Origin of the sequence: Pseudonocardia oceanicola, assembly GCF_047200735.1 — a bacterium.
In the GTDB taxonomy this organism is placed as follows: Bacteria; Actinomycetota; Actinomycetes; order Mycobacteriales; family Pseudonocardiaceae; genus Pseudonocardia.
In genome coordinates, this window is record NZ_JBJZON010000015.1 from 1 (window position 1) to 57,671 (window position 57,671).

General features: G+C 74.1%; 45 protein-coding genes (1 of these 45 running past the window's edge). 25 read left to right on the top strand and 20 right to left on the bottom strand.

Annotated features, from left to right (window positions below; translation table 11 throughout):
• Positions 1-692: 692 nt before the first annotated feature.
• From ACL02T_RS20555 to ACL02T_RS20585, 7 genes are all read left to right on the top strand, one after another.
• Positions 693-1,199 carry a single-stranded DNA-binding protein gene (locus ACL02T_RS20555; protein WP_412832349.1) on the top strand — a complete coding sequence of 169 codons (507 nt, stop codon included), beginning with the start codon at positions 693-695 and terminating at the stop codon, positions 1,197-1,199.
• A gap of 33 nt (positions 1,200-1,232) precedes the next feature.
• Entirely contained in the window at positions 1,233-2,909 is a 1,677-nt protein-coding gene (ettA, locus tag ACL02T_RS20560) for an energy-dependent translational throttle protein EttA (RefSeq protein ID WP_412832350.1), read from the top strand.
• Positions 2,910-2,988: 79 nt separating this feature from the next.
• A complete protein-coding gene (locus tag ACL02T_RS20565) occupies positions 2,989-6,969 on the top strand; it encodes a hypothetical protein (protein ID WP_412832351.1) in 3,981 nt (1,326 codons plus the stop codon).
• Between the two features lie 161 nt (positions 6,970-7,130).
• Positions 7,131-11,837, top strand: coding sequence for an NAD-glutamate dehydrogenase (locus ACL02T_RS20570; protein ID WP_412832352.1), 4,707 nt, complete (start codon positions 7,131-7,133; stop codon positions 11,835-11,837).
• Positions 11,838-11,983: 146 nt separating this feature from the next.
• Positions 11,984-12,451 carry an STAS domain-containing protein gene (locus ACL02T_RS20575; RefSeq protein ID WP_412832353.1) on the top strand — a complete coding sequence of 156 codons (468 nt, stop codon included), beginning with the start codon at positions 11,984-11,986 and terminating at the stop codon, positions 12,449-12,451.
• 12 nt (positions 12,452-12,463) lie between these two features.
• On the top strand, positions 12,464-12,901 hold the full coding sequence (locus ACL02T_RS20580; protein WP_412832354.1) for an acyl-CoA thioesterase: 438 nt from the start codon (positions 12,464-12,466) through the stop codon (positions 12,899-12,901).
• Complete coding sequence (locus ACL02T_RS20585) at positions 12,898-13,542, top strand: DUF8185 domain-containing protein (RefSeq protein ID WP_412832355.1); 645 nt, start codon at positions 12,898-12,900, stop codon at positions 13,540-13,542. The genes ACL02T_RS20580 and ACL02T_RS20585 overlap by 4 nt, the downstream gene beginning before the upstream one ends.
• 6 nt (positions 13,543-13,548) lie before the next feature.
• Here the strand turns inward: ACL02T_RS20585 and ACL02T_RS20590 are convergent, their stop codons facing one another.
• From ACL02T_RS20590 to ACL02T_RS20615, 6 genes are all read right to left on the bottom strand, one after another.
• On the bottom strand, positions 13,549-15,138 hold the full coding sequence (locus ACL02T_RS20590; RefSeq protein ID WP_412832356.1) for an alpha-amylase family glycosyl hydrolase: 1,590 nt from the start codon (positions 15,136-15,138) through the stop codon (positions 13,549-13,551).
• A 35-nt stretch (positions 15,139-15,173) separates the two neighbouring features.
• The gene (locus ACL02T_RS20595; protein ID WP_412832357.1) at positions 15,174-15,557 is read right to left on the bottom strand and encodes a globin; all 384 of its coding nucleotides are present in this window, start codon (positions 15,555-15,557) and stop codon (positions 15,174-15,176) included.
• The gene (locus tag ACL02T_RS20600; protein ID WP_412832358.1) at positions 15,554-16,543 is read right to left on the bottom strand and encodes a mechanosensitive ion channel family protein; all 990 of its coding nucleotides are present in this window, start codon (positions 16,541-16,543) and stop codon (positions 15,554-15,556) included. Before ACL02T_RS20600 ends, ACL02T_RS20595 begins: the two co-directional genes overlap by 4 nt.
• Positions 16,540-18,660 carry a prolyl oligopeptidase family serine peptidase gene (locus ACL02T_RS20605; RefSeq protein WP_412832359.1) on the bottom strand — a complete coding sequence of 707 codons (2,121 nt, stop codon included), beginning with the start codon at positions 18,658-18,660 and terminating at the stop codon, positions 16,540-16,542. The genes ACL02T_RS20600 and ACL02T_RS20605 overlap by 4 nt, the downstream gene beginning before the upstream one ends.
• A gap of 198 nt (positions 18,661-18,858) precedes the next feature.
• On the bottom strand, positions 18,859-22,491 hold the full coding sequence (locus tag ACL02T_RS20610) for an ester cyclase (protein ID WP_412832360.1): 3,633 nt from the start codon (positions 22,489-22,491) through the stop codon (positions 18,859-18,861).
• Positions 22,492-22,598: 107 nt separating this feature from the next.
• Positions 22,599-23,276: a pyridoxamine 5'-phosphate oxidase family protein gene (locus ACL02T_RS20615; protein WP_412832361.1), complete on the bottom strand. Its 678-nt coding sequence runs from the start codon at positions 23,274-23,276 to the stop codon at positions 22,599-22,601.
• Positions 23,277-23,399: 123 nt separating this feature from the next.
• Here ACL02T_RS20615 and pdxR point away from each other — a divergent pair, with 123 nt between their 5' ends.
• The gene (pdxR, locus tag ACL02T_RS20620; RefSeq protein WP_412832362.1) at positions 23,400-24,773 is read left to right on the top strand and encodes a MocR-like pyridoxine biosynthesis transcription factor PdxR; all 1,374 of its coding nucleotides are present in this window, start codon (positions 23,400-23,402) and stop codon (positions 24,771-24,773) included.
• An 84-nt stretch (positions 24,774-24,857) separates the two neighbouring features.
• Here pdxR and ACL02T_RS20625 read toward each other — a convergent pair whose 3' ends face one another.
• Both ACL02T_RS20625 and ACL02T_RS20630 read right to left on the bottom strand, forming a co-directional pair.
• A complete protein-coding gene (locus tag ACL02T_RS20625; protein ID WP_412832496.1) occupies positions 24,858-27,389 on the bottom strand; it encodes an MFS transporter in 2,532 nt (843 codons plus the stop codon).
• 379 nt (positions 27,390-27,768) lie between these two features.
• A complete protein-coding gene (locus ACL02T_RS20630) occupies positions 27,769-28,215 on the bottom strand; it encodes a pyridoxamine 5'-phosphate oxidase family protein (protein ID WP_412832363.1) in 447 nt (148 codons plus the stop codon).
• 50 nt (positions 28,216-28,265) lie between these two features.
• On the opposite strand from ACL02T_RS20630, the gene ACL02T_RS20635 reads away from it, so the two are divergent.
• Together ACL02T_RS20635 and ACL02T_RS20640 are read left to right on the top strand one after the other, a co-directional pair.
• Positions 28,266-29,150, top strand: a complete 885-nt coding sequence (locus ACL02T_RS20635) for an isocitrate lyase/PEP mutase family protein (RefSeq protein WP_412832364.1) — start codon at positions 28,266-28,268, stop codon at positions 29,148-29,150.
• 130 nt (positions 29,151-29,280) lie between these two features.
• Complete coding sequence (locus ACL02T_RS20640) at positions 29,281-30,399, top strand: D-alanine--D-alanine ligase family protein (RefSeq protein WP_412832365.1); 1,119 nt, start codon at positions 29,281-29,283, stop codon at positions 30,397-30,399.
• A 131-nt stretch (positions 30,400-30,530) separates the two neighbouring features.
• On the opposite strand, the gene ACL02T_RS20645 is transcribed toward ACL02T_RS20640, so the two are convergent.
• Both ACL02T_RS20645 and ACL02T_RS20650 read right to left on the bottom strand, forming a co-directional pair.
• Positions 30,531-31,109: a DUF3515 domain-containing protein gene (locus ACL02T_RS20645; RefSeq protein ID WP_412832366.1), complete on the bottom strand. Its 579-nt coding sequence runs from the start codon at positions 31,107-31,109 to the stop codon at positions 30,531-30,533.
• 53 nt (positions 31,110-31,162) lie between these two features.
• A complete protein-coding gene (locus ACL02T_RS20650) occupies positions 31,163-31,396 on the bottom strand; it encodes an Lrp/AsnC ligand binding domain-containing protein (protein ID WP_412832367.1) in 234 nt (77 codons plus the stop codon).
• 89 nt (positions 31,397-31,485) lie between these two features.
• Here ACL02T_RS20650 and ACL02T_RS20655 point away from each other — a divergent pair, with 89 nt between their 5' ends.
• Complete coding sequence (locus ACL02T_RS20655) at positions 31,486-32,496, top strand: thiamine-phosphate kinase (protein ID WP_412832368.1); 1,011 nt, start codon at positions 31,486-31,488, stop codon at positions 32,494-32,496.
• Positions 32,497-32,585: 89 nt separating this feature from the next.
• Here ACL02T_RS20655 and ACL02T_RS20660 read toward each other — a convergent pair whose 3' ends face one another.
• Complete coding sequence (locus ACL02T_RS20660; protein WP_412832369.1) at positions 32,586-33,077, bottom strand: hypothetical protein; 492 nt, start codon at positions 33,075-33,077, stop codon at positions 32,586-32,588.
• Positions 33,078-33,244: 167 nt separating this feature from the next.
• Between ACL02T_RS20660 and ACL02T_RS20665 the strand changes: the two genes are divergently transcribed.
• Both ACL02T_RS20665 and ACL02T_RS20670 read left to right on the top strand, forming a co-directional pair.
• Positions 33,245-34,432 (top strand): MFS transporter, encoded by a 1,188-nt coding sequence (locus ACL02T_RS20665; protein WP_412832370.1) that lies wholly within the window; start codon positions 33,245-33,247, stop codon positions 34,430-34,432.
• 99 nt (positions 34,433-34,531) lie between these two features.
• Positions 34,532-35,677 carry an MFS transporter gene (locus tag ACL02T_RS20670; protein ID WP_412832371.1) on the top strand — a complete coding sequence of 382 codons (1,146 nt, stop codon included), beginning with the start codon at positions 34,532-34,534 and terminating at the stop codon, positions 35,675-35,677.
• A gap of 15 nt (positions 35,678-35,692) precedes the next feature.
• On the opposite strand, the gene ACL02T_RS20675 is transcribed toward ACL02T_RS20670, so the two are convergent.
• Positions 35,693-37,033, bottom strand: coding sequence for an ABC1 kinase family protein (locus tag ACL02T_RS20675; RefSeq protein ID WP_412832372.1), 1,341 nt, complete (start codon positions 37,031-37,033; stop codon positions 35,693-35,695).
• Positions 37,034-37,100: 67 nt separating this feature from the next.
• A complete protein-coding gene (locus tag ACL02T_RS20680) occupies positions 37,101-37,628 on the bottom strand; it encodes a DUF1697 domain-containing protein (protein ID WP_412832373.1) in 528 nt (175 codons plus the stop codon).
• Between the two features lie 166 nt (positions 37,629-37,794).
• On the opposite strand from ACL02T_RS20680, the gene ACL02T_RS20685 reads away from it, so the two are divergent.
• The 4 genes from ACL02T_RS20685 to ACL02T_RS20700 all read left to right on the top strand — a co-directional run bounded on the left by ACL02T_RS20685 (position 37,795) and on the right by ACL02T_RS20700 (position 40,826).
• Positions 37,795-38,469 (top strand): DedA family protein, encoded by a 675-nt coding sequence (locus ACL02T_RS20685; RefSeq protein WP_412832374.1) that lies wholly within the window; start codon positions 37,795-37,797, stop codon positions 38,467-38,469.
• A 74-nt stretch (positions 38,470-38,543) separates the two neighbouring features.
• Positions 38,544-38,795 carry a hypothetical protein gene (locus ACL02T_RS20690; protein ID WP_412832375.1) on the top strand — a complete coding sequence of 84 codons (252 nt, stop codon included), beginning with the start codon at positions 38,544-38,546 and terminating at the stop codon, positions 38,793-38,795.
• Between the two features lie 96 nt (positions 38,796-38,891).
• Positions 38,892-39,338 (top strand): nitroreductase family deazaflavin-dependent oxidoreductase, encoded by a 447-nt coding sequence (locus tag ACL02T_RS20695; protein ID WP_412832376.1) that lies wholly within the window; start codon positions 38,892-38,894, stop codon positions 39,336-39,338.
• 546 nt (positions 39,339-39,884) lie between these two features.
• Complete coding sequence (locus tag ACL02T_RS20700; RefSeq protein ID WP_412832497.1) at positions 39,885-40,826, top strand: cation diffusion facilitator family transporter; 942 nt, start codon at positions 39,885-39,887, stop codon at positions 40,824-40,826.
• A 103-nt stretch (positions 40,827-40,929) separates the two neighbouring features.
• Here ACL02T_RS20700 and ACL02T_RS20705 read toward each other — a convergent pair whose 3' ends face one another.
• Together ACL02T_RS20705 and gltB are read right to left on the bottom strand one after the other, a co-directional pair.
• On the bottom strand, positions 40,930-42,381 hold the full coding sequence (locus ACL02T_RS20705; protein WP_412832377.1) for a glutamate synthase subunit beta: 1,452 nt from the start codon (positions 42,379-42,381) through the stop codon (positions 40,930-40,932).
• Positions 42,374-46,939 carry a glutamate synthase large subunit gene (gene gltB / locus ACL02T_RS20710; protein WP_412832498.1) on the bottom strand — a complete coding sequence of 1,522 codons (4,566 nt, stop codon included), beginning with the start codon at positions 46,937-46,939 and terminating at the stop codon, positions 42,374-42,376. The genes ACL02T_RS20705 and gltB overlap by 8 nt, the downstream gene beginning before the upstream one ends.
• A 577-nt stretch (positions 46,940-47,516) precedes the next feature.
• Here gltB and ACL02T_RS20715 point away from each other — a divergent pair.
• The gene (locus ACL02T_RS20715) at positions 47,517-48,251 is read left to right on the top strand and encodes a (2Fe-2S)-binding protein (RefSeq protein WP_412832378.1); all 735 of its coding nucleotides are present in this window, start codon (positions 47,517-47,519) and stop codon (positions 48,249-48,251) included.
• Here ACL02T_RS20715 and ACL02T_RS20720 read toward each other — a convergent pair.
• Genes ACL02T_RS20720 through ACL02T_RS20730 form a run of 3 tightly spaced genes read right to left on the bottom strand, consistent with a single transcriptional unit; the run spans position 48,194 to position 49,937 of the window.
• The gene (locus ACL02T_RS20720) at positions 48,194-48,673 is read right to left on the bottom strand and encodes an Asp23/Gls24 family envelope stress response protein (protein ID WP_503129098.1); all 480 of its coding nucleotides are present in this window, start codon (positions 48,671-48,673) and stop codon (positions 48,194-48,196) included. The two genes, ACL02T_RS20715 and ACL02T_RS20720, sit on opposite strands and share 58 nt — an antisense overlap.
• Positions 48,658-49,374 carry an Asp23/Gls24 family envelope stress response protein gene (locus ACL02T_RS20725; protein WP_412832380.1) on the bottom strand — a complete coding sequence of 239 codons (717 nt, stop codon included), beginning with the start codon at positions 49,372-49,374 and terminating at the stop codon, positions 48,658-48,660. The genes ACL02T_RS20720 and ACL02T_RS20725 overlap by 16 nt, the downstream gene beginning before the upstream one ends.
• On the bottom strand, positions 49,365-49,937 hold the full coding sequence (locus ACL02T_RS20730; RefSeq protein WP_412832381.1) for an RNA polymerase sigma factor: 573 nt from the start codon (positions 49,935-49,937) through the stop codon (positions 49,365-49,367). Before ACL02T_RS20730 ends, ACL02T_RS20725 begins: the two co-directional genes overlap by 10 nt.
• 286 nt (positions 49,938-50,223) lie before the next feature.
• On the opposite strand from ACL02T_RS20730, the gene ACL02T_RS20735 reads away from it, so the two are divergent.
• The 6 genes from ACL02T_RS20735 (at position 50,224) to clpX (ending at position 55,564) form a co-directional block, all read left to right on the top strand.
• On the top strand, positions 50,224-50,391 hold the full coding sequence (locus ACL02T_RS20735) for a CsbD family protein (protein ID WP_412832499.1): 168 nt from the start codon (positions 50,224-50,226) through the stop codon (positions 50,389-50,391).
• 77 nt (positions 50,392-50,468) lie between these two features.
• Positions 50,469-50,894 (top strand): hypothetical protein, encoded by a 426-nt coding sequence (locus ACL02T_RS20740; protein ID WP_412832382.1) that lies wholly within the window; start codon positions 50,469-50,471, stop codon positions 50,892-50,894.
• A 140-nt stretch (positions 50,895-51,034) separates the two neighbouring features.
• The gene (tig, locus tag ACL02T_RS20745) at positions 51,035-52,552 is read left to right on the top strand and encodes a trigger factor (protein WP_412832383.1); all 1,518 of its coding nucleotides are present in this window, start codon (positions 51,035-51,037) and stop codon (positions 52,550-52,552) included.
• 264 nt (positions 52,553-52,816) lie between these two features.
• Positions 52,817-53,419 carry an ATP-dependent Clp protease proteolytic subunit gene (locus ACL02T_RS20750; protein ID WP_412832500.1) on the top strand — a complete coding sequence of 201 codons (603 nt, stop codon included), beginning with the start codon at positions 52,817-52,819 and terminating at the stop codon, positions 53,417-53,419.
• Positions 53,416-54,069: an ATP-dependent Clp protease proteolytic subunit gene (locus ACL02T_RS20755; RefSeq protein WP_412832384.1), complete on the top strand. Its 654-nt coding sequence runs from the start codon at positions 53,416-53,418 to the stop codon at positions 54,067-54,069. Before ACL02T_RS20750 ends, ACL02T_RS20755 begins: the two co-directional genes overlap by 4 nt.
• A gap of 217 nt (positions 54,070-54,286) precedes the next feature.
• Entirely contained in the window at positions 54,287-55,564 is a 1,278-nt protein-coding gene (gene clpX, locus ACL02T_RS20760; RefSeq protein ID WP_412832385.1) for an ATP-dependent Clp protease ATP-binding subunit ClpX, read from the top strand.
• 395 nt (positions 55,565-55,959) lie between these two features.
• Here the strand turns inward: clpX and ACL02T_RS20765 are convergent, their stop codons facing one another.
• A complete protein-coding gene (locus ACL02T_RS20765) occupies positions 55,960-57,132 on the bottom strand; it encodes a CaiB/BaiF CoA transferase family protein (protein WP_412832386.1) in 1,173 nt (390 codons plus the stop codon).
• Between the two features lie 182 nt (positions 57,133-57,314).
• Between ACL02T_RS20765 and ACL02T_RS20770 the strand changes: the two genes are divergently transcribed.
• Positions 57,315-57,623, top strand: coding sequence for a DUF6457 domain-containing protein (locus tag ACL02T_RS20770; RefSeq protein WP_412832387.1), 309 nt, complete (start codon positions 57,315-57,317; stop codon positions 57,621-57,623).
• A gap of 4 nt (positions 57,624-57,627) precedes the next feature.
• Here ACL02T_RS20770 and ACL02T_RS20775 read toward each other — a convergent pair whose 3' ends face one another.
• Positions 57,628-57,671, bottom strand: the final stretch of a protein-coding gene (locus ACL02T_RS20775; protein ID WP_412832388.1) for a PPOX class F420-dependent oxidoreductase. The gene runs 382 nt beyond the window's last position; 44 of the gene's 426 nt are visible here — the last part of the coding sequence; the start codon falls outside the window, past its right edge; the stop codon is at positions 57,628-57,630.

The following is a 57,671-nucleotide window of genomic DNA, read 5'->3' on the forward strand; positions in this document are numbered from 1 at the left end:
TGCAGCGGTGCTGCGGGGCTTTTCTGTGTTGCTGGGGGCCCTTCCCGCGTTCCGCGCGACTGCGGTCAGAACCACCCCGCGTCGGCGGAGGGCGAGAAGCCGCGTTGTGGAACCATAACGCGCTCACACGGCCGGGATAGGCGCATTATGGAACCATAGTGCGTCCCAGTAGCTCGCAAAGGCCGTTACGGAACCATGACGCGTTGCCACCGTCCGGGAAGGCGCGTGATGGAACCGACGCATTCCAGCAGCTCGGAAAAGCGCGTTGTGGAAGCATAACGCGCTCCAGCGGGTTGGAAGGTCGCGCTGTGGAACCATAACGCTTTCCAGCGGCTTGTGTCGTCGCGTTGTGGAACCATAATGCGCTCCAGCGGCTTGGGTCGTCGCGTTGTGGAACCATAATGCGCTCCAGTGGATCGCGAGAGCGCGTCATGGGTGCATCACGCGGTCGGCCGGGGCGCGGAACCTGCAGCGGCGGGTAGCCGACCTCGGTCGAGCGGCCGCTTCTCCCGGTGCAGTTGGCGGCGGCCCCAGCACCTGCCACCGACACTTCGCCCTCACTTCCTGCGCGGTCCGCGAGGGCTGTCCCCATCCCGGTCCGGTTATCCACAAGGTCGGCATTCGCGTCGTCGAGCCTTCGTGTCGGCCGCATGCTCGACGCACCGGATCGATCGACACGAGGAGCGAGAGCGATGACCGAGATCCTGACGACCGTGGTGGGCCGGCTGACGAACGCACCCGTCACGCGCGACCTGGGCGGCGGCCGCGAGGTCGTCTCCTTCCGGATGGCGTGCAATCACGGCTACGTGGACCGCACGACCGGGCAGTGGAAGGAGTCGTCGACCTCCTACGTCTCCGTCGACATCTGGCGCCGACACCTGGGGCGCAACGTGCAGGGGTCGTTCACCAAGGGTGACCCGGTCGTCGCGCACGGTCGGCTGTACGTCCGTGACTACGAGCAGGAAGGGCGTACCCGGACGGCCGTCACGCTCGTCGCCGACGCCGTCGGGCCCGACCTGAACACGGCCATGGCCGTGGTCACGAGGGTGCGGCGAACCGCCGACGGCAGCCTCGTGGAGGAAGCCGGTATGGCGATGGGCGGTGAGGAGGACCGCGGGCAGGAGCACGTGCCGATCGAGGCCCGGTCCACAACGGGCGAGGAACGGCCGGCACCGGTGCCCGGGGCCGTACCGGCCTGAGGCCCCGGACCGGGCGGAACTACCATCGTGGGCGTGGCGGAGTTCATCTACACCATGAAGAACGTGCGCAAGGCGCACGGCGACAAGGTCATCCTCGACAACGCCTCGATCAGCTTCTACCCGGGAGCCAAGATCGGTGTCGTGGGGCCGAACGGCGCCGGCAAGTCGAGCGTGCTGCGGATCATGGCGGGGCTGGACCAGCCCAACAACGGTGACGCCTACCTGGCGCCCGGAGCGACGGTCGGCATCCTGCAGCAGGAACCTCCGCTGAACGAGGAGAAGACCGTCCTCGGGAACGTCGAGGAGGGTGTCGGCGAGATCAAGCAGAAGCTCGACCGGTACAACCAGATCGCCGAGCAGATGGCGACGGATTACTCGGACGCGCTGATGGAGGAGATGGGCACCCTCCAGGAGGAGCTCGACCACGCCGACGCCTGGGAGCTCGACTCCCAGCTCGAGCAGGCGATGGACGCGCTGCGGTGCCCGCCGCCGGACGCCGAGGTCAGCCATCTGTCCGGTGGCGAGCGGCGGCGGGTCGCGCTGTGCAAGCTCCTGCTGTCGAAGCCGGACCTCCTGCTGCTCGACGAGCCGACCAACCACCTCGACGCGGAGAGCGTGTTGTGGCTGGAGCAGTTCCTCAGCTCCTACCCGGGCGCGGTCCTGGCCGTCACCCACGACCGGTACTTCCTCGACAACGTGGCGCAGTGGATCCTCGAGCTGGACCGCGGCCGGACCTTCCCGTACGAGGGCAACTACTCCACCTATCTGGAGAAGAAGGCGGAGCGGCTCGCGGTCCAGGGCAAGAAGGACGCGAAGCTGCAGCGGCGTCTGAAGGAGGAGCTGGCCTGGGTCCGCTCCAACCCGAAGGCCCGCCAGGCGAAGAGCCGCTCGCGTCTCGACCGCTACGAGGAGATGGCGGCCGAGGCCGACCGCCACCGCAAGCTGGACTTCGAGGAGATCCAGATCCCGCCGGGCCCGCGCCTGGGCAACTCGGTCGTCGAGGTCTCGCACCTGGACAAGGGCTTCGACGGCCGACAGCTGATCAAGGACCTGTCCTTCTCGCTGCCCCGGAACGGCATCGTGGGCGTCATCGGACCGAACGGTGTCGGCAAGACCACGCTGTTCAAGACGATCGTGGGTCTGGAGAAGCCCGACTCGGGCGATGTGAAGGTCGGCGAGACGGTCAAGCTCTCCTACGTCGACCAGAACCGCGCCGGCATCGACCCGAAGAAGAACGTGTGGGAGGTCGTGTCCGACGGGCTCGACTACATCCACGTCGGGCAGACCGAGATGCCGTCGCGGGCCTACGTCGCGGCGTTCGGGTTCAAGGGGCCGGACCAGCAGAAGCCGGCGGGTGTGCTGTCCGGTGGTGAGCGGAACCGGCTGAACCTGGCTCTCACACTCAAGCAGGGCGGCAACCTCATCCTCCTCGACGAGCCGACGAACGACCTCGACGTCGAGACGCTGGGGTCCCTGGAGAACGCCCTGGAACAGTTCCCGGGGTGTGCGGTGGTGATCTCCCACGACCGGTGGTTCCTCGACCGCGTCGTGACCCACATCCTCGCGTGGGAGGGCACGGACGAGAACCCGGCCAGCTGGTTCTGGTTCGAGGGCAACTTCGAGGCGTACGAGAAGAACAAGATCGAGCGCCTCGGACAGGAGGCCGCGCGACCGCACCGTGTGACGCACCGTAAGCTGACCCGTGACTGAGAGCTATCACTCTCCGGTGACCTGAGGTCACGGAGCGGCAGCGGGAGCGACCCCGGAGTCGGGGTGCACGGGAGGGTGCATGTCCGAAGTGGTCCGGCACGACAGGGACCAGATCTCCGGGGCGGCGATGATCGACGTCGCCTCGTCGCTGCGGTGGAGCAGGCCGGATCTCACGGCCGACCTCGCCGGCCACCTCGCCGACGGTGTGCGGGCCGCCGACCCGGCGTTGTGGCTCGCGGCCCTCGGGTGGCGGGCGCACGGGATCGCCGCAGTGGGCGACGGCCGGTCGGCGGTCGTCGAGGCCCTCGCAGCGCTCGGGACCTCGGACGTCGACCTCGCCGGCCCGGAAGGGGCGCGCCTCGTCGTGGAGGTCGCCTCGGCCTGCCGGGACAACGGCGACGTCGCTCTCGGTCGACGACTGGCCCGGGCGGTTCTGGCTCGCCCCGACGCGTCGCCCGGGACCCGGCTCGATGCCCGGCTCGTCCTCGTGCGCTGTGCCTCCGGCGAGCAGGACGACGAGCTGCACAGCCTGATCGACGCCGCCCGTGCCGAGGCGCGCCGGTTGCCCGGCCCGGCCTTCGCCGCGGCCGTGGCGCTCGCGCAGGCGTCGGCCGCCCGCGAGCGCGCGCGCCCGGACGAAGCGGCCGACGCCGCCGCGGAAGGCCTCCGGATGCTCGGAGCCGGCGACGGTTCGGGTCCCGTTCCGGCAGCCCCCCACCTGGCCGACGCGCTCATCGCGCACCGACTCGGCGCGCTGCTCGAGACAGGGCAGCGCGCCGGCGCGCGGGCGCTGGCGGGCCGTGTGGCCGGGAGGGAACGGACGAGGGCCACCCGGCAGGCCGCTCAGCTCCGGCTCGTCCTCGCCCAGGTGACCGCCGACGACGGTCCCGCGGCCGAACGGGCCTTGGCCGAGGCCGCCGAGTTCGCGGCCGCGGTCGACTGTCCGGGACTCGAGGGGGCGTGCCGCGTCGCACTCGGCGACCTGGCGGAGAAGCAGGGCCGGCTCGACCTCGCCCTGGCCGCGACCCGGGCCGGGCTCGAGGCGGAGCACCGCGACACGGAGCGCGGCCAGAGGTTCCGCGAGCTGGTCACGGCGGCCGCCGAGCGGTTGGTCGGCGCCGGCACCGCGGCGGGGCGGCGTGCCCACGGCGGTAGCGGCTCGTCCACCGGCCGTGGAGGGGACGGACCGAGGCCGGTACGGGCCGGGGCTCCCTCGACCGGGGGGGCCTCGACCGGGGTGTCCTCGGCCGGGGCGGCCGGGTCCGACACCCCGACGCGCAACGGGGCAGCCCCGGCGCAGGGACCCGGGGTGGGCGCAGGAGCGACCAGCGCGATCGACGCCCTTCTGGACGGGCTCGACGCCGGTGTCCGCCCCTCGCCACCGGGTGCCGCGAGTGCTGGTTCGCGAGCCGGATCCCGGTCGGCGGGTCGCCGTCGACAGGCGTCCGAGGCCCCGCCCGAGGACGGGCGTGGTGGCCGGCGGCGCCGCTCGGCGGCCGGCACCACGGGAGCGGAGGCGGCGGGATCGACCGCGCTCGGCAGCGATGAGCCGGGCGCGTCCGACGGCGGGCAGAACGATCGTGTGGCCGAAGGGGAACCGCGAGCAGGACGCCCCGACCCTGCGGGCACGGCGGCGAACGCCGGCACCGTGAACTCGGCGCCGGAAGGCGAGCGGGTCGACCGGCGGTGGTCGGAGCTGCTCGGTGAGGTCGCGCGGGCGGTCCACTCGTCCGCCGAGCTCGGCACATCCGCGAGCGTGGAGCAGACCCCCGCGAGGCCGCGACAGCGGACCAGGGCGACGGCGGTCCCGATCGACGCTCCCGACCGGGGTGGGGCGTGGTCCTCCGGAGCTCTGCTCGGGGACGCCCTCATCTCCGAGCTGCGCGCCTCGGGCCGGTGGAACGACGACGACCGAGGCCCGTCCTGGCCGCGTCCGCGGGTCGAGGACGGTCGTCCCGGTGTCGCCGCCGGTCAGGGCGGTCGCACCGACAGGGCGGCCGACGCGGCGGCCGAGGGACCCGGCGAGCGGGGTGCGGCGGACGTGCCCGACACGTCGGCCGGCGCGGACGAGCGGGACGACCTCCGGCGACAGCGGCGCAGTGACGGGCTCGAGCAGCGCGGCGACGACACACATCGCGAACGGCAGGGGTACGACGCCCCGGCTCCCCACAGCCCCCGGGACGAGGAGCGCGGCGCCGACGCGCCGGCCTTGCAGCTCCGGGACCACGCCGACGAGCGGCCTGCGGAGGACCCGGCGACGGTCCTCGGTGGCCGGGAAGCGCGCCGGGCCCGCGACGGTGCGGTCGCCGAGAGCGACGCGAGCGGTGCCTCGGTGACGATGGGCGGTCGGGATGCGGACCGGTCCGCCGAGCCGCGCGGTGGCACCGTCGGGACCGATCTGGCTGCCGGCGGGAACGGCAGGCGCGGGTCGGGCGGCGGCGCGCGGTCCCGGTCCGGACGTTCGTCACGCGCGGGTTCGGCTGAGGCACAGGACGGAGCGCGTCGCTTGGCCGACCTCCTCGCCGCTGCCGACGGAGGGGGTCGCGCGGCGCGGCGGCGGGCCCGTGAGGCGGCCGAGGCGCAGGCCGAGCTCGGGTCGGTGACATCGCCGACGCGTGCAGGGACGTCCGGGGAACCCGAGGGCGTCGACGATCTCGGGCGCACCGACGACCTCCACCCCGGGGGTGGGCCGGGACGCTCGGGCGGGGCAGCCTGGGCAGGCGAGTCGGCGCGAGCCGCCGCCCCGGTGCGCCCGGGCGGAGCGGCACGTGCGAGCGGATCGCCGACGGCACGCGACCGGGCTCGAGAGGGCGAGTCGTACCGGGCGGGCGGGACGGGCAGCGTGCGGGTGTCCGAGCCGGGGAGTGCGTCGACGCCGGCCGGCACCTCGACGCCGGCAGACGGGTCTGACCGCACCGGTCGGTCGGGCCGCTCGGAGCCGGCGGGGGAGCCCACGGAGCCGTCGCCCGCAGCTCGGGCGGCCGACGACTGGCTGCGGTCGGCGATCGCCGAGCTGGACCGGGTGTGGGGCAAGCCGGACGCGTTGTCGAGCGCGGTGTTCCCGGTCGACCCGGCCGAACCGGGGACCGCCGCCCAGCCCGGGACATCCACCGAGCCCGCGGCCGCTGCCGACGGCGCGGACGCTGGCGGGGTCGGCACCTCGGTGGTGCTCGACCTGGTGCACGGGGACCGGCGGATCGGTTCGCCCGAGGTCGAGCGCGTCCTGCAGGGGCTCACCGACCGGTTGCGCGTGCACCTGCCCGGCCGGGGACGCGTCCGTACCGGGGACCCGAGCACGTTGCGGGTCGACCTGCCCGGGCGCGACCGGGCCGAGACCGCGGCGTGGCTGCACCCCGTGCTGCGGGACCTCGCCGCGAGTGCCGAGCGCACTACCGCGCGCACTGTCGAGCTGCGGGGCGCACGGTTGCGAGGGACCGTGCACGGGACCGACGGGGTCACGGGGGTCCAACTCGTGCAGGACCTCGAGCCGCCGTCGGTCACGGGCGGGTCCGCGACCGGGCGCGCCGCCGCGGGGTCGTTCCGGATGGAGGACCTGGCGGTACGGCCGGGGAGCGGCGGTCGTCGGCACCGGCGGGCGACGGGCTCCGGGGACCCGGAGGGCTCCCGCGGCTCGGACGACGAGGGCGAGCGGGACGGTTCGGCGTCCCGGCGCTCGGTGGACGGCGGCTCCGGCTCGGAGCCGGCCGCTTTCGACGGTGTCGAGCCGTCGGATCGGGGCAGCCAGGTCGGCGATGCTGTCGCCGGGTCCGAGGCTCGGTCCGGTCGGGCGGGCGCTTCCCGCGAGAGCGAGGCCGGAGCCCGCCGCACCGCCGCTGCCGACCGCCCGGCCGCTTCCGGCAGCCGCGTCCGGCCGGACGGGGGAACGCCGACGCAGGGCAGAGCCACGCGCGACGCACGGGCCGAGCCCGGCGGCGAGACCGGACACCACCCCGCGACCGAACCGGAGCCGGACGCGGCGACACCGCAGGAGCCGCCGACCGAGTCGCTGGGGCTCGGCGACCTCCTGGCGGGGGCGATGGCGGCGTACCGCGGGCTCTGATCCGGCCGCCCGCGGCGCGGTCCGTCCGTCGCTCACCCGTCGCGACCGTCCGCTCATCCAGCGTGAGCGGAGCGGCCGCGGGCCGAGGATGCGATCATCCGATCGGGGGCTAGGGTGGGCGCCACCCCGAGCAACCCTCGCATGATCCGGAGTCGCCGAGAATGAGCCGGACCCGTGAGCACACCACCGCCGCGGAGCCGGCCGGCGCGGAGCTGGACGGCCTGACCGCCCTGTACGCGCGGCACGCCCCGGCGGACGGGGTGCCCGCCCAGGACGGCGACTCCGGGCTGACGCCGCTGAGCGAGGTGGTCGCCGAGCAGCGCGCCCTCGCCGCGCGCCGGGTGGTGGGCGAGCCGCTGGTCCGCGTCGGCGGGTCGGCGGTCCGGATCGTCACCGACGACATGCCCTACCTCGTCGGTTCCACGCTGGCCGCGCTGTCGCGGGCCGGGGCGGAGGTGCGGCGGCTGCTGCACCCGATCGTCGTCGTGCGGCGCGACGTGGCGGGCCGGCTGCAGGAGGTCCTGCCCGACGCCGACCCCGCCGACCCGCCCCGCGGCGCCGTCGCCGAGTCCTGGATGCGCCTGGACGTGGACGGTTCCGTGGACGCCGCCCTCCTCACCGAGGAGCTGCGCGACACGCTGCACGACGTCCGCGAGCTCGTCGAGGACGGCGACCGCATGGAACGGCGGGTCCGCACCCTGGCCGACGAGCTGCTCGCCGACGAGCTGGTGCCCCGCGGCGTCCGCACGGACCGCGGCTCGGAGCGGCACGAGGTCGCCCAGTTCCTCCGCTGGCTCGCCGACGGTCACTTCACCTTCCTCGGCTACCGCCACTACCGGCTCGATGGCGAGCGGCTGCGCCCCGAGCTCGCGTCCGGGCTGGGCGTCTTGCGCCGGGACACGCTCGACAACGGCGCCTTCGTGCCCGACGGTGCCACGGAGCGGCCCGACGACCTCCTGATCCTGACCCGGGCCGGGATGCGTAGCCGGGTGCTGCGCCCCGTGCACCCCTACTACGTCGGCCTGCGCACCTTCGACCAGCACGGAGCGCTCACCGGAGAGCACCGGTTCCTCGGGATGCTCACCGTCCCGGGGATGTACGAGAGCGTGCTGGACATCCCGGTCGTCGCGCGCCGGGTGCGCCGCGCGATCCGCCGGGCGGGCTTCCCGCTCGAGTCCTACTCCGGGCAGCAGATGCTCGAGGTGGTCTCGGGGCTGCCGCGCGAGGAGCTGCTCAGCGCCGGCACCGAGTACCTGCACGACGTCGGCGTCGGCGTCCTCGGGCTGGCCGCCCGCCGGGCGGTGCGGGTGTTCCTGCGGAGGGACCCACACCACAGGTTCGTCTCCTGCCTGGTCTACGTGCCGCGCGACCGCTACACGACGACCAGCCGGTTGGCGATGGCCGAGGTTCTGCGCGACCGGCTGCGGGGCAGCACCGTCGACTACACCGCGCGCGTGACCGAGGCCCCGCACGCGCAGGTGCACTTCACGGTGCAGACCGACCCCGCGGCCCTGCCCGCCGACCCGGACCCGCACGAACTCACCGACGCGCTCACCGAGGCCGTCCGGACCTGGGACGACCGGCTCGTCGCCCGGCTCGGCGCCGCCGCGGTCACGGTTCCCGGGCTGCTCGCCGGCATTCCCGACTCCTACAAGGCGGACATCCCGCCCGAGCGCGCGGTCGAGGACCTCAAGCGGATCCTGGCGCTGCCCGAGGGTGGGTTCGACGTCCGCCTGCACCACGAGAACGGCGAGCGCCGGCTGGCGATCTACCTGGACGCGCCGGTGTCGCTCACCCGGATCCTGCCCGTGCTGCAGCACCTCGGCGTGGAGGTCGTCGACGAACAGCCGTCGGAGTTCGTCCGCCCGGACGGGCGCCGGTGCTGGCTGTACGACTTCGGGCTGCGGATCGACGCCGAGGACGCCGCCCTCGAGGGCCGGGACGAGGCGGCGCTGGACCGGGAGTTCTGCGCGGCGTTCCGCGCGACCTGGGGCGGCGAGGCGGAGGCGGACCGGTTCTCCGCGCTGGTCCTGCACGCCGGGCTGCACTGGCGGGAGGCGGCGCTGCTGCGGGCGTACGCCCGCTACGCACGACAGGTCGGCAGCACCTTCGGCGTGCAGTACATGGCGGACACGCTGCTGTCCCGGCCCGCCGTCGCGCGGGGGCTGGTGAAGCTCTTCCGCGCCCGCTTCGATCCGGCCGAGGACAACCGGCCGAAGGTCACCGAGGAGGCGCTCTCCGAGGTCACCGGCCTGATCGACCAGGTGACCGGGCTGGACGCGGACCGGATCCTGCGCGGCTTCCTGGCCATGATCGTCGCCACCCTGCGGACGAACTGGTTCCGCGACCGCGGCTTCACCTCCGTCAAGATCGACCCGGCGGCGGTGCCGGACATGCCCGCCCCCCGGCCGCGGTTCGAGATCTTCGTGTACTCGCCGCGGATCGAGGGCGTGCACCTGCGTTTCGGGCCGGTCGCCCGCGGGGGGCTGCGCTGGTCGGACCGTCCGCAGGACTTCCGCACCGAGATCCTGGGTCTGGTGAAGGCGCAGATGGTGAAGAACGCCGTGATCGTGCCGGTCGGGGCGAAGGGCGGGTTCGTCGTCCGCGCCGCGCGCCCGGACCCGGCCGAGGTCGAGGCCTGCTACCGGATCTTCATCTCCGGGCTGCTCGACGTCACCGACAACCTGGTGCGTGGCGAGACGGTGCCGCCGCCGGCGGTCGTGTGCCACGACGGGGAGGACTCCTACCTCGTCGTGGCCGCGGACAAGGGCACGGCGCGGTTCTCCGACGTCGCCAACGAGGTCGCCGCGAGCTACGGGTTCTGGCTCGGCGACGCGTTCGCCTCCGGCGGCTCGGTCGGCTACGACCACAAGGCGATGGGCATCACCGCCCGCGGCGCGTGGGAGAGCGTGAAGCGGCACTTCTCCGAGCTCGGGGTCGACACCCAGACCCAGGACTTCACCGTCGTCGGCGTCGGCGACATGTCCGGCGACGTGTTCGGCAACGGCATGCTGCTCTCCGAGCACATCCGGCTGGTCGCGGCGTTCGACCACCGGCACGTCTTCGTCGACCCCACCCCGGACGCCGCGCGCGGTCACGCGGAGCGTCGCCGGCTGTTCGAGCTGCCGCGCAGCACCTGGGACGACTACGACCGCTCGGCCGTCAGCCCCGGTGGCGGGGTCTGGCCGCGCACGGCGAAGGCCGTGCCGGTCGGCCCGGAGATGCGGGAGGCGCTCGGCCTGCCCGACCACGTGGTCACCCTGAGCCCGCCCGAGCTGATCCGGGCGATCCTGCTCGCCCCCGCCGACCTGCTGTGGAACGGCGGCATCGGCACCTACGTCAAGGCTTCCACCGAGGCGCACGCCGACGCCGGGGACAAGGCCAACGACGTCATCCGGGTCGACGGCCGCGAACTGCGGGTCAAGGTCGTCGGTGAGGGCGGCAACCTCGGGCTGACCCAGCGCGGCCGCATCGAGTACGCCCGGCACGGCGGCCGGGTCAACACCGACGCGATCGACAACTCGGCCGGCGTGGACTGCTCCGACCACGAGGTCAACATCAAGATCCTGCTGGACCGGCTGGTCACCGTCGGCGAGCTGGACCGCCCCGGGCGCGACGCGCTGCTGGCGGAGATGACCGACGAGGTCGCCGCGCTGGTCCTCGCCGACAACACCGACCAGAACGCCGTCCTCGGCGTCGCCCGCTCCCACACCGGCGAGATGACCAACGTGCACGCCCGGGTCGTCGCCGACCTGGAGGAGCGCACCGGCCTGGACCGGGCGCTCGAGGTGCTCCCGACGCCCGCGGGGTTCCAGGCGCTGGAGCGGTCCGGGGACGGCCTGACCGGGCCGGAGCTGTCGACGCTGCTCGCGCACGTGAAGCTCGACCTCAAGCGGCGACTGCTCGACAGCGACCTGCTGGAGGGAGCCGCGTTCGCGCCGCGGCTGCCCGAGTACTTCCCCCACCCGCTGCGCGAGCGCTTCCCCGGCGCCGTCCGCCGGCACCCGCTGCACCGCGAGATCCTGTGCACGCTGCTGGTGAACGAGATGGTCGACGGTGCCGGGATCACCTTCGCCTTCCGGCTGGGCGAGGAGACCGCCGCCGGGCCGTCGGACGCGGTCCGCGCCTATGCCGTCGTGACCGGGGTGTACGCCCTGCGCGCCCACTGGAGGCAGATCCGCGAGGCCCGTCTGCCGGTGGAGGTCGCCGACCGGCTCGTCCTCGAGTCGCGACGGCTGCTCGACCGCGCCTCGCGCTGGTTCCTCGGCAACCGCCCGCAACCCCTGGCCGTCGGGGCCGAGGCCGCGCGCTTCGCCGGACAGGTCCGCACGCTGCGCCGCCGGCTCCCGGAGCTGCTCACGGGCCGGGAGCAGGAGACCGTGCGGACCAGGATCGCCGCCCTGCTCGACGAGGGCGTACCGGAGCAGTTGGCCCGGCGCGCGGCGACCGCGGTGCACGGGTTCGGCCTGCTCGACGTCGTCGAGCTGATCGAGCTGTCCGAGCGCGACGGCGAGCCCCGGGACCCGGAGGAGGTTGCGCGCACCTACTTCGCGCTGAGCGACCACCTGGGCGTCGACGTCGCGCTGACCTCGGTCAGCGCGCTGCCGCGGGGTGACCGCTGGCACCAGCTCGCGCGGCTCGCCCTGCGCGACGACCTCTACGGCTCGCTGCGCTCCATCACCCTCGACGCGCTGCGCGAGGCCGCGCCGGGCACCTCCGTGCCGGACACGATCGCGCAGTGGGAGCGGGCCAACGCGTCGCGGCTGGTCCGGGCGCGGGCGGCGCTGCAGGAGATCGCCGGAGCCGGGCAGCTGGATCTCGCCACGCTCTCGGTGGTGTCCCGGCAGCTGCGGGGCCTCGCCCGGTAGACCCGCAGGTCGTTGCGCAGGCACGGGCCCCTTGCCTCCCGGGCTCCGCGCTGATGCAATCGGGCCCCTGGCGGCCTGCTGTTCCGGGAGCCCGTGGTGGGCCACGGGGCTCCCGTCGTGACCGACGACGAGCCGAAGGATCCCTCATGGACGAGCGAGACGCGACCGTGGTGGCGCTGCCGTCCACGCGCGGGTTCCCGGCCGGCACCCCCCTCGAGATGCGGGCCGTGTACCCGGTGCCCTGGCTGGCCGTGTTGCAGCTGACGGGCGAGATCGACATGAGCACCTGCGGCGCCATGGGAAGGTGGGTGGAGTCGCACCCGGCCGAGCGGGTCGTGGTGGACCTGACGGAGGTGGATCTCCTGGCCGCCTGCGGGGCGCGCCGCCTCGCCGAGGTCCGCGAGACGCTCCGGAACCGGGGGAGCGAGCTGTGCGTCGTGGTGTCCGGCGACCCGCTGCAGGAGCAGATCCTGCGGGTGGTCGGGAGCTTCGACCTGTACGGGTCGGTGGTGTCGGCCTGCCGTGGCGGCGAGGACTTCCGGCCGCCCGGCCCGTCCACCCTCCCGCCCGGTCGCGGTGGCGGAGGTGCCGGCCGCGGCCGCGTGAGCGGGTGAGAGGGTGGGTGCGTGGCCCGCTACGTCGCCCAGGTCCCGCTGCGGTGGACCGACCAGGACTCCTACCGGCACCTGAACCACGCCCGGGCGGTCACGCTCCTCGAGGAGGCCCGCATCGACCTGATGTTCACCGCGGCCGCGGCGGCGGGTGTCGGCAGCTTCGCCGAGGGGCTGCTGGTGGCCGGGCTGGGCGTGGAGTACCGCCGACAGATCCCGTACCGGGCGCACGACCTGCGGGTGGAGATGACCGTGCGGGAGGTGCGGGCGGCGTCGTTCACGATCGACTACGTGATGCGCGACGGGCCCGCGGAGTCCGACCGGGTCGCGATCGAGGCCGAGACCCGCATGGCGCTGTTCGACCTGCGGGGGCAGCGTCCGCGCCGGCTCACCGCCGAGGAGAAGGCGTTCCTGCTGCGCTGGGCACCCGAGGCGAGCGGGGCCGCGTCATGACCCTCCGGTTCGCCGACCCGTCCGAGCGCGACGACCTCGGCGCCTTCACCGCTCGCCTGGTCCGCCTCGACCAGTCCGCCGCGGTGCGGCTGCGCGCCGCGCGGGGGCGGGTGACGGCGTGGGCCCCGACCCCGTTCGAGGTGCTGGCCACCCGCTCGGTCGCCGGGGAGATGGAGCCCGCCGACGTCACCGTGCAGGGATCGGCGCTGCTCACCGCGCTGGCCGTGGACCGGTCGGCCGACGTGGACCTCGCCGACGCCACCGGGTTCTGGACGGGCATGTTGCCGCCGGACGAGGGCTGGACGCGGCTCGAGGACGTCCCGGCCCGCGAGCTGGAGGCCCTGACCGAGCGCGGGCTGACCCTGGCCCGGGAGCACGGCGGGCCGCTGGGGCCGCCGGCGTCGCTGCTCGACCAGACCGTGCTGACCGTCTCCGGCGAGGTCCCGGGGAAGGTGTCGGTGCCGATGCGGGCGCTGTTCGCCCTGTCCGGCATGGGCTTTCTCGGCGGGGCGGACACCGGCGCGGGAGCGGGGCCCGAACCGGTGGTGCGGGTCTCCGCGAGCGGCTCCTGGATGCGGCTGGACGCCCGCTTCGGCGCCGTCGTCCGGCGGCGGGTCACCTCGCTGCCGCTGCTGACCTGACGCGGATCAGGCGAGCCAGGCGGCCGTGTCCGGGGGCAGCTCGCCGCAGTCCGTGAGCGGGGCGCTGGTGAGCAGGACGTCGCCGGGCGGCAGCGGCACGGCGCGGTCACCGGCATTGAGCGCACACACGAGCGTGGAGCCGGTGCGGCGGAAGGCGAGGCAGCCCGGCGGGGCGCCGAACCACTCGACCCGCTCGCCGTGGAACGCGGCGTGGGTGCGGCGCAGGTCGAGTGCCCGGCGGTAGAGCGAGAGCGTGGAGTCCGGGTCCTCGAGCTGCTCCGCCGCCGTCAGCGCGCCGAACCCCTCGGGCATCGGCAGCCAGGGCGTACCGGTGGTGAAGCCGTAGCCGGGGCCCTCGCCCTCCCACGGCAGCGGCACCCGCGCGCCGTCCCGGCCGGGGTCGGTGTGCCCGGACAGCTCCCAGGTCGGGTCCCGGCGCGCGTCGTCGGGCACCGTGACGTCGGGCAGGCCCAGCTCGTCGCCGTGGTAGAGGTACGCCGTGCCCGGCAGGGCCAGTGCGACCAGGGCCATCGCCCGGGCCCGGGACAGGCCGAGCGTGCCCTCCCCGTACCGCGAGGCCGGGCGGACGACGTCGTGGTTCGCCAGCGTCCAGACCGCCGGCGCGCCGACCGACGCGGCCGCGTCGAGCGTGCGGTCGACGGCCTCGCGCACCGCCGCCGCGTCGAAGGGTGCGTCGCGCAGCGCGGAGTGGAAGGCGAGGTGCAGTTCGTCGCGACGCACGTAGCAGGCCCACCGGGCGTCGTCGCGGACGGTGCCGACCTCGCCGACGGCCATCCGGTCCGGGTAGTGGTCGAGCACCGCGCGGATCATCCGGTGCACGTCGTGCACCGGGTCCTGGTCGAAGCGGGGATCGGTGAGCTCGTCGGACACCGGGGTCCAGCCCGGCTGGCGGCGGTCGTCGGGCAGCCCGCCGGCCTTGGCCATGCCGTGCGCGACGTCGATCCGCAGTCCGTCGACACCCTGGTCGCACCAGAACCGCAGCGTCTTCTCCAGGTCCGCCCAGACCTCGGGGTTCTCCCAGTTCAGGTCCGGCTGTCCCGGGGCGAACAGGTGCAGGTACCACTCGTCCGGCCGGCTCGTGCCGTCCTCGTCGGTCACGGTGAGCCGCGTCCACGCGGGCCCGCCGAACACGCTCTGCCAGTTGTTCGGCGGCCGCTCGCCGCGCTCGCCCCGGCCGGGGTGGAAGTGGTAGCGGGCCCGCTCCGGGCTGCCCGGCGCCGACGACACCGCCGCGCGGAACCACTCGTGCCGGTCGGAGGTGTGGTTGGGCACCACGTCGACGATCACGCGCAGGCCGTGGGCGTGCGCGTCGGCGATCAGCCCGGCGAGGTCGTCGAGATCGCCGAGCAGCGGGTCGACCTCGCGCGGGTCGGTCACGTCGTGGCCGTGGTCGACACCGGGGCACGGGTCGACGGCGCTCAGCCAGAGGGCGTCGACCCCGAGCAGTTCCAGGTACCCGAGCCGGCTGCGGACCCCCGCGAGGTCACCGATCCCGTCGCCGTCCGAGTCGGCGAAGCTGCGGACGTAGACCTGGTAGACGACGGCCTCCGCCCACCACCGTCCGTCGTGCCGCACGAGGGACCATCATGCCAAACGGATCGTCGCCGCTCCTAGAAGCCGGAGTTGACCATGCTCGCGGCCGCGTACTCCAGGTACTGCCAGAGCTGGGCGCGGTGGGCCTCGTCGAGGTCGGCCTCGTCGACGGCGACGCGCATGCAGCGCAGCCACGCGTCCCGCTCGATCGGCCCGATCCGGAACGGGAAGTGCCGCATCCGCAGGCGTGGGTGACCGCGCTGCTCCGAGTAGGTGCGCGGGCCGCCCCAGTACTGCTCGAGGAACATCCGCAGCCGGTCCTCGGCCGGGCCCAGGTCCTCCTCCGGGTAGAGCGGGCGGAGGATCTCGTCCTCGCGGACCTGTTCGTAGAAGCGGTGGACGATCTGGTGGAAGACCGTGTGGCCCCCCACCTCCGCGTAGAAGTTCTGCGGCGCAGTCACGCCCCCAGTCTCCCCCCGAGCCCGAGCGGCAGCGGACGGGGGACGCCCTCGTCGTCGAACGCGTCGGTGATGGCGGCGTTGAGCGCGCGCTGCACGGCCCACTGCTTGCCCGGGTTGACCTTGACGGTGAGCCGCAACGTGGCGCCCTCGGCGGTGACCTTCTCGACGCCGAGGACCTCCGGCTCCTCCAGCACGTCCGCGGCGATGTCCTCCTGGGCGACGCGTTCGACGGCCGCCCGCCCGGCCAGCTCGGAGGCCTCGGCCATGTCCGCGTGGTGTGCCAGCGGCAGGTCGACCACGGCCACGGCGTAGCCCTGGCTCTTGTTGCCGACGCGCAGGATCTCGCCGTTGCGCACGTACCAGACCGTGCCCTGCAGGTCCCGGATGGTGGTGATGCGCAGGCCGACCGCCTCGACCGTGCCGCTGGCCTCGCCGAGGTCCACGATGTCGCCGACGCCGTACTGGTCCTCGAGCAGCATGAACATGCCGGACAGGAAGTCGCGCACCAGGTTCTGCGCGCCGAAACCGACCGCGACGCCGACGATCCCGGCCGACGCCAGGATGGGCCCGAGCGCGACGCCGAACTCGGCGAGGATCATCACCGCCGCGATCAGCAGGAGCACCGCGGAGGTGATCGAGCGCAGCACCGAGCCGATGGTGCGGGCGCGCTGGACGCGCCGCTGCGAGATCAGCGGGGTGGCGCGGATCCGCCGGGGCGCGCGGCCGAGCAGCTTGGAGATCCGGCCGTTCGAGGCGCCGTCCACCACCCGGCTGATCGCCCGGTGCAGCAGCTTCCGCGCGACGAGGGCGACCACGACGATCAACACGATCTTGATCGCGCCGTTGACCACGACGTCGGCCGAGCGGGCCAGGAAGTCGTTGTTGGTCCACTCGTAGAAGCGTGCGCACCAGCTCCCGGCCTCGGCGGCGCAGGCGGGTGGATCGGCGAGGGGCAGGCCGTCGACGGCGTCCTGCAGGGGGATCACGACAACTCCAGACCGGTGTGGAAGGCCAGGAAGGCCAGGGTGTCCACGGACAGCGCAACGGTGCGCGAGATCGACCGCGCCCCGTGTCCGACGTCGGTCTCGCGACGCAGCAGCACGGGCCGGTCGAGCAGGTCGGCGGTGGTGGCGTGCTGCAGCGCCGCGCACATCTTGCGGGCGTGCAGCGGGTCGACGCGGGTGTCCGACTCGAACACGGTGAAGAGCGTGGCCGGGTACGCCACGCCCTCCCGGACGTGGTGGTACGGCGAGTAGGAGAGCAGCCAGCCGAGCTGCTCCGGGTCGTCGGCGGTGCCGTACTCGTCGTTCCAGGTGCGGCCCAGGGAGAACAGCTCGTAGCGGACCATGTCCAGCAGCGGCGCCGAGCAGACGACGGCGGCGTAGAGGTCGGGGCGCTGGGTCAACGCGGCACCGACCAGCAGCCCGCCGTTGGAGCCGCCCTGGATGCCGAGCTGCGCGGGCGTGGTGGTGCCCGCGGCGACCAGGGCCTCGCCGGCCGCGTGGAAGTCGTCGAACACGTTCTGCTTGTTCGCGCGGTTGCCGGCGAGGTGCCAGGCCTCGCCCTCCTCGCTGCCTCCGCGCAGCCCGACCAGCGCGTACGCGCCGCCCGAGGCGACCCAGGCCAGGGCCGACGACGTGTACGCCGGTTCACGGGCGATCGAGAAGCCGCCGTAGCCGGTCATCAGGGCGGGCCACGGGCCGTCGCCCTCGGCGGGGGTGACCACGAACATCCGGACCGTGGTGCCGTCCCGCGAGGTGAACTCGCGCAGCTCGGAGCGGACGGCGGGCAGCTCGACCTGCCCGGGCGCGGTCGCCTCGAGCACGGTCGCGCCGCGCGCGAAGCGGTGCACCTGCGCCGGGGTCACGAGGTCGGTCCAGCCGATCCACACCTGCCCGAAGCGCTGCGGGGTGTCCCGGTCGGCGACCGTCAGGCCGGTCAGCGAGCCGGTGCCCGGCAGCGGGATCTCGCCGACCGGCGTGCCGTCGACGGCGTGCAGGGTCAGTTCGGCCACGGCGTGCCGGGCGCGGGCGACGACGAGGCGCGGCCCGTCGTCCGTCCCGGGGGCGGGTTCGAGCCAGCGGACGGCCTGCAGCACCGAGCCGGGGTCCTCGGGAACCAGGTCCTGCCAGTGCTCGCGCTGCGGGGTGGCCGGGTCGGTGACGGCGAGCCGCCAGCGCGGCGCCCCGTCCGTGGTGTGCACGTAGAGGCGCCCGTCGCGCTCGACCCAGCAGGTGGCCTGGACGTCGTCGGCCTGGGTGAGGACCGGGACGAGCTCCGGGGTCTTGCCGTCGCCGAGCTCGGTGATCCACACGCTGTCGCGGCGGGCGGTACCGACGTTCGCGGTCACGACCAGCCAGCGGCCGTCCCGGGACACGCGCACGCCGTAGTAGGTGTGCCGCTCGTAGAGCCCGGGGCCGGTGACCAGCTCGTCCTCGGTGTCGGGGGTGCCGACCCGGTGCCGCCAGACGCGGCGATGGAAGTCCTCCTCGCCGTCGGTGACCTCGCCGGGGGCGACCTTGCGCACGTAGACGAACTCGGCGCCGCCGGGCAGCCACGCCACCGACGAGTAGCGGCAGCGGTCGATCGGGCCCTCGACGACCTCACCGGTCGCGACGTCGAGCAGGTACAGGACCGACTGCTCGTCGCCGCCGTGGGAGACCTGGTAGGCGATCCGGTTGCCCTCCAGGTCCGGCACCCACGTGTCGAGCGTGGTCAGGCCGGACGGGTCGAGGGCGACCGGGTCGAGAAGGGCCCGCTCCCGGACCGATCCCGCCCCGTCGGGCTCGCGGACGTACACGACCGCGTGCTCCTGGCCCGGCTCGCGGCGGGAGAAGAACGCCCGCCCGGCCCGCCAGAGCGGCACCGAGACGGAGCCGGCGGAGAGCAGCTCGCGCAGCCGCGACTCGAGGACCTCGCGGCCGGGCAGGGCGTCGAGCCGGCTGCGGGCGAGCTCGTCCTGCGCCGCCGACCACTCGCGGGTCCGCGGGTCCTCCGGGTCCTCGAGCCGGCGGTACGGATCGGCGACCCGGCGCCCGTGCAGCTCCTCGACGAGGTCGAGCCGGGGAGCCTCCGGATAGCGCGCGGGGCGGGACGTGCTCACACGATCGGAGGTTACGTGACCTTCCCGTGCGCACCTCCGGGGCCCGGGGACGGGGCGTGGGTCCGCGCTGTGCTGTGCCTCGCCGGGCCGGACCCGGGGTCGCCGTGCGGCACGCGGCCGGGCGGAAGGCGCGGCCGTTCGGCCGGTCCGCGGGGGCCGGGTGGTGAGCTCGGCCCCCGCAGCCGGCGTTGCCGGCGGTCAGGCGCCGGTGGCGACCGGCAGTGCGCCGATCTGGCCGAGGAACGCGAGGTCGTCGAGCCGGTTCCACCGCTCGGCGACCTGGTCGCCGCGGAAGTGGAGGATGGTGATCCCCTCGGCCTCCACCCCCGCGCCGCCGGCGGGTACGCCGAACAGCTCACCGGTGTGGGTCCCGGTGAGGGTGAAGCGCACCGCGACCCGGTCCTGGTCGACGAGCATGTCCTGGGCGGTGATCACGGCGTCGGGGATGCCGGCGCGCAGGGCGCGGAAGAACTCGGCGATGCCGGCCCGGGTGCCCGGGAAGTCCGGTGGGAAGCCGTGGAACACCGCGTCCGGGTGGTAGAGGGTGGTGACGTATCCGTCGACGTCGCCGGCGTTCAGCAGTCCGACGGCGGTGGCGACGGTGGTGCTGTGGTTGCTCATGCCGGAGACGGTGTCAGGCCGGTGTTCCCGGAACGTTCCTCGCGGCCTCGGTGGCCGGGGGGCGGCGGCCCGGGACTCGCGGGCCTTCCCGGCGCACCGCGCCGCGTCCAGGGGGCGACCGGCGCCGTGGAAGGCGGTGGCGGCCGACCGGAAGTGCTCGGTGGCCCGGCCGGGATCGCCGAGTGCGGCCGCGAGGTGTCCGTTGACCTCCTGCACGGTGGCGTCCCACCCGGGTAGCCGCATCACGACGGCGGCCAGGTCCTCCGTGTCGCGGGCGTAGCGGGCGGCGCGGTCGAGGTCGCCGCCGCGGGCGGCGGCGATGGCGGCCGGTGCGGTGAGCGTGATCCGGCAGCCGGGGCAGGTCTCCGAGGGACCTCGCACCCCCTGCTCGGCCTCCTCGATGCGGACGATCATGGTGTCCGGATCGGTCGCGGCCGCGATGCGGGTGCCGTAGATGCGGTCGAACAGGTGGAAGCCGACGTCCGACTCCCGGGCGATGTCGAGGGCGTCGTCGAGCAGGCCGGCGGCCTCGCCGTGGTGGCCCCGGTGCAGCGCGACCTCGGCCCGCCGTTGCAGGGCGAGCGCCTCGCCGGTCGCGGCACCGACGTCGCGGCTGAGCCGCGCCGCCTCCCGCAGGTCGGCGTCCGCGTCGTCGAGCGCGCCGGAGAGGAGCTCCGCCTCACCGCGGAGCGTGGTCGCGAACGCCAGCCCGCGGCCCGCGCCGAGCCGTTCCGCCTCCTCCCGGAACGCCGCGGCGAAGGCGAGCACGTCGGGGTAGGGGCGGGCCCCGTAGAGCAGGCGCTGGGTCATGCACAGGTGGCCGTCGAACACGCTGACGGCCAGTTCGCGCAGCGCATGGGTGTCCAGCAGATCCGCCCACAGGCTCTCCCGCAGGTCGTCCCGGGCGTGTGCGGCCGCGGCCTGGGCCCAGGAGGCGACCACCAGGGCGGCCCGGTCGCCGGACCGCAGCGCCAGCCGCCGGCACTCGGCGGCCTTCGCGGTGCCCGTCTGCGGGGAGGCGAAGCCCATGACGGCGGCACCGCTCCAGGCGAGTGCCTGGGCGAGCCGGCCGGGCAGCGAACTCGGCGCCAGCCCTTCCAGGGTCCGCAGGCAGGCGCGCGGGTCACCCTGCTTGATCTCGGCCAGCGCCTGCCGGGCCCGCAGGTCGTGCGTCTCCGGCGGCTCGGCCGCCTGCGCGGCGGCGGCGTAGGCGGCCGGGGCCCGCCGGTCGCCGAGTGCGTCGAGCACCTCGGCGCGAAGGCGCAGCGCGGGGAGGTGCGTCGGTCGGTGCGCCAGCAACGGGTCCAGTTGGCCGAGGGCGTCGGCGAACGCGCCGAGCGACCACGCCCGGCGAGCTGCCGCCCACAGCCAGGGTTCCGCCTCGTCCGGGCGACCACCGTCGAGCCAGTGCCGGGCGACCAGGCTGGGCGCGGCGCCCGCGGCAGCCAGACCGCGGGCGGCGTCGCGGTGGATCGCCGGGCGGCGGTGCGGCGGGACCTGCTCGGCGAGCGCCTGCCGGAGGAGGTCGTGCCGGAACCGGTAGCGGGTTCCGGCGACCACCAGGGCGCCGACGTCGAGGGCGGCGTCGAGGAGCGCGAACGCCTCCGCCTCGGCCAGCCCGGTCAGGGCGGGCACGTCGAAGGGGTCCAGGTCGTCGCCGATCACGGCGAGCCGGCGGACCAGTGCCGCGGTGGCCTCGTCCAGGTCCAGTGTCCGCTCGATGATCGCGACCCAGGTCGACGGTCGGACGGCATCGCCGCCCCCCGCGCTCCCGCGCGCCAGCTCCCGGGCGAAGAACGGGTTGCCCTCGGCCATCGCCACGATCCGGGACACCCGGGCGGGACTCGCCGCCACGGTGCTCTCCGACTCCACCACGGCCGCGATCTCCGCCTCGGCCAGGGGGCCGAGGTCGACCACGGTGCCCCGGCCCGCCTGGTCGAGACGGACCACCGCACCGGTCAGCGCGGGCGGGGCGGCCTCGGGCCGGTAGGCCAGCACCACCCGGACCGGGGGAGCGCCGCCGGTGCGGGCCAGCTGCTCGGCCGCCTCGACGGTGGCCTCGTCGGCCAGGTGCACGTCGTCGACGACGAGCAGCACGCCCGGGACGCCGCGGTCGGCGGTCAGCAACCGGTGCACCGCGCCGATCACCCGGTGGCGGGTGAGCCCGGCCGTCGTCGCCGCCCCCGGTCCCGTCGGCGCGAGGAGTTCGGCCAGCACGGTGCGCGCCGTTGCGGGCAACCGGTCGAGCACCGCGGGGTCACGGTCGATCTGCTGCTGGACCGCGGCGGCCAGGGCGGCATAGGCACCACGCGCCGGGCCCGCGGTGACGCTCGTCACGCGCCATCGTCGCTGCCGGGCGGTGGCGGCGAGCTCGCCGCACAGCGTCGACTTCCCCATACCCGCCGCGCCCCGCACGATCAGCGCGCCGGACCCGTGCACGGTGGCGGAGTCCAGGGCGGCGGTCAGCCGCGCCAGCTCCAGCTGACGGCCCACCATCGCGGGGCCCGGGGGCAGGTCGGCGACACACGACTCGTAGAGCGCACGGCTCTCCTCCGAGGGCGCCACGCCGAGCCGGCGCCCCAGGTTGGTGCGCAACCGGCTGTACCAGCGGATCGCGGTGTGCGGGCTGCCGGCCTCGCGCGCGGCTCGCATCAGCTCCCGGTGGGCGTGCTCGTCCGCGGGATCGACCGCGACCAACCGTTCCCACTGCTCGCCGAGTCGCAGCAGGGCCGTGAGGAGCGAACGCAGCCGGTCCCGGGGTCCCTGGGTCCACTCGGCGTAGAGGAGTTCGGGCAGCAGGTCTGCGGCGCACCCGGCCGCCAGGGCCGCCGCGGCGGCGCGGTCGCCGGACCGCAGGATGTCCCGGGCCCGCCGCTCGAACAGCGCGGCGTCGATGTCGACGACCGCGTCCGGGAAGAGGCTCACCCGGCCCTCGGCCAGGTGTACCGCACGCTCGCCACCGAGCGCCTGCCGCGCGAAGTGCGCGGCCTTGCGGAGGTTCGCCGCACCGGCCTGCGGGGCGAGGTGCGGCCAGAGCGCCTCGACGACCTGGTCGCGCAGCAGCCGCCGGCCGTCCGACAGTGCCAGCAGAGCCACCAGCTCGGCCGACCGCCGCGTCGGCCACGTCGTGACGAGCCGTGGCCCGACGGTCACCGTCAGACCGCCGAGCAGCGTGATCGATACCGCACCGGTGGGCGAGCCGTCGGCCATCGCTGCTCCTGACTGGAATGCCGCGACGACAGGGTAGGGGCACCGGTCGAGCCGCGCGACGGTGTGCGACGTCGGGTGCGGTGCCCGGGGCCGGTGACGCGAGCCGGCTACCGGTCGTCGGTGGCGACCGTCGCCGTCCGCGGGGTGCGGGAGGCGACGTGCGCAGGGACCGGTGCGCCGGCGGGGACGTGGGGATCGGGCACGGGTGCGCCGAAGGTGCTGGTGATCGGGACGACACCGGCCCAGACCTCGGGCGAGACGTCCTCGGGGTCGTCCCCGGGCGGCCCGGTCCGGATCTTCACGCTGGCCTCCTCGAGGTCCAGCGCGAGCACGGCGGTCGCGGCGAGCTCGCGGCGCGTGGGCGGGCGCGCGTAGTCCCACGAGCCGGGCGCGAGGTGCTCCACGACGGCACGCAGCGCGGCCGTGCGCTCGGGCTCCTCGGTGACGAGCCGCGCGGTCCCGTGGGCGACGGCGCTGCGGTAGTTCATCGAGAAGTGGAAGACCGAGCGGGCGTAGACGATGCCGTCGAGGTGGGTGACGGTCGCGCACACCGGGATCTCGCCCTCGCGCAGCCAGCGCGCCCCGGACGAGCCGTGCACGTAGAGGGTGTCGCCGATGCGGCCGTACCCGGTGGGCAGTACGACCGGGGCGCCGTCGCGGACCAGCGCGAGGTGGCAGACGAGGCCGTGGTCGAGGACGTCGTACAGCGCGGCGCGGTCGGTGGCTCCGCGCTCGCGGAGGCGGCCGAGGGTGCTGCGCGGGGTGGGGGAGAGGGTGCCGGTCACGGCGACGAGTCTGGGACGCGAGGTGGCATCCTGGAACAGCCACTCCGCCTCGATTCCGGGAGGCCACTGCCGTGACCGCGTCGACCTCGGCGTCCCCGTGACGCCTGTCCACATCGCGCCTCCGTGACCGACCTGCCGCCGCTGCTCCTCGACCGCACCGGCCCCGAGTCCCTCGCGGCCCAGCTGGCCGACGCCCTGCGCGCGGCGGGCGCGGGTGGTGCGCTCCGGGCGGGGGACCGGCTGCCGTCGACCCGCGAGCTGGCGGCCGTCCTGCGGGTGAGCCGCACCGTGACGGCGGCCGCCTACGACCAGCTCCTGGCCGAGGGCTGGCTCGAGGGCCGGGTGGGCGCGGGCACCTTCGTCACGGCGGTTCCGGTGGCCGGACCCGCCCCGGGGCCGGCATCGAGGGAGGAGCCCGTCGCCGAGTCGGCACGGATCGACCTGCGGCCCGGCACGCCGTGCACCGAGGTCCTGGATCGGGCGGCCTGGCGGCGTGCCTGGCGCGCGGCGGCGGATCCCGAGCCGGACCTGCTGCCGCGGTACGCCGGGCTGCCGGAGTTCCGCGCCGCCGTCGGCGAGCACCTGCTGCGCCACCGCGGCCTCGTCGCCCGCCCGGACGAGGTCCTCGCCACCGGCGGGAGCACCGGCGCGATCGCCGAGCTGGGCCGGCTGCTGCCGCGGGGTGCTCGGGTCGCGGTCGAGGAGCCGGGGTACCGGCGGGCAGCCGACGCGCTGACGGCGGCCGGGCTCGAGGTCGTCGGCGTGCCCGTCGACGACGAGGGGTTGCGGGTCGAGGACCTGCCCGCCGGCCTCGCGGCGGTGTACTGCACCCCGGCGCACCAGTTCCCGGTCGGCGCACGGATGCCGGCCGCGCGGCGGATCGCCCTGGTCGAGCGGGCGCGCGCGGAGAGCCTGCTGATCATCGAGGACGACTACGACGGTGAGCTGCGCTACGACGTCGCGCCGTTGCCGTTGCTCGCCGCGCTCGGGCCGGACGTCGTGGCGCACGTCGGGACGGTCAGCAAGATCCTCACGCCGACGCTCGGGGCCGGCTGGCTGGTCGCGCCCCCGGGTGTGCGGGCGGCGGTGGTGGAGCGCCGGGAGCGGACCGGGTCGCGGCCGGCGCCGGCCGGACAGCGGGTGTTCACGGCCCTCGCCACCTCCGGGGACCTGGCCCGGCACCTGCGCCGACTCCGCCGGGAGCTGGGCGAGCGCCGCCGGCTGCTGGTGGAGGCGCTCGCCGGGATCCCGTTGCAGGGCGACCGCGCCGGCGCCCACGTCCTCGTCCCGCTGCCCGACGCGGCCACCGCCCGGAGCGTGCAGGCCGCCGCGGCGGAGCGCGGGACGGGACTCGAGGTCCTGGAGCGGTACGCGGGTGCCGGGGCGCCGGGCGGCATCGTGATCGGGTACGCGGGGTGCTCGCGGGCCGAGTTCGCCGCCGCCCTCCCGGGCCTCGTCGCGGTGCTCCGGGGGGTGGCCGGCGGCCGGGCGGGCTGACGGCGCCGTACCGTCGCACCCTGGTCCCCGGTGACGCGTACGGCGGGCCGGGACCGCTCGAGCCAGGGCGACGACCGCCGGCCGTCAGTCCCCGGCGATCGGGGTGTGCGGCCGGGTGTGCCGGGACGGAGCACCGTCGGCGGCCCCGCCCACCGCGCCGAGCCGCAGCTCGACGTCCGTGGTGCCCGCGCCGGACAGCTCCACCCGCGCGACCGCGGGCAGGTGCACGCTGGTGGTGAGGGTGTAGGTGCCCGGGACCACCCGCGGCACGGCGAACCGTCCGTCGGATCCGCTGGTCGCGCTCGCGACGACCTCGCCCGCCCCGTCGACCACGGTCACCAGGGCGTTCGACAGCAACCGGCCGTCGGGACCGGTGACGGTACCGCCCAGCTCGCCGCCGGCGTCGAGCAGCAGGTCGACGGGGGTGGTGCCCTCGGCGCCCACGTGCACCGTGGTGGCCTTCGGCTCGTGCCCGGCCAGGGTCGCGGTGACCGTGGTGGTGCCGGTGGGGATGCCGTCGAGACGGAAGCGCCCGTCCTCACCGGTGACGGCGCGGCCGACGAGCCGGCCGGCGCCGTCGAGCGCCAGCACCGACACCTGCGGTGCCGGGTGCTCGCCCGAGCGGACCACACCGTGCAGCGCGCCGTCCCCGCCGAGGTCGAAGTCCTGGGTCGTGTCCCCGCCGTCGAGCGCGACGGTCGCCACCGCCGGCCGGAAGCCCGGCGCGGTCGCGACGACCATGTACGTGCCGCCGGGCAGGCCGTGCAGGGCGTAGGTGCCGCCCTGGTCGACCTCGGCACGGCCGACCTGCCGCCCGTCCGGCGCCGTGACGGTCACGACGCCGCCCGGGATGGCCGTGCCGTGCAGGGTGCGCAGCGCTCCGACGACCGATCCCGCCACCGGCCCGGCCGCACCCACCGCGGGCAGGGGCGCGGTCGCGGTGTCGGCCCACATCGTGTCGGTGTCGACCAGCTCGCCGCCCTCGGCCGCCAGCTCCGCGCCGACGGTCTCGGGCACCGGGGACGTCTGCCGGCGCCCGGTGAAGATCGACGCGACCGCGGCGACCACGCACGCCGCCACGGCGAACCAGAAGGCGGCGGTGAGGCCCTCGGAGAAGGGCGGCGAGATCAGGTTCGGGAAGAAGCTGCGCCCGGTGAGGAAGTTCGCCTGGTCGACCGGGATCCGGTCGAGGACGCCGCCGAGCAGCTCCTGGATCGGGTTGTAGCCGAGGAACGCGGCGAACAGCACACCGACCGGCGGGAGGTCGGCGATGCGCGAGGCGTCGGCCGCGGGCACGCCGTTCTGCACCAGGCCCGACTGCATGACCGAGGGCAGGTGCGTGGACAGGCCCGCGATCATCAGGCTGAAGAAGAACCCGATGGACAGCACCATCGCCGAGTTCTGGAAGGTCGCCGTCATGCCCGCCCCGGCACCGCGGGCGTCGACCGGCAGGCTGTTCATGATCTCGGCCCGGTTCGGCGAGGAGAACAACCCCATGCCGATGCCGTTGACCAGCAGGATCCCCGCGAAGGCCCAGTAGTCGAAGTCGACCGGCAGGATCTCGAGCAGGACGAAGCTGACCGCCGAGATGAGCATGCCGCCGGTGGTGAACCACTTGCTGCCCCACCGGTCCGACAGCACGCCCGAGACCGGCGCCGCGGCGAGGAAGCCGATGGTCAGCGGCAGCATGTAGATGCCGGCCCAGAGCGGGGTCTGCTCGAAGCTGTAGCCGTGCTGCGGCAGCCAGATGCCCTGCAACCAGATGATCAGCACGAACTGCAGGCCGCCGCGGCCGAGCGAGGCGAGCAGGTTCGCCAGGTTGCCCAGGGTGAAGGCGCGGTTGCGGAAGAGGGAGAGCTCGAACAGCGGGGCCGCGACCCTCGTCTCGATGAACCCGAAGATCACCAGCACCGCGATGCCGCCGATGATGCAGCCCAGCACCATCGGGCTGCCCCAGCCCATCACGCTGTCCCCGTACGGCTGGATCCCGTAGGTGATGCCGATCAGCAGCACGATGAGGCCCACCGCGAAGGTGACGTTGCCCCACCAGTCCATCTTGGCCCGCACCCGGCGGCCGTTGTCGTGCAGCTTGTAGTAGGCCCAGAAGGTGCCGAAGACGCCGAACGGCACCGACACCACGAACACGAGGTGCCAGTTGACCGGGCCCAGCAGCCCGCCGATCACCAGGCCCAGGAAGGACCCGGCGATCGCGGCGACGCCGTTGATGCCCAGCGCGAGCCCGCGCTGCGTGGCCGGGAACGCGTCGGTGAGGATCGCGCTCGAGTTCGCCATCAGGAACGCGCCGCCGATGCCCTGCACGATGCGCCAGGCGATCAGCCAGATCGCGGCGGCGTCGCCCTGTTGCCAGGTGACGGCGAGCAGGATCGACGAGATCGTGAAGACGGCGAAGCCGAGGTTGTACATCCGGACGCGGCCGAACATGTCCCCGAGCCGGCCGAAGCCGACGACCAGCACCGCGGTGACGACCAGGAAGCCCATGATCATCCACAGCAGGTAGCTGGTGTTCGACGACTCCAGCGGGTTGATCCCGATGCCACGGAAGATGTCCGGCAGGGCGATGAGCACGATCGAGGAGTTGATCGTGGCCATGAGCATGCCCAACGTGGTGTTGGACAGGGCGATCCACTTGTAGCCGGGGCCGGGGTCCCGCACTTCCCCCGGTCGGTCGTTGACGGCAGCCTGCTCGGCCGACACGGGCCCTCCCCACGCGCGACGAAATAGTTGTCTCAGGCTAACGGTTGCAAGGTGCCACGGTCGAGGCCGAAGTTCCGTCCCGCGACGTGGGGTCTCCCACAGCGGAGCGGCGCGAAGCTCGTGCGGTGACCACGAACGTTCGCCGGGTGATCGCGGGATCCGGGTGGTTCCTCGTCAGGCGCCCCCGCACCGCCTGTACCGGGCGTACCGGGGTGCGGGGGCAACGCCGCGAGGGGCCGCCCGGGCCCGTGAGGACCGGTGGACGTTCGTGGTCACCGCACTAGGCGTTGCCGTAGACCGTCGTCGGGGCGACGAGAACGGCGACGCGGCCCTCCTCGCGCATCACGCGGTCGTAGGTCTCCCAGTCGTCGTGGGTGCCGCCGGCCCCGGTGAACACGGCTCGCAGCAGCAGCCGCAGCTCCTCCGGGTCGGTGTCGCCGGGGCCGATCAGCTCGCTCGCGCCGTCGACCGCCGCCCAGCGCCAGCCCGCCCGCCACAGGACGGACGTGGCCGGCCGGACGCGCAGGTTGCGCAGCTTGACCCGCCCGTAGGTGACGTAGCCGACGACCGGTGCGCCCGTTCTCGGGTGGTCCAGCACGCCGGCGTTGACGAGGGACGAGTGCGGGGTGCCGTCCGCCCGGACCACGCTGACCGACGCCAGCCCGTGCTCCTGCCCGACGATCCGGCGGACCGGTTCCAGATCCGCACCCCTGGGTCGAGTGTTCATGCGGCCCAGTGTGGACCCGGTCACCGACGCGACCGTGAGACGCTCGGGACATGGCCGGCCTGCTGTCCACAGCTCCCCGCGCGCAGCTGCGCGACCTGCTCGCGGGGTCCCGTCCCCTGGTCGTCCCCGGTGCCTACGACGCCCTGTCCGCCCGGCTCGTCGAGCAGGCGGGCTTCGACGCCGTCTACATGACCGGCTTCGGGACGACGGCGGGCCTGCTCGGCCGTCCGGACGTCGGCCTGCTCACCGGGACGGAGATGGCGGACAACGCCCGCCGGCTCGTCGAGGCCGTCGACGTCCCGGTGATCGCCGACGGCGACACGGGGTACGGCAACGCGATCAACGTGCTGCGCACGGTCCGGACCTACGAGCAGGCCGGCGTCGCCGCGATCCAGCTCGAGGACCAGGTCACGCCGAAGAAGTGCGGTCACCTGAGCGGCAAGCGGATCGTGCCGCTGCCGGAGATGCTCGGCAAGATCCGCGCCGCCGCCGACGTCCGCCGCGATCCGGACTTCCTGATCATCGCCCGGACGGACGCGGTCGCCGTCGAGGGCGTCGACATCGCGATCGAGCGGGCACGGGCGTTCCGCGACGCGGGCGCCGACCTGCTGTTCGTGGAGGCGCCCACCTCCGAGGCGGACATCGAGCGGATCGCGGGCGAGCTCGCCGGCGTCGCCCCGCTGGTCTTCAACTGGGCGGAGGGCGGCACCACCCCGCCGCTGACCCTGGACCGCATGGCCGAGCTCGGGTTCGCGCTGGTCCTGTACCCGATCGGCACGCTGCTCGCCGCCACGGCGGGGATGCGTGCGCTGCTGGAGACGCTCCGCCGCGACGGCACCCCCCGGGCCGCGCTGCCCGGACTGCCCGCCTTCGACGAGTTCACCTCGCTCGTCGGGCTGCCCGAGGTGCGGGAGCTGGAGCAGCGGTACCGTTGACCCGGGCGTGCGCGAACGACGCTCACGCGTGCCGAACCTGCGACGAGAGCGCCGCTCGCTCGTCCCGCGCACCGGGACCCCGGCAGGGCGTGCGCCGGTCGGGTGACGGGCGCGCCTACGCTGCCCGGTCATGAGCGAGCCTGCGAGCGCGCCCCGGCGCGACCGGATCCGGGTGGCCGTCGTCTTCGGCGGGCGCAGCTCCGAGCACGCGATCTCCTGCGTCTCGGCGGGGAGCGTGCTGACCCATCTCGACCGGGAGCGGTTCGACGTCGTGCCGGTCGGGATCGCCCCCGACGGCGCGTGGGTCCTCGGCACGGACGACCCGGCGGCGCTGCGGATCCGGGACCGCGCCCTGCCGGAGGTCGACCCGACCGCCACCGCGCTCGCGCTTCCGGGCGACCCGACGCGGGGCGGCCTGCTGCGGCTCGATCCGGGCCGCGCGGGCGAGGTGCTCACCGGCGTGGACGTCGTGTTCCCGGTGCTGCACGGCCCGTTCGGCGAGGACGGCACGATCCAGGGCCTGCTCGAGATGGCCGGCCTGCCCTACGTCGGTGCCGGGGTGTTCGCCAGCGCGGCAGGGATGGACAAGGAGTTCACCAAGAAGCTCCTGGCCGCCGACGGGCTGCCCGCCGGGAACCTGGTGGTGCTGCGGCCCCGGCAGCAGACCCTGTCGGCCGACGAGCGGGAGCGGCTCGGGCTGCCGGTGTTCGTCAAGCCGGCGCGGGCCGGGTCGTCCGTCGGCATCACCAAGGTGAGCGACTGGGCCGACCTCGACGCCGCGATCGCCACCGCCCGCGTGCACGACCCGAAGGTGCTGGTGGAGGCGGCGGTCGTCGGGCGCGAGGTGGAGTGCGGCGTGCTGGAGCTGCCCGACGGCACGCTGCGCGCCTCGGTGCCCGCCGAGATCCGGCTCGTCGGCGGGGCCGGTGAGTTCTACGACTTCGAGGCCAAGTACCTCGACGACGTCTGCGAGTTCGACATCCCTGCCAAGGTCGACGACGTCGTCGCCGAGCGGCTGCGCGAGATGGCGATCGCCGCCTTCCGCGCGCTGGACTGCCAGGGCCTGGCCCGTGTGGACTTCTTCGTCGGTGAGGGCGGGGAGCTGACCGTCAACGAGGTCAACACCATGCCCGGCTTCACGCCCATCTCGATGTACCCGCGGATGTGGGCGCACACGGGGGTCGACTACCCCACGCTGCTCGCCACGCTGGTCGACACCGCCCTCGCCCGGGGCACCGGTCTGCGCTGAGAGCGCGACTCGCGGAAGCTGAGAGCGCGACTCGCGGAAGCTGAGAGCGCGACTCGCGGGAGCTGGGGGCGCGACTCGCGGAAGCCGAGAGCGCGACTCGCGGGAGCTGGGGGCGCGACTCGCGGGGTCGGTCAGCGGACGGTGATGTCGGTGCGGGGGAGGGTGCGGGCGATCGCGTCGGAGACCGCCTGGACCGGGCCCGTGCCGATCTCGGTGGGCGTGGTGAGTGCGACGTACACGGGCCGGTCGACGGCGACGTAGGTCACGAGGCTCGGCTGCGGGGTGCCGTCGGTGATCGTGAGCCAGCTGACGCCGTTGACGTCCGTGAGCGTGGAGGTCGGGGTCAGCTCCTGCGGACGGGGCAGGCCGCAGCGCAGCACGACGGGTCGCGGCTCGGCGGCCCAGGCGCGGGCCCCGTCCTGCACCGGATCGGCGAGCGGCCGGGCGGGGAGCGACGGGTCGCCGGGGAGCTCGTGCGGCAGCACCGCGAGCAGGCCGGCGCAGGCCCGTGACGAGGCCTCGGGCGCCTCGACCGGCGCGAGCGCGAGCGGGCCGGTCTCCGGCGCCGGAGCCGGCGCGTCGAACGCCCCGGCCCGCGCCGCGATCGCCAGCCCGGCCACGACCAGCGCGAGCAGCACCGGCAGCGCGATCGCGAGGACCACCGCCGGTCGTCGCAGGTCGGGGCCGTGGCGCGGGCTGCTCGGGGGCATCGGGGTCGTCGGAATTCCTCGGTCTGCTCGTACTCCGGTACGCGGGCTCCGCCTCAGAGCTTGACCACCGGGCAGGTCAGGGTCCGGGTGATCCCCGGGACCCCCTGCACCCGCGCGACGACGAGCTGGCCCAGCTCGTCGACGTCGGCCGCCTCGGCACGGACGATGACGTCGTACGGCCCGGTGACGTCCTCGGCGGTGACGACGCCGTGGATCGCACCGATCTCGGCGGCCACCGCCGCCGCCTTGCCGACCTCGGTCTGGATCAGGATGTAGGCCTGCACCACGGCGTGCCCCTTCTCGTTCTGCTTGTCTGGAGACCCGCCGGACGCCGTCCGACGGGAAAGTCGGAAGGCAACGTACCTGAGGAGAGCCCGTGTCCCCATCGTCGCGCACCCCGTCGGGGGCCACCGAGGCGAGCGACACACCGAGCGAACCGGACGAATCACCCGCGCTGGCGACGATCGGGGAGTTCGGTCTCATCGAACGGGTGACCCGCGACCGGGCCCAGCCGTCGTCGACGCTGCTCGGTCCCGGCGACGACGCCGCCGTCGTCGCTCAGCCGGACGGGCGGGTGGTGGCGTGCGTCGACGTCCTCGTGGAGGGCGTGCACTTCCGGCTCGACTGGTCCTCGCCCCAGGACGTGGGACGCAAGGTCGTCGCCGCCAACCTCGCCGATGTCGCCGCGATGGGTGCGGTGCCCACCGGCCTGCTCGTCGGGCTCGCCGCACCGCGCGACACGCCGGTCGAGACCCTCGAAGGGGTGGCCGAGGGGATGTGGGCCGAAGCGGGGGTCGTCGGCGTCGGCCTGGTCGGGGGCGACGTCGCCTCGTCGGCGACGCTCGTGCTCTCCGTGACGGCGCTCGGCTCGCTGGAGGGGCGCGCACCCGTGACGCGCGGCGGTGCCCGGCCCGGCGACGTCGTCGCCGTGTGCGGCCGGCTCGGCTGGGCCGCCGCCGGGCTGGCCGTGCTGACCCGCGGGTTCCGCTCGCCCGGCGCGGTCGTCGACGCCCACCGGGCACCCACCCCGCCCTACGCCGCCGGGCCCGCCGCAGCACTCGCCGGCGCGACCGCGATGATCGACGTGTCGGACGGCCTGCTCGCCGACCTGGGTCACGTCGCCGCGGGATCGGGGGCGCGCATCGGGTTGCGCCGCGACGCCTTCGCCGTCCCCGACCGGCTGGCGGAGGTGGCCTCGGCGCTCGGCGTCGACCCGGTCGACTGGATGCTGACGGGTGGGGAGGACCACGCGCTGGCCGCGACCTTCCCGGCCGGCACCGCCCTGCCGGAGGGCTTCGTCGAGATCGGCGGGGTCAGCGAGGGGGAGGGCGTGGTGGTCGACGGCGAGCCCTACGCCGGTGTCCCCGGGTGGGAGCACTTCGCCTGACGTGCTTGAGCCACCCGCGGCGACGACGTGTGCTCCCGTGCGCGGTGCAGGGGCCGTCGTGGCGCGGCTGCCGCACCGCAACCGGTGGGTCAGTTCCTCCGGCGGCGGAAGAGCCTGCGCAGCAGGGTGTCGGGCGCGTCCGGAGCCGACCGCTTGCCGGGAACCGAGCGCTGCGGGTGGGCGAACGGCCGGTCCGCGGGATCGACGGGCGCGATCGGCAGGGCCGGGATCGTCGCGGAGCCCGCGGCGACCGGGTGCAGCACCTTCGTCGACGGGTCGGGCGGGCCGTCGTCGGCCACGGCCGGGGCGTCGTCGGCCTCGGCGCCGTCGAGCTCGGCGGCCTCGGCCGAGACCGGCTCGATGCCCTCGACCGCGGCGCTCTCGGCAGGATCCGGCGCAGGATCCGCCCCACCACCCGCCGCGGACGTGTCGCGCGCGTCCGCGGCGGGCGTGGAGCGGGGCCGCGGGCCGGGGCGGACCCGCAGGTAGGCGGTGCGCTCGGCCGGACGCGTCGCGGGTTCGTCCGTACCGCTCGGCGGCGCGGTCGATCCCTGCGTGGTGCTGCGTCCCGACTCGCTCACGGACCGGCTATCGGGCCCGCAGGCGAGCCCGTTACGTGTGCGGTGCGTCTCAGCGCGGTCGGGCGACTACTCACCGGCTCCACCGTCGTCGTCGGTGTCGATCGTCAAGGTGATGTCGCCCCTCCGCACGGTCGGCGGGCGGACGGCTCGTCGGGTACTCAGGAGCGGTGAACGGACGGTCCGCGTCGCTCGTCCTGGTCGGCCTCCTCGCGCTGTCGCTGAACCTGCGCGCGGCGCTGTCGGCCTACCCGCCGCTGCTGGGGCAGGTGCGCGAGACGCTCGGGATCGCCGCGGGCACCGCCGGCGCCGCGCAGACCGGGGCGATCCTCGCCATGGCCGCGGGCTCGCTGGCCGGGCCGCGGGTCGGGGCCCGGTTCGGGGCCGTGCGGGCGCTCGGCGGGTCGGTCGGACTGGTCGCCCTGGGCAGTCTGGTCCGCGGCGTGCCCGCGCTGTCCGCCCTGTTCGCCGGGACGCTGGTGATCGGCCTCGGCATCGGCGTCGCCGGGGTGCTGCTCACGGCGGTGGTGAAGGACCGGCTCGCCGCGCGGGCGGGAGCGGTGAGCGGCGCGTACGTCGTCGCGATGATGCTCGGCTCGACGATCGTCGGCGCCCTGGCCGTGCCGGTCGCCGTCGCGCTCGGCGGATGGTCGTACTCGCTGGCGCTGTGGGCCGTGCCCGCGCTCCTCGCGGTGGGGGTGTGGGCGGCGATCATGCGCGGCTCCGGGGAGGCGCGGCCGAGCGAGGCGGCGGCCCACCGCCGGCTGCCCTGGCGCGACCCCTTCGCCCGGCTCGCCGCGATGTACCAGTCCGGCGTGTCGCTGACCGTCTACGGCTCGCTGACGTGGGTCGCCCCGGCCTACGTGGACCGCGGCTGGGGGCCCGCCACCGCCGGGCTGCTCGTCGCGGTGTGGAGCGTGGCGCAGATGCCGTCGGCGCTGGTCGTGCCCAGCCTCGCCGAGCGGTCGGGGCGGTTCCGGCGCTGGGCGACGGCGACGGCGTCGTGCACGGTCGTGGCCGTGCTCGGCATGGTGCTGCTGCCCGAGCCGCCGCTGGTGGGGGCCTGGTCGTGGGTCGTGCTGATCGGGGTCGCCTGTGGGGCGGGCTTCCCGCTGGGGCTGTCGGTGATCGCGCACCGGACCCCCGACCCGGCGGCGAGCGCGGCGACGAGCGGCCTGGCCCTCGGGGTCGGCTACACCGTGGCCGGGCTGGGACCGCTGCTGATGGGCGTGCTCGTCGACCTGACGCACGGTTACGCCGCGGCGCTGCTCGTCCTGCTCGGCGCGGCGCTGCTGCAGATCGCCGCCGCGATCGGGATCGGCGACCACCGGCGCGAGCCCGCGACCGCGGCGGGCTGAGAAAACCTCGCGACGACGCCGGGGCGGCGTCGCTACGCTGCCGCCGTGCCCTTCCGTTGACGCACGTCCCGCCCCCTGCCGCCGGCCGCTCGCGGTCCGGTGCGCCTGGTCGTCGGCTGGGCCCTGCTCGCCGACGCCGTCCCCCTCTACCCGCTCTACGCGCTCTTCTTCGCCGAGCACGGCATGTCCGGTGCGGAGATCTCCGCGCTGTTCGCGATCTGGTCGGTCACCGGCCTGGTCGCGGAGGTGCCGTCGGGTGCCCTGTCCGACCGGTTCCCGCGACGGCGGGTGGTGGCTGCGGGCGGGGTGCTGCAGGCGGCCGCGTATGCGCTGTGGTTGCTCGCGCCCGGCTTCCCCGGGTTCGCCGCCGGGTTCGTCCTGTGGGGCGTCGGCACGTCGTTGTTCAGCGGCACGGTCGAGGCGCTGGTGTACGAGGCGCTGGCCGCCGCGGGTGCGGCCGCCCGGTACGCCGGGGTCCGCGGTCTCGTCACCGCTGCCGGCCACGCCGCACAGGTGCCCTCGGCGGCGGCCGCGACCGTTCTCGTCGCGACGGGCGGGTACGCGCTGGTCGGCTGGGCGAGCGTCGGCACCTGTCTCGCCGCCGCCGTGCTCACCTGTGCCTTTCCCGATCCACCCCGCGCCGGTCCAGCCGCCGGCCCGCCCGAGGACCACCCCGCGGAGACCGCCGAGGAGCTCACCTACCGGCAGACCCTGCGCGTCGGGCTGGCCGAGGCGGTCGGCAGCCGCGTGGTCCGCGGTGCGCTGCTCGCGGCCGCGCTCGTCGGCGGGGTCGACGCCCTCGAGGAGTACTTCCCGCTGATCGTCGGGCAGCAGGAGACAGTTGCGCTCGTCGCCGTGCCCGGCCTCCTGGTGCTGGTGGCGCTCGCCGGAGCACTCGGCGCGGCGCTGGGCGGGCGGGCACGCCGGCTGCGCGGGCGCGGGCTCGCGGCACTGGTGGTCCCGGCGGCCGCCGCGCTCCTGGTCGCCGGGCACGGCGGAGCGCTCGGCCTGGGCGCCCTCGGCGCGTACTACGCGCTGCAGCAGTGCGCCCAGGTCGTCACCGACACCCGGGTGCAGGAGCGGCTGTCCGGCCGGGCCCGGGCCACCTCGACGTCGGTCTCCGCACTCGGCACCGAAGCCGTCGCACTGGCGGTGTTCGTGGCCTGGGGGCTCGGCGGGACCACGGCGGTCGCGGTCGGGGTGCTCGCCCTGGCCCCGGTGCTGTGGTGGCTGCTGCGGCGGTGACCGAGGGTCGTGGGCTCAGCCGGCGAAGCCGGGCACCCAGCGCTCGACCAGGCCGCGGGCGGCCACGGTGCAGTCCAGCCGGGCCAGGATGTTCATCCACCCCGAGAGCACCCGCATGACCAGCGCGTACTCCGGCGGGAACGACAGCGCACGGCCGGTGTCGCGGTAGGCGCGGTTGGCCGGGTTGGCCACCCGGGCACCCTGCCGGGCCATCCAGGCCTCGGTGAAGTGGAACCGCTCGACGCGCAGCGGGTCGGCCAGCGCCCCCACCCACCGCAGGACATCGGCGGTCCCGGCGTCGGGCGCGAGGAAGCCCTCGGCGCGCAACAGCCGGTCGAGTCCCTCGGAGTCCTGCTCCGCGGTGAGCGTCAGGATCCTGACCAGCACGGGCGGGATGCCGTCGGGCAGGCTCGCCGCCGCACCGAAGTCGATCATGCCGAGCCCGCTGCCGTCGGCCAGCACGAGGAAGTTCCCCGGGTGCGGGTCGGCGTGCAGCAGCCCGACCCGGGAGGGAGAGGCGAACATCGTCTCGACGACGGTGTGCCCGAACCGGTCCCGGTCGGCCTCGGCGCCGCGCCCGCCGAGCAGGTCGCGCAGCGGGAACCCGTCGAGCCACTCGGTGACCAGCACCTTCGGTGCCGACGCCACCACCCGCGGGATCCGCAGGCCCGGCCGGTCGGCGAAGCCGGTCGCGAAGGCGCGCTGACGGTCCGCCTCCAGCCGGTAGTCGAGCTCCTCCATCGTCCGCTCGCGCAACTCGCGGATCAGGGCGCGGGCGTCGAGCGCCGGGAAGATCGCCCCGAACAGCCGGGAGAACCGCTCGAGCGTGCGCAGGTCGGCGTCGAGGGCGAGATCGGCGCCGGGATACTGCACCTTGACGGCGACGTCCCGGAGCCCGTTCGCGCCCCGCCACACGGCGCGGTGCACCTGCCCGATGCTCGCGGCCGCCCGCGGCTCGTCGTCGAACTCCGCGAACCGCTCCCGCCAGCCCCGGCCCAGCTGCTCGGCGAGCATCCGGTGGACGTCCGCGACCGGCATCGGCGGGCTCGACGTCTGGAGCTTCGCCAGGGCCTCCTGGTACGGCCCGGCGATCTCGGCGGGGATCATCGCGTCGTACACCGACAGCGCCTGGCCGAGCTTCATCGCGCCGCCCTTGAGCGTGCCGAGCACGGCGAAGAGCTGCTCGGCGTTGCGGGCGAGGGTGGCGGCGGCGACCTCGTCGGCGTCGGCGCCGACGAGCGTGCGGCCCCATCCGCCGACGGCCCGGCCGGCGAAGCCGAGGGGCAGCGACACGAGCCTCGCAGAGCGCCCGAACCCGCCTCGGGGGACGCCCCGGTCCGCCCTCTCGTCCGCCATCACACCCCCTTCCGCGACCGAGGGTGACCCTACTGTCACGCGCCGGGAGCGTGGCCCGCACCCCGCACTACCCGGGGATCGCGTCGAGGAGCTTCTCCAGGGTGTTCCAGTTGCGGCCGGTGGTGGGCACCTTCCACTCCCGGCGCAGGAACGCGGCGACGTCCGGGGAGTTCGAGATTCCCTCCGGGCACCACTGGTAGATCAGCCCGTCGCCGACCACGATCCGCTCCGGGTCGAGCCCGACGGGGCTCGGGGCGTCCGGCGGGGGCGTGCCGAACAACCAGAGGACCAGCATCCGCGAGCCGTTGTCGGCCACCTCACGGAGGGGGTGCCCCTCCGCGGCGGCCTGCAGGTCGGCGCGGGTCAGCGCCAGGACCCTGATCTCCGTGCCGTACCGCTCGGCGAGTGCGGCCTCGACCCGCTCGGCCACGCGCCCGGGCGGCTCGTCGGCGGCCAGGACCGCGTTGCCGCTCTGCAGCAGCGTCCTCACCTGCGTGTATCCCAGCCCGGTGAGTACCTCGCGCAGCTCGGCCATCGCGACCTTCTTGTTACCGCCGACGTTCACACCCCGCAGCAGCACCGCGTAGCCCGACACGGGCGGGAACCTACACCTGGCACGGCGGGTCGACCGCTCACCGCACACGCACCGCATCCGGCTGACCCCGGGGACGGATCGGGGGTGGTCCCCCGTGACCCGGCCGTGACGTTCTGGGAGTGTGGTCCGAGTACTCCCGCGAGACCCCGTCGGAAGGACCCTCCTCGTGCAGCTTCTCGACGCCGGCGCCCTCGTGGCGCTCTTCGACGCCGTGCTGCACAGCGTGTGGCTGTTCCCGGTGCTCGCGGTGCTGATCGCGTTCGACGGCCCGTTCCCCGTCCTGCCCAGCGAGACGCTGCTCACGGTGGGTGCCGCCTCGGCCTTCGGTACCGGGAACGTGCCCGGCGTACTCGGGCTGTTCCTGGCGTCCATGGTCGGCTCGATGATCGGCGACGTCGCCGTGTACACGCTCGGCCGCAGCTCGAACCGCATCCTGCGCGGCGCCGGCCAGAAGAACGACGGGCTGGGCGCCTGGGTCCGCCGCAACCTCTGGAGCAGGCCGATCGTCGCCTGCGTCGGCACGCGGCTCGTCCCCGGTGGCCGGCTGGTCAGTACGGCCGCCTGCGGTCGGGTCCGGCTGCCGGTGCGGATGTTCCTGCCGGCCACCGCGGCCAGTTCGGCCGTCTGGGGCGTGTACATGCTGCTGATCGGCGCCCTCCTCGGCCCGATCACGAAGGGCAACCCGCTGCTCTGCCTCCTCGCCGGGATGATCATGGCCGTCGCGACCGCGGGTGGCTTCGAGGCCGCCCGGCGGATCCGTCGGTGGGCCCGGGCCCGGCGCGCCGCCCGTGTCGCCGCCCTCGCCCCGGTGCCCGCGCCGATGCCCGCGCTGATGCGCTGAAGTCCGTCCGGCTCTCCCGCGGCCCGTCTCAGTCTGAGACGGGCCGTCGGCGTCCGGGGGCCGAGAATGATCGCGTGCGCGACGAGGCGTGGGTGGCCGAGGTGGGGGAGGCGAACGCGGCCTGGCTGGCCACGGAGTCCCGGACGGCGCGGCTGGCCCGCGAGTACCGGCCCGTCGACCTCGGGGACGGCAGGGTCCGCTACAGCGCCCGCGCGCTGGGGGCGGCGCGCGAGCTCGGTGAGGAGGAGGACGGGTACCTCACCGACGACGCCGACGGTCTGCGGGTCTGGATCGGCGACGACGCGTTCGAGGTCGAGCGCGAATAGGGCGTTCCGAGAGCACTGCTCTTGACTCCGGTCGGGCGAGGCGGTTCACTGGGGCCTCTGGGAGAGCACTGCTCTCGAATAGGACGAGGAGTCACGATGATCGAGCCGCAGCAGCGCTACCTGGCCCCGAAGTCGGGGACGACCGTGGTCAATCACGTCGTCGCCGCGCTCACCCGGGTGGGGATCAGCGTCCTGGGCAGCCGGGTGCTCGCCGTCCGCGGCCGCACGAGCGGGCAGTGGCGGACGACGCCGGTGAACCTGCTGGTCGTCGAGGGGGAGCGGTACCTCGTGGCGCCCCGCGGGCACACGCAGTGGGTGCGCAACCTCCGTGCCTCCGGCACGGGCGAGCTGCGTCTCGGCCGGCGGGTCGAGGCGTTCACCGCCACCGAGCTCGCGGACGACGAGAAGCTCCCGGTCCTGCGCGAGTACCTGCGCAAGTGGTCCTGGGAGGTCGGGGCCTTCTTCGAGGGACTCGACAAGGACTCGCCCGACGACAGGCTCCGGGCGGCGGCCCCGGGCTTCCCCGCCTTCCGCATCCGGTGAGGGCCCGGGCCCGGTGGCGAGCCGTCCCCCGAGGACGCCGGCCCGGGGGCGACGACCGTCCGGGAACGACGCCGGTCCGGTGATGACGCTGTCCGGTGACGACGCTGTCCGGTGCCGGTGGGGGCTCCCCAGTCCACCGGCACCGGTGTCGGGTTCAACGCGGCGGACCGCCGGGGGTTTCGGTCGGAACCCCACGAACCTCACCGGTCCCGCCGAACGTGGCAGGAGGTGCGCCGATCGGTCGTTCCGGCGCCGGAGTGCGTGCCGGGGCAACGATCCGGGCCGATCTCCCGACGACCGCGCCACGACGACCGCAGAGCGCCGGATCAGACCTTCCGGACAACCCTCCTGATCCGCGCCGCCGACCGCGGGCCGCGCGCCGAGAGGCGGCCTGAGTGCCCGCCAGACCGGGCGGCCCGGCCCGGCCGCGGTTACGGTCGATGCGTGGTGGAACGATCCCGAGAAGACTCCGACCGGGACCGGGACGAGCCCGAGGCGCAGGAGAAGGACGAGCAGGGCTCGTCCGGCGGTGAGAGCACCGGGACGGTGCTGCTCGCCGGCGGGGTCAACGCCACCATCGCCGTCCTGAAGGCCGTCGCCGGGCTGCTCACCGGATCGTCCGCGATGCTGGCCGAGGCGGCGCACTCCGTCGCCGACACGACGACCGAGGGGCTGCTGCTCGCGGCCCTGCGCCGCTCCTCCCGCGGGCCCGACCGCCTCCATCCGTTCGGCTACGGCAAGGAACGCTTCTTCTGGGCGCTCATCGCGGCCGTGTCGATCTTCGTGTCCGGTGGGGTCTTCTCGGTCTACGAAGGGCTCAGCACGATCCTGGGGGAGGGCGCCGAGCAGACGATCCCCTGGGTCGCGTACGCCGTCCTCGGCGTCTCGTTCCTGCTGGAGGGCAGCTCCCTGCTCAAGGCGATCCGGCAGGTGCGCAACGAGGCGGCGGAGGAGCGGGTCGGCTTCTTCCGCCTGCTCCGCACGACGGACGACCCGACCGTCAAGACGGTCTTCTTCGAGGACAGCGCTGCGCTCGTCGGGTTGCTGCTGGCCTTCGCCGGAGTCGGCCTGCACCAGCTGACCGGGGCGGCGCTGTGGGACGGGATCGCGTCGCTGCTGATCGGGTTGCTGCTCGCCGGCGTCGCGTTCGTCCTCGGCGGCACCAACAAGGGACTGCTGATCGGCCGGCAGGCGGACCTGCGGATGGTCCGCGCCATCCGCCGGAGCCTGGAGGACCGCGCCGAGATCGACGCCGTGGTGGACCTGCTGACCATGCAGCTCGGCACGGACAGCGTGCTGCTCTGCGCCCGGCTGGACTTCGAGGACACGCTCGGTGCCGCGGACGTCGAGCGGGCGTGCGTGGAGATCGACGCGGACCTGCGGGGCCGGTTCTCCGATCTCGCCGAGATCTTCCTGGAGCCCGTGCCGCGCACCGACCCGGTGATGCGGGAGCGGGTGCTGGACCGCTACGGCCGCACCCTCGCCTGAGACGCCGGCCCCGGCCTCCCCGGATGCACGAACGGCACTCTTGTGCGGTAGGTCCGCACAAGAGTGCCGTTGGTGCGCAGCAGACGCGCGCGGGACGGACGCCTCAGGCGATCTGGCGGTCCGTCGGGTTGATCGGGCGCGGGAGGACGTCCCGGCCGGTCAGGAAGGCGTCGACCCCCGCGGCCGCGGAGCGGCCCTCGGAGATGGCCCACACGATCAGCGACTGGCCACGGCCCATGTCGCCGGCGACGAACACGCCGTCGACGCTGGACATGTAGTTCTGGTCCCGCGCGACGTTGCCGCGCTCGTCCAGCTCCACGCCCAGCTCGGAGAGCAGCTTGCCCTTCTCCGGGCCGACGAAGCCCATCGCCAGCAGGACCAGGTCCGCCGGGATCTCCCTCTCGGTGCCCTCGACGGGGTCGAAGCCCCGCTCGCCGCGGGTGACCTCGACCAGCCGCAGCGCCTTGACCTTGCCGGAGCCGTCGTCGACGAACTCGGTGGTGTTGACCGAGAACAGCCGCTCGCCGCCCTCCTCGTGCGCCGAGGAGACCCGGTAGACCATCGGGTAGGTCGGCCAGGGCATGCCCTCGGTGCGGTGCTCCGGGGGCGTGGGCATGATCTCGAGCTGGGTGACCGACGCGGCCTTCTGCCGGTGCGAGGTGCCCAGGCAGTCGGCCCCGGTGTCACCGCCGCCGATGATCACGACGTGCTTGCCCTCGGCGCTGATCGGCGGGGCGTCGAGGTCGCCCTGCTGCACGTGGTTGGCCCACGGCAGGAACTCCATCGCCTGGTAGATGCCCTCGAGCTCGCGGCCCTTCGCCGGGATGTCCCGCCACGCGGTGGCCCCGCCGGCGAGCACGACGGCGTCGAACTCCTCGCGCAGCTGCTCGGTGGTGACGTCGACCCCGACGTCGACCGAGGCGCGGAAGTGCGTGCCCTCGGCCTGCATCTGCTCGAGCCGCCGGTCGAGCCGGGACTTCTCCATCTTGAACTCGGGGATGCCGTAGCGGAGCAGCCCCCCGATCCGGTCCGCCCGCTCGAACACGACGACCTCGTGCCCGGCCCGGGTGAGCTGCTGCGCGGCGGCCAGCCCGGCCGGACCGGACCCGACGACGGCGACCTTCTTGCCGGTCTTCGCCGCGGGCACGACCGGGGTCACCCAGCCCTCGTCCCAGGCCCGGTCGATGATCTCGACCTCGACCTGCTTGATGGTGACGGCGTCGTCGTTGATCGCGAGCACGCACGCCGCCTCGCACGGGGCGGGGCACAGCGTCCCGGTGAACTCCGGGAAGTTGTTGGTGGCGTGCAGCCGCTCGATCGCCTCGCGCCAGTCCTTGCGGTAGACGAGGTCGTTCCACTCGGGGATCAGGTTCCCCAGCGGGCAGCCCTGGTGGCAGAACGGGATGCCGCAGTTCATGCAGCGACCCGCCTGCTTCTCCAGGGTGGCGCGCGGGAAGTCCTCGTAGACCTCGCGCCAGTCCATCAGGCGCAGGTCGACGGGGCGGCGCTTCGGGGTCTCGCGGGGAGTGGTCAGAAAGCCCTTCGGGTCACCCATGTGCGGCCTCCATGATCGCCGCGTTGACGTCGCGGCCATCCTTCTCGGCCTGCTCGCGGGCCTGCAGGACGCGCTTGAAGTCCTTCGGCATGATCTTGCCGAAGCGCTCCACCGCGACGTCCCAGTCGGCGAGCAGGGCGCGGGCGACCGGGGAGTCGGTCTCCGCGTGGTGCTTCTCGACGTACTCCCGCAGGAACTCGCGGTCGGTGTCGTCGAGGGGGTCGATGTCGACCATCTCGGGGTTGACCCGCTTGCTCAGCGGGCGGGCACCCGCCTCGAGGTCGAGCACGTAGGCGATGCCGCCGGACATGCCGGCCGCGAAGTTGCGGCCCACCTTGCCCAGCACGATCACCTTGCCGCCGGTCATGTACTCGCAGCCGTGGTCGCCCACGCCCTCGACGACCGCGACGGCCCCGGAGTTCCGGACGCAGAAGCGCTCGCCGACGATGCCGCGGATGAACATCTCCCCGGACGTGGCCCCGTAGAGGATCACGTTGCCCGCGATGATGTTCTCCTCGGCCGCGAACGGGGCCGACGGGTCGGGCCGCAGGATCAGCCGGCCGCCGGACAGGCCCTTGCCGAAGAAGTCGTTCGTGTCGCCGACCATCCGCAGCGTGATGCCCTTCGGCACGAAGGCGCCCAGCGACTGCCCGGCCGAACCGGTCAGCGTGACGTCGATCGTGTCGTCCGGCAGGCCCTCGCGGCCCCACTTCTTCGTCAGCTCGTAGCCGAGCATGGTGCCGACGGTCCGGTTGACGTTGCGCACCGGCAGGTCCAGCCGGACCTTGTCGCCGTTCTTCAGTGCGCCCTCGGCCAGCTGGATCATCGTGTTGTCCAGCGCCTTCTCCAGGCCGTGGTCCTGCGCCTGGGTCCGGTGCCGGGACGCGCCGTCGGGCAGCTCCGGCGCGTGGAAGATCGGCCGCAGGTCGAGCCCGCGGGTCTTCCAGTGGTGCACCGCCGCGTCGGTGTCGAGCACCTCGGCATGGCCCACGGCCTCCTCGAGGCTGCGGAAGCCCAGCTGGGCCAGGTGCTCACGCACTTCCTCGGCCACGAACCGCATGAAGTTGACGACGTACTCCGGCCGTCCGTCGAACTTCTCGCGCAGCTTCGGGTTCTGCGTCGCGACGCCGACCGGGCAGGTGTCCAGGTGGCAGACACGCATCATGATGCAGCCGCTGACCACCAGCGGGGCGGTGGCGAACCCGAACTCCTCGGCGCCCAGCAGGGCCGCGACGACGACGTCCCGGCCGGTCTTCAGCTGCCCGTCGGTCTGCACGACGATCCGGTCGCGCAGGTTGTTGGCCAGCAGCGTCTGCTGGGTCTCGGCCAGGCCGAGCTCCCACGGACCGCCCGCGTGCTTGATCGAGGACAGCGGCGAGGCGCCCGTGCCGCCGTCGTGGCCCGAGATGAGCACGACGTCGGAGAAGGCCTTCGCCACGCCCGCCGCGACCGTGCCGACGCCGACCTGGCTGACCAGCTTCACGTGGATGCGGGCCCGCGGGTTGGCGTTCTTGAGGTCGTGGATGAGCTGCTTGATGTCCTCGATCGAGTAGATGTCGTGGTGCGGCGGCGGCGAGATCAGGCCGACGCCCGGGGTCGAGTACCGGGTCTCGGCGATCCAGGGGTAGACCTTGCCGCCGGGCAGCTGCCCGCCCTCGCCGGGCTTGGCGCCCTGGCTGATCTTGATCTGGATGTCGTCCGCGTTGACCAGGTACTCGCTGGTCACGCCGAACCGGCCGGACGCGACCTGCTTGATCGCGCTGCGCCGCGAGTCGCCGTTCGGGTCCGGGACGAACCGCGCCGGGTCCTCGCCGCCCTCGCCGGTGTTCGACTTGCCGCCGAGCCGGTTCATCGCGATCGCCAGCGTCTCGTGCATCTCCTGGCTGATCGAGCCGTAGGAGATGGCGCCCGTGCCGAACCGCGTGACGATCGACTCGACCGACTCGACCTCCTCGAGCGGCACCGGCGGACGCACGCCCTCCTTGAAGGCGAAGAGCCCGCGCAGCGTCATGAGCCGCCTGGCCTGGTCGTCGACCGCCTTGGTGTACTCCTTGAAGATCTCGTACCGGCCGGAGCGGGTCGAGTGCTGGAGCTTGAACACGGTCTGCGGGTTGAACAGGTGCAGCTCGCCCTCGCGCCGCCACTGGTACTCGCCGCCGACGGCGAGCGCGCGGTGGCTGGCCCGGGTGCCGTCGGCCGGGTAGGCGCGGCGGTGGTGCTTGAGGGCCTCCTCGGCGAGCACGTCGAAGCCGACGCCGCCGAGTCGCGAGGTGGTGCCGGTGAAGCAGGTCTCGACGACCTCCCGGCCCAGGCCGACCGCCTCGAAGATCTGCGCGCCCGTGTACGAGGCGACGGTCGAGATGCCCATCTTGGACATCGTCTTCCGTACGCCCTTGCCGAGCGCCTTGACCAGGTTCTTCGCCGCCGTCTTGGCGTCGACGCCCGGGATGTCGCCGCGCTCGGCGAGGTCCTCGACGGTCGCCATCGCCAGGTACGGGTTGACCGCGGACGCGCCGTAGCCGATCAGCAGCGCGATGTGGTGCACCTCGCGGGCGTCGCCGGACTCGACGATCAGCCCCACCTGCGTACGGGTGCGCTCGCGGACCAGGTGGTGGTGCACCGCGCCGGTGAGCAGCAGCGACGGGATCGGCGCGTGCTCCGGGCCGACCCCGCGGCTGGACAGCACGATCAGCCGGGCGCCGTTCTGGATCGCCTCGGAGACCTCGCCGCGGATCTCCTGCAGCCGTCGCAGCAGGCCCTCGCCGCCGTCGGCCGCCCGGAAGACGCCCTTGACGGTGTAGGTCGCGAAGCCCGGGAGGTCGCCGTCGTCGTTGATGTGGACGATCTTGGCGAGGTCGTCGTTGCCCAGCACCGGGAAGGGCAGGACGATCCGCCGGCAGTTCGCCGGGCCGGCCTCGAGCAGGTTTCGCTCCGGACCCAGCAGCGAACGCAGCGAGGTGACGAGCTCCTCGCGGATCGCGTCCAGCGGCGGGTTCGTGATCTGCGCGAACAGCTGGATGAAGTAGTCGTAGATCTGCCGCGGCTTCTCGGACAGCAGCGCCAGCGGCGCGTCGTTGCCCATCGAACCGATCGGCTCGGCACCACTGGCCGCCATCGGCTTGAGGAGGACGGTGAGCTCCTCCTCGGTGTAGCCGAAGGACTGCTGACGGTGGGTCAGCTCGGCGTGCGCGGGCACCTCGCGCTGGCGCTCCGGCAGGTCCTCGAGGGCGATGCGACCGGCGTGCAGCCACTCCTCGTACGGCAGCGCCGCCGCCAGCTCGCCCTTGATCTCCTCGTCGGCGACGATCTTGCCCGCCTCGGTGTCGACCAGGAACATGCGGCCCGGCTCCAGCCGGCCCTTGCGCACGACCTGCGCGGGGTCGACGTCGAGCACGCCGACCTCGGAGGCCAGCACGACCAGCCCGTCCTCGGTGACCCACCACCGGGCGGGCCGCAGGCCGTTGCGGTCGAGCACCGCGCCGATCTGGGTGCCGTCGGTGAAGGCGACGAGCGCGGGGCCGTCCCACGGCTCCATCAGGTTCGAGTGGAACTCGTAGAAGGCGCGCCGCTGCTTGTCCATCTCGGCGTGGTTCTCCCACGCCTCGGGGATCATCATCAGCACGGCGTGCGGCAACGAGCGGCCCGACAGGTGCAGCAGCTCCAGCACCTCGTCGAAGGTCGCGGAGTCCGACGCGTCCGGCGTGACGATCGGGACCAGCCGGTCCAGGTTGCCCGGCAGCACGGAGGACTCCAGCAACGCCTCGCGTGCCTTCATCCAGTTGCGGTTGCCGCGCAGGGTGTTGATCTCGCCGTTGTGCGCGACGTACCGGTAGGGGTGCGCCAGCGGCCACGCCGGGAACGTGTTGGTGGAGAAGCGCGAGTGCACCACGGCCAGGGCGGTGGTGACGCGCGGGTCCGACAGGTCGGGGTAGAAGGCCTCGACCTGCGGCTCGGCGAGCATGCCCTTGTAGACGACGGTCCGCGGGGACAGGCTCGGGAAGTAGACACCGGTCTCGTGCTCCACCCGCTTGCGCAGACAGAACGTGCGCCGCTCCAGCTCGATGCCGGTGGGCGGCGGCTTCACGATGCCGGTCTCGATGCCGGCCACGAACAGCTGGCGGAAGCCGGGCATGGCGGCCAGCGCCGTGGGGCCGAGGTCGGCCTTCTCCGGGTCCGTCGGCAGCTCGCGCCAGCCGAGCACGCGGAGGTTCTCCTCGGCGGCCAGCTCGTTGATCCGGGCGACGGCCTCGTCGGCCTTCGCCTCGTCCCGCGGCAGGAACGCGATGCCGGTGGCGTACGCGCCCGCTTCGGGCAGGTCGAAGTCGACGACCTCGCGGTAGAAGGCATCCGGGACCTGGATCAGGATGCCCGCGCCGTCGCCGGTGTTCTCCTCCGCGCCGCGGGCGCCTCGGTGTTCGAGCCGGAGCAGTGCCGTGAGCGCCTTCTCGACGATCGAGTGGTCGCGTCGGCCCTGCAGGTCGGCCACCATGGCGACACCACAGGCGTCGTGCTCGTGCTCGGGGGAGTAGAGCCCGCCGGGCGTCGGCGCGCTCGTCACCGGAATCGTGTCCGTGGCGCCGGGGCGGTTGCTGGTCGCAGCCAACAGCTCCTCCTGTCGTCTCGGTGCACCCCGACTTCGCATCGGGACGACGTGGACCGTGGGTGGTTCCACAAGGGGGTCCAGAATACAGCGATGCTCCGACGGAACGCTGACGCTGATCCGTTCGGGGTGCACCGTCCGGACTGCGCCTCGGTCGTCTCCTGCTGGTGTTCGGACGCACGTGTCTCGGCCGGAGCCCGACTTCGGGCCCGGCCGGCGGCTTGCACTTGGGCGACCGCACGCGGCATCGGGCGCGGTCTGTCCGGGAAGAGAGTGACACGCCGATGCGCTGATACGCCAGGTCTGGCGACCCGAACGGCTGTGACCTGCGTCGGAGCGGCGGCCGCAGGCGGCGACACGCCGCCGGTGGGCGATCAATGCCGGACCGTCCGGGCAGGTCAGGGCCGTCCGGTCCGCCCGGATCACGGCCCGGGGGCGAGACTGGGGTGATGAAGTGCACCCGTCACCCGCTTCGCCTCCCGTGCGTGACCGGCATGACACCCGAACGGCTGACCGCCGGGGCGGTGGGCGGACGGTGACCGCCCCGGTGCGCACCGTGCTCGCCGACGTCGCACGGGTCGGACCCTTCTTCGCCGTCGCGACCGAGCCCGCCGAGTCGGCCGACCCGACGTGGCGGCCGCTGCGGGCGCTCGGATCGGCCGGCCCGGCGGAGCCCGGCGCGCTGGGGGACCGCATCGCGCACGTCCGACGGGTGCTGTCCGAGCAGGCGGGCCGGGTGGTCGAGGAGCGGGTGGCCGCCTCGATCGCCCTGCAGGGCCTGGCCGCGCGGCTCGTCTCCGCGCCGCTGGCCGCGGTCGCGCTGCACGGTGTCCTGCCCGATCTCGGCCGCGACGCCCTGCACTGGCGCGTCGCCCACACCGGGCCCTGGCCGCTGTGGACCGACGGGGAGCGCCCCGTCCGCGATCCCGCCGAGCTGCCGGCGCTCGTCACGGAGGAGCTGGCCGAACCGCTGGTGCGGGCGGTGCGCACGCTCGTGCCGGTCTCCGCACGGGTGCTGTGGGGGAACGTGGCCTCCTCGGTGGCGGGCGCCAAGCGGGTGCTCGGCACCGAGCGGCCGGAGGCCGCGCCGCGGGCCGCCGAACTCGCCGCGGCGGTCCTCGACCACCCGCTGCTGGCCGGTGCCGGCGAACGGCGCCCACCCGGCCCCGCCGACCACGGCTGGACCTTCCGCCGCCGGTCCTGTTGCCTCTACTACCGGCTGCCGGGCGGCGGCACCTGCGGGGACTGCGTGCTCTCCGGCCGGGCCTGAGGACCGGGGTCGGTGTCGGGATCCGGTGTCGGGACCCGACGTCGAGGGGGCTCGTCGAGCAGGACGTCGGCGACCGTGACCGTGACGACGGCGTCGAGGCCGGTGCCGGCGCGCACCCGCGCCGCGACCGCCCGCTGCACGGCCGTGCAGAGGTCGCGGGTGTTGTGGCCGAGGGTGGTGACGAGCGTCAGCGCGACCTCCGCGCGGCCGCCGTCGACCGAAGCGGACGCCCCGGCGGCCGAGAGCGCGCCGTCGGCGAACCGGTCGCCCAGCAGTGAGCCCGCCAGCCCCAGCAGGGTCTGTCCCAGGTCCGGCCGCAGGGCGACCACACCCGGCACCTCGCGGGCCGCGGCCGCCGCGATCCGGGCGACGACGGCGTCGCCGACCGTCAGCCGCACCGGCGGGGTCACGGCTCGTCCCACAGGTCGACCACCGCGATGTCCACACTGCGCACCGGCACCCCCAGGGCCTGCTCGCCCGCCACCACCACCATCTGCCGCACCCGCGCCGTCACCGAGGCGAGGTTCACGCCGAACCGGGCCGTCACGGTGATCACCACGGTCACGCCGAACGGGTCGGTCCCGCCCGGCGCCGCACCGCTCCGGCCCCCCGCGCCGGACCCGGGCGGTTCGATCCGGCAGCTGCGCGCCCGCATCCCATCCATCCCGTCGACGACGTGACGCAGCACCCTGGCCGCGGCGGGCCGGCTCAGCCGGGCGGGCCCCGCGGGGGAGTCGAGCGGCAGAAGGTCCTGTGGGCGCAGCTCGGCGGTGACGGTGTCGAGCACGGCCTGCAGCACGCCGTCGAGCGCCGACGGCGACGGCAGCGGCCGCTCCGCCGCCATCCGGTGGACGACGGAGTCCAGCCCCAGCGCATCCGCGGCGGCGGCGCGGCAGTGCGGGCACTCCGACTCGTGGGCGTCGAGGACGCCCTCGACCGCGTGGTCCCAGACGTCGGCCGCGTCGCGGCCACACGCCAGCGGCTCGATCGGCCGGTCCACCGGCCCCGCGGTCCGCCGGGTGACCCCGACCCGGACGTCGTCACGGTCGTCGTCACGGATGTCGCCGGAGAGGGCGGGCCGGACGTCCTCGGGGAGGTCCTTGCCCACCTTGCCTACTTCCACGACCGCATCACCTCCGCCAGCGTCCGCCGGGCCCGGTGGATCCGCCCCCGCACGGCGGTCTCCGACGCACCGGTGATCTCGGCGATCTCCGTGTAGCCCAGGCCCTCCAGCTCGCGGAGCACGAAACAGGCCCGCTGGTCGTCCGGGAGCGTCCGCAGCGCCGCCCGCAGCGCCGCGAGCCCCGCGTCGACCTCGGCGGTGTGCTCGGGTGCGCCGGCCTCGGGCGCGGCCAGCCGTTCCGGCGCCACCTCCTCCACCCGTTCCACCGGCACGGTGGCGCGCCGGTGGCGCAGCAGGTCGAGGCACCGGTTCGTCACGATCCGGTACGCCCACGTGGTGAAGGCGGAGTCGCCGCGGAAGCGGTCGAGCCGCCGCCACGCGTCGAGCAGCGACTCCTGCAGGGCGTCCTCGGCGTCGGCGGGGTTGCCCACCAGGCGCAGGGCGAGCCGGTAGAGCGCGGCCTGGTGCCGCTGCGCGAGCTCGGAGAAGGCCCGGACGTCGCCCTCGCGGGCACGGACGACGAGCGTGGTGTCGTCCAGTCCCCGCTCCACGGGTGCGGTCACCCGCGTGCCGGGCGGGGACGGTGACGAGGCCGGTGGGGGTGACGGCGCCGGCCGAGGCGGCGGGCACTCGTCCTCCCGCACCCTGCTCGTCCGCATCGCCTGCACCACGGTCCCGTCCGCCCGCCCCCGACCGCACCTGACGCCTCCGACGGCACCGTGTGACGTCGGTCACGGACATCGTATGCCGGGCGGGGGCCGGGGGTAACCGCTCCGCGAGCCCGACGCTAGCGGCCGGACCCGCCGGCCGCGCGCCGGGCGCGAGGGTCCCGGAGGTGTCGCGATGAGCATGAAGGACAAGCTGGACAACAAGGGCGAGGAGATGGCGGGCAAGGCCAAGGAGGCCACCGGCCGCGCCACCGACGACGAGCAGCTCGAGGCCGAGGGGTGCACCGACCAGGTGAGCTCGGACGTCAAGCAGGCCGGCGAGAAGGTCAAGGACGTCTTCAAGCGCTGACCGCCCCCGATCCGACGCGACGGCGGCGTCCCGGTTCCCGGGGCGCCGCCGTCGCGTGTGGCCGCTAGCGTGGCCCCGTGCCCCCTGCCGCCACCGGGGCCGGCGTGGCCGGCCCGCCCGCACCGTTGCCGGAGCGCGTCGCCGCCGCCGTGCTGGGCCATCCGGCCGTCGCGCGCCTGGACGGCGGGCCGTTCGGCAGTGTCGCCTCCTACCTGCCCGGGCGGCGGGTGGTCGGGGTGCGGGCGGAGGAGGGGACCGGGCCGGACGAGCCGGTCGAGGTCGCCGTGGTCGTCCGCTGGCCGGCCGGGCCCTCGTTGCCCGCGCTGGCCGAGGAGATCGCCGCGCTCGTGCGGGGCGTGGCGGGGGAGCGCCCGGTCGACGTGACCGTCACCGACCTCGTCCCCGCCGCCGGGGCGGCGCCCGCCACGGATCCCGGAGGTGATCGGAGCGGTCCGGTCGCAGGGCCCGGACCGGCCGGAACGGCCGGGACGCGTCTCGCCTAGACTCGCCCGGACACGTGCCCGGCGCACGTGACCGCCCCTCCCGGCCCGGTCGATGCGGCGTCGTGCCGCCGGCACCGAGGTACGAACCGAGCAGGGCCCGCCACACCGCAGAGCCACACCGCAGTCCGAGGAGTTCCACCGTGAAGAGCACCGTCGAGCACATCGGCCCGACACGCGTCAAGCTCACAGTCGAGGTGCCGTTCGACGAGCTCAAGCCCGACTTCGACCGCGCCTACAAGAAGATCGCGCAGCAGGTCCGCATCCCGGGCTTCCGCCCGGGCAAGGCGCCGGCCCGGATCCTCGACGCCCGGCTCGGCCGCGAGGTCGTCCTGGACGAGGTGCTCAACGCCGCCGTCCCGGCCAAGTACAGCGAGGCCGTGCAGGCCGCCGAGGACGTCAAGCCGATCGGCCAGCCGAACATCGAGGTCACCGAGCTCGCCGACGGGGACAAGGTCGCGTTCACCGCCGAGGTCGACGTCCGCCCGGAGATCGCGCTCCCCGAGCTGGACGGCATCACCGTGCAGGTCGACGACGTCGAGGTCACCGACGAGCAGGTCACCGAGCAGCTCGACCAGCTGCGCGCCCGGTTCGGCACGCTGACCGGCGTCGAGCGCCCGGCGCAGGAGGACGACTTCGTCCAGATCGACCTCTCCGCCGCCGTCGACGGCAAGGAGATCGAGGAGGCCACGACGACCGGGTACTCGTACCAGGTCGGCCAGGGCGGTCTGATCGACGGCATCGACGAGGCCATCACCGGCCTGTCCGCCGGCGAGGAGAAGACCTTCACCTCGAAGCTGGTCGCCGGCGAGTACGCGGACCGGGACGCCGAGGTCACGGTCAAGGTCACCGCGGTCAAGGAGCGCCAGCTCCCCGACGCCGACGACGAGTTCGCCCAGCTGGCGAGCGAGTTCGACACCCTCGACGAGCTCACCGCGGACCTGCGGGAGCGGCTCGGCCGGGTGCGCCGGATGGAGCAGGTCACGCAGGCCCGCGACAAGGTGCTCGACGAGATCGTCGACCACACCGAGGTCCCGCTGCCGGAGAGCATCGTCGAGGCCGAGGTCGAGTCCCGGCACCACGACGCGGTGCACGCGTTCGACCACAGCGACGAGCAGTTCGACGAGTTCCTCGAGAAGCAGGGCAAGACCCGCGAGGAGTTCGACACCGAGACCCGGGCCGAGGCCGAGAAGTCGGTCAAGACGCGGCTCGTGCTCGACGCCCTGGCCGACGCCGAGGAGGTCCAGGTCGGCGACCAGGAGCTCACCGAGCGGATCATCTACCAGGCCCAGCAGTACGGCATGGCGCCCGAGGAGTTCGTCCAGCGCATCCAGCAGGCGGGCCAGCTCGGCGCGATCTACTCGGATGTCCGGCGGAGCAAGGCGCTGATCGTCGCCGTGCGCGCGGCCACGGTCACCGACGCCGCGGGCGAGCCGGTCGACCTGTCCGACCTGCTCGGCCCGGAGGAGGGCGCCGCCGTCGCCGCGGACGTGGAGGAGGCCCCGGAGGCCGCCGCCGACGCCGCCGACGCCGCCGCGGGGACCGCCGGCGACGAGGCCGCCGCGGGCGAGGCCGAGGTCGTCGAGGCCCCGGCCGCCGAGGACGCGTCGGGCGCCGCGGTGGGCACCGAGGCCGCGGGCCCGGCCGCCGGCAAGGCGTGAGCACGCGCGCCTGACCAGCACGGACGGGTGGTCGCTGCGCTGTCGGCGAACACGCGCCCCGTCCGCGGACGCGGGGTGCCGCGGCCGCGTAGGGTCGGGCTCGAAGCAACGGACGGGCCGCCGGCGGGACACGATCCCCCGGCGGCCCGCCGGAGAAGACGACCCCCGAGTGACGCCAGCAGAAGGCAGGGTGAAGTGAGTCAGCAGGACACCGGCCCGCGGTCGACCGCGGACCGCCTCGTGGAGGACCGCCGCGCGCTGCAGATGCGCTCGGCCCCCTCGAGCATGACGCTGTCCGACTCGGTGTTCGAGCGGCTGCTGCAGCAGCGCATCGTGGTGCTCGGGCAGCAGGTCGACGACGACATCGCCAACCGGATCGCCGCGCAGATGCTCCTGCTGTCGGCGGAGGACCCCGAGGCGGACATCTCGCTCTACATCAACTCGCCGGGTGGCTCGGTCACCGCGGGGATGGCCATCTTCGACACGATGGAGTTCATCCCCTGCGACGTCGCCACCTACGCGATGGGCCTGGCCGCGTCGATGGGGCAGTTCCTGCTCTCCGCGGGCACCCCGGGCAAGCGCTTCGCGCTGCCGCACTGCCAGATCCTGATGCACCAGCCGTCGGCCGGGGTCGGCGGCTCCGAGTCGGACATCCGGATCCAGGCCGAGCTGTTCCGCCGGCACAAGCAGGAGATGGCGGAGCTGATCGCCGGGCACACCGGCCAGCCCGTCGAGAAGATCATCCGGGACTTCGACCGCGACCGCTGGTTCTCGGCGGAGGAGGCCAAGGAGTACGGCTTCGTCGACCAGGTGATCCAGCGGGCGGGCGACCTCCCGCAGGCGACCGAGAACGGGAGCTCCGCGTGAGTGGTTTCCAGATGCCGGGCGGCGGCGCGCCGTCGTCGGCCCAGAGCCGGTACGTGCTGCCGTCCTTCGTGGAGCGCACGAGCTACGGGGTCAAGGAGTCGAACCCGTACAACAAGCTCTTCGAGGAGCGCATCATCTTCCTCGGGGTGCAGATCGACGACGCCTCGGCGAACGACGTCATGGCGCAGCTGCTCTGTCTCGAGTCCGCGGACCCCGACCGCGAGATCTCGATGTACATCAACTCGCCCGGCGGGTCGTTCACCTCGCTGATGGCGATCTACGACACCATGCAGTTCATCCGCCCGGACATCCAGACCGTCTGCCTCGGGCAGGCGGCCTCGGCCGCGGCGGTGCTGCTGGCGGCAGGCACCCCGGGGCGGCGCCTCGCGGTGCAGAACGCCCGGATCCTGATCCACCAGCCAGCCACCGAGGGCTTCTACGGCCAGGTGTCCGACCTGGAGATCCAGGCCGCCGAGATCTCCCGCATGCGCAAGCTGCTGGAGACCACGCTCGCGCGGCACAGCGGGCGCACCCCGGACCAGGTGCACGACGACATCGAGCGGGACCGGATCCTCACGGCCGAGGAGGCCAAGGAGTACGGGATCGTCGACGAGATCATCCAGAGCCGGAAGCTCTCCGCGGTCGGCTGAGTGTCATCGGTGGCGCCGGGGCCGTCGCGCGGCGGCGGTTCCGGCGGCACGCCGGTCCGCCGGCGGCTGTTGCAGGACGAACGCAGAACGACCGCCTGCCGAACCGACCCCGACAGGTCGTTGCGATCCGTCGCAGCGAGGGGCTCCGGCAGGTACCGTCATGACGACGTGGGTACACCCGGACGAGGGCGTACCGGATGGGACTGGGGCTGCACTCATGGCACGCATCGGTGACGGCGGTGACCTGCTCAAGTGCTCTTTCTGCGGGAAGAGTCAGAAGCAGGTCAAGAAGCTCATCGCCGGGCCCGGCGTCTACATCTGCGACGAGTGCATCGATCTCTGCAACGAGATCATCGAGGAGGAGCTCGCCGAGACCGGCGACGTGAAGCTCGACGAGCTGCCGAAGCCCGCCGAGATCCACGAGTTCCTCGACCAGTACGTCGTCGGGCAGGCCACCACCAAGCGCACGCTGTCGGTGGCGGTCTACAACCACTACAAGCGCATTCAGGCGGGCGACCGGACCCGGGGCGACGGCGACGGCGTCGAGCTGGCGAAGTCGAACATCCTCATGCTCGGTCCGACCGGCTGCGGCAAGACCTACCTCGCGCAGACCCTCGCCAAGCTGCTGAACGTGCCGTTCGCGATCGCGGACGCCACGGCGCTGACCGAGGCGGGGTACGTCGGCGAGGACGTCGAGAACATCCTGCTCAAGCTCATCCAGGCGGCGGACTACGACGTCAAGCGGGCCGAGACCGGGATCATCTACATCGACGAGGTCGACAAGATCGCCCGCAAGTCGGAGAACCCGTCGATCACGCGGGACGTCTCCGGTGAGGGCGTGCAGCAGGCGCTGCTGAAGATCCTCGAGGGCACCACGGCCTCGGTGCCGCCGCAGGGCGGGCGCAAGCACCCGCACCAGGAGTTCATCCAGATCGACACGACGAACGTGCTGTTCATCGTGGCGGGCGCGTTCGCCGGCCTGGAGAAGATCATCTCGGACCGGGTCGGGCGGCGCGGGCTGGGCTTCGGCGCGGAGATCCGCTCCAAGTCGGACCTGGACAGCTCCGAGAGCTTCGCCGACACCATGCCCGAGGACCTGATCAAGTTCGGGCTGATCCCCGAGTTCATCGGCCGGCTCCCGGTCGTCGCCTCGGTGACCTCGCTCGACAAGGACGCCCTGGTCAAGATCCTCACCGAGCCGCGCAACGCGCTGGTCAAGCAGTACCGCAAGCTCTTCGAGATGGACGGCGTCGAGCTCGAGTTCACCGACGACGCGCTCGAGGCGGTCGCCGACCAGGCGATCCTGCGCGGTACCGGTGCCCGCGGCCTTCGCGCGATCATGGAGGAGGTGCTCCTCCCCGTCATGTACGACATCCCGAGCCGCACCGACGTGGCGAAGGTGGTCGTGACCGAGGAGACGGTGAAGGAGAACGTCAACCCGACGATCGTGCCGCGGCGCCCGCAGCGCCGGGAGCGGGGCGAACGCTCCGCCTGAGCGACCTTCCGCGAACGCCCGCCCTCTGGTCGAGGGCGGGCGTTCCGCGTTCTCGGGGGTTCGCATGATCGGTCTCGGGGTGCCGTGAGGGCTGTCGAGGCGACCGCCCCTGCGCACGTGCGGCGATCTTGGCGGCGGCCGACGATCATGATCGTCGTCAACCTGCGGTGAGGGCTGTCGAGGCGACCGTCTTCGCACGCTCGCAGCGATCATCGACGGTCGGCGGCCCGCTGACCATGATCGTCGCCGGGGTGACCGGAGGATCGTCGAGCCGACCGTCAGGTCACGCTCGCGGCGATCAAACCGGCTGAGTCCCGCCTTGATCGCTATGAGTGTGCGGCGAGGGCTGTCGAGGCGAGCGTCTTCGCACACTCTCGTCGATCATGGAGCCGCGCTCAGGTGTCGAGCTTCTCGATCTCCTCGGCGGTGTAGCCCAGCTCGCCGAGGACCTCGGCGGTGTGGGCGCCCAGGGCCGGGACCTCGGCGTCGAGCGGCGGGGGCCAGGCGCTGGAGTCGACGGGCGGGACGGCCATCGGCACCACCTCGCCGCCGGGCACCGGCACCGGGACGAAGCGGGCGCGGGCGACCAGCTGGGGGTGCCGGGGCAGCTCGGCGACGTGCCCGACCGCGGACCAGGCGATGTCGGCCTCGTCGAGCAGCGCGCCGAGCCGCTCCCGGGTCAGCTCGGCGAAGCGGGTGTGCAGCAGGGCGTGCAGCTCGTCGCGGTGCTCGACCCGCGCCCGCACCGAGGCGAACCGCTCGTCGACGGCGAGCGCGGGGTCGCCCAGCACCGTGGTGCACAGCCGCAACCACTCCCGCTCGTTCTGCACCGCCAGGTGCACCGCGCCGTCGGCGCACGGGAAGGGCCCGTACGGCGCGATCGAGGGGTGGTGCCCGCCGGACCGGACCGGGGCCCGGCCGGTGCCCAGCGCGTACAACATCGGCTGGTGCATCCACTCCGTGAGGGCCTCGAGCAGCGAGATCCGCAGCGTCGCCCCCTCGCCCGTGCGCTCGCGGTGGAACAGCGCCGCGAGCACCGCGGACTGGACCTGCACCCCGGCTGCGATGTCGGCCACCGAGATGCCCGTCCGGGCCGTCACGTCGCCCTCGCCGGTCAGCTCGAGCAGGCCCGCCTCGGACTGGATCAACGCGTCGTACGCCTTCCGCCCCGCGGAGGGCCCGCCCTCGCCGTAGCCGGAGAGTTCGCAGGTGATCAGCGAGGGCCGGCGGCCGCGCAGGGTGTCGCCGTCGAGCCCGAGCCGGGCGGTGGCGCCGGGACCGAGGTTGGCCAGCACGACGTCGGCGGTGTCGACGAGCCGGTGCGCCGCCGCGAGCCCGTCGGCGGACTTGAGGTCGAGCACCACGGAGCGCTTGCCGCGGTTGATCCACGCGAAGTAGGAGGAGACGTCACCGCAGGCCGTGTCGTAGCCCCGGGCGAAGTCGCCCCCGCCAGGTCGCTCGACCTTGACGACCTCGGCGCCGAGGTCGGCGAGCAGTCGCCCGGCGTAGGGCACGGACACGGCGTGGTCGAAGGACACCACGCGGATGCCGCTCAGCGGTGCACTCACCCGCCCACTCCACCACACGCGCGCCCGGCACCCCAGGTGTGGCCGGTCCGCCGCGGCGAAGGTCGGACGTCATCGGGGCACGACCATCTCCCGCACGTACGGCCCGATCGCGCGGCTGCCGACGATCCCCGCGCTGGTCTCCGCCGGGGTTCGGCGGCGCGCCCCCGGGGTACCTTCCCGCCGTGAGTGACGACGCGAAGGCCATGTCGGAGTGGATCACCGCCGTGACCCGCGAGCTGGGGCTCGAGGGCCAGGTGGACAGCGAGAAGAGCGTGAACGCGGTGCTCGACCTGACGTCGGACGTCGCGCACGCCGTGAGCCGCCCGGCCGCACCGGTCACGGCGTTCCTCCTCGGCGTCGCGGCGGGCCGGGCGCAGGAGCCGCAGGTCGCCGCCGCGGACTACGCGCAGAAGATCTCCGCCCTCGCCGAGGGCTGGGATGCCGAGGCCGAGCGCGGGGTACCGTCGAACGACCCGGACAACCGCGGCTGACCGGTCAGGCGGTCATGTCCAGGTGCGCCAGGACCTTCGTCGGGCGCA

Bases quoted from the DNA above. Each gene is read 5' to 3' on its own strand.
- ACL02T_RS20555 (WP_412832349.1), top strand. From the start codon at position 693: ATGACCGAGATCCTGACGACCGTGGTGGGCCGGCTGACGAACGCACCC.
- ACL02T_RS20565 (WP_412832351.1), top strand. From the start codon at position 2,989: ATGTCCGAAGTGGTCCGGCACGACAGGGACCAGATCTCCGGGGCGGCG.
- ACL02T_RS20570 (WP_412832352.1), top strand. From the start codon at position 7,131: ATGAGCCGGACCCGTGAGCACACCACCGCCGCGGAGCCGGCCGGCGCG.
- ACL02T_RS20575 (WP_412832353.1), top strand. From the start codon at position 11,984: ATGGACGAGCGAGACGCGACCGTGGTGGCGCTGCCGTCCACGCGCGGG.
- ACL02T_RS20585 (WP_412832355.1), top strand. From the start codon at position 12,898: ATGACCCTCCGGTTCGCCGACCCGTCCGAGCGCGACGACCTCGGCGCC.
- ACL02T_RS20610 (WP_412832360.1), bottom strand. From the start codon at position 22,491: ATGGCCGACGGCTCGCCCACCGGTGCGGTATCGATCACGCTGCTCGGC.
- ACL02T_RS20625 (WP_412832496.1), bottom strand. From the start codon at position 27,389: ATGCTCATGGCCACGATCAACTCCTCGATCGTGCTCATCGCCCTGCCG.
- ACL02T_RS20630 (WP_412832363.1), bottom strand. From the start codon at position 28,215: ATGAACACTCGACCCAGGGGTGCGGATCTGGAACCGGTCCGCCGGATC.
- ACL02T_RS20635 (WP_412832364.1), top strand. From the start codon at position 28,266: ATGGCCGGCCTGCTGTCCACAGCTCCCCGCGCGCAGCTGCGCGACCTG.
- ACL02T_RS20640 (WP_412832365.1), top strand. From the start codon at position 29,281: ATGAGCGAGCCTGCGAGCGCGCCCCGGCGCGACCGGATCCGGGTGGCC.
- ACL02T_RS20645 (WP_412832366.1), bottom strand. From the start codon at position 31,109: ATGCCCCCGAGCAGCCCGCGCCACGGCCCCGACCTGCGACGACCGGCG.
- ACL02T_RS20675 (WP_412832372.1), bottom strand. From the start codon at position 37,033: ATGGCGGACGAGAGGGCGGACCGGGGCGTCCCCCGAGGCGGGTTCGGG.
- ACL02T_RS20695 (WP_412832376.1), top strand. From the start codon at position 38,892: ATGATCGAGCCGCAGCAGCGCTACCTGGCCCCGAAGTCGGGGACGACC.
- ACL02T_RS20705 (WP_412832377.1), bottom strand. From the start codon at position 42,381: ATGGGTGACCCGAAGGGCTTTCTGACCACTCCCCGCGAGACCCCGAAG.
- ACL02T_RS20735 (WP_412832499.1), top strand. From the start codon at position 50,224: ATGAAGGACAAGCTGGACAACAAGGGCGAGGAGATGGCGGGCAAGGCC.
- ACL02T_RS20750 (WP_412832500.1), top strand. From the start codon at position 52,817: ATGCGCTCGGCCCCCTCGAGCATGACGCTGTCCGACTCGGTGTTCGAG.
- clpX (WP_412832385.1), top strand. From the start codon at position 54,287: ATGGCACGCATCGGTGACGGCGGTGACCTGCTCAAGTGCTCTTTCTGC.